The following is a 56,234-nucleotide window of genomic DNA, read 5'->3' as shown; positions in this document are numbered from 1 at the left end:
GACGCCAGGTGGGAGGAGCACGTCGAAGGAGTTCGGAGGCCGTGTGCCGCCGAAGTAGGCGGCAATGTCGATGTCCGATTCCGCCCGCTGGTGCCCGGCTGCACGGCTGCCGTGCAGATAGGCGAACCGGGCGCCGACCTGACGTAGCGCGATCACAGCGTCGCGCATCGCCGTGGCGGCGACCATCTCGTCCATCCTCCGATCTTCGCAGACAGAACGGCCCTGCGGCCGTCGACCCTCGCCCGCGTCGCCGATCCGCGCCGGTCGTGATGGTCTCGACGCCCCGTACCGCGCCTGTCGTGTCGGAGTTCCCGTGAACGTACCGGGCATACGGCCGGCCGATCGTCGCCTCCAGACACGGGTAGTAGATCTAATCGCAGAACTTGCGGAAAGTCGGCTACGTCGTGCGGCTACGTAACGTGTCGGCGCCCTTGATCCCCTGGTCCCGCTCCTGGCCTGACCTCCGCCGCCGCACACCTCATCGACGAAGGCGCACGCCGGATGATCAAGCAGACACCGGAAGGCCTCTAGTAGGACTTTGTTGTGCGCCCAGCGAGACTGGAGGTGACGCCGTGTAGCGGCCGATCCGCCTTTCGTAAGCTCGTCGTCGCTTGCCGGTGTGACCAGCAGGCTTCCCGGGCGGCCGGGTCCAAGGCTCCGATGGCGGTGACCGGATCACGCAGCCGCTTCCAGCGCAAGCCGGTCGCGATCGACTCCACAGCGTGCACGGCTCCCGTCGTATCGTTATTCCCGTAAACGTACAAGGCGTACGGACGACCAACCGTAGCGTCAAGACACGGATAGTAGATCTGGTCGCAAAAATAACATCAACAAGGGTAGTCACGCGATCATGAGGCTGGCCGCCGCCGTGGCTCCCAGCTCCCAGGAGCCCGACTGTGACGTCGACGACACGCGCCGAACCTTAGGCAGGCACGTCACAGCACTCATCCATATCACCGTGAGTCGCTGCCCCTGGCCAGCCACTGTCACCGCGTCCTGGTGCTGGCCAGGCCGACATCGTGGCCCGAGAGCTGCGGCGGACGCCGCCGCAAGAGCTCGAACAGGCTTGCGAAACTCCGTCGGCGTGGCCCTGCGCGACGCCACGTTCGAGCAAGGCTCGGAGCGGACCGAGCACGTCGGCGTCGATGCCGAGATGCTCGCTGACGCGGGCCAGGCTCTCGACCGCGACCTGGTTCATGCCGACCGGCGAAACGCCGGCCGAATAGTCTCCGGACTCGATTTCGCGCGCCAGCTCGGGCATGTACTCGGTCATCCCGTGCAGCCACTGGGCGACCAGGGGCACGAAGCGGGACGGCGGGACGCCATTGGTGTCGAGCAGAGCGAGGCTGTGGAGGAACCCGGTGAGGGCGGCGTACCCGCTGCCGAGCACGGCGAAGTCCCACAGCTCCGCCGCCGCAGGATCGTCGCCGAGATAGTGGCTGGTCACCAGGGCGTCCTGTGTGTGCCGGTGACGCGGAATCCGTCAAGCTGTTTGAGGCAGGTTCTTCGGGAAATTAGCTGGTCTGTTGGTCGGTGTCCTGGTCGTCGGGTCGGTTGATCCACGCGGGCTTCGGGAGCTCGGGTGGGGTCGGGGGCCGGCGGACGAACCGCTCGGGGTGCGCCGCGTAGGCGGCGTCGAGCACGCCCGCACGGGCTTGGCGGACGGTGTCGGCCTGGCCGTGGTGCACGACCGACGGGGTGAGCAGGCCGATCCCGCTGTGGCGGTGATGGTTGTTGTAGTGCTCGAAGAACTCCCGGCACCAGGCCCGGGCCGCCTGCAAGGTCTCGAACGACGCCGGGAAGTCGGGCCGGTACTTCAACGTCTTAAAGTGAGCCTCCGAATACGGATTATCGTTGGAGACCCGCGGGCGGGAATGTGAGCGGGTGACCCCGAGATCCGCGAGGAGGAGCGCCACGGTCTTCGAGGTCATCGACGTGCCCCGGTCCGCGTGAATCGTGAGCTGCTCCGGGTTGACAGCCTGTTTCTCGCAGCTGCTCCGGAGGAGATCGTCGGCGAGCGCCGCGGATTCGGCGTCGGCGACCATCCACCCGACAATATAGCGGCTGCACACGTCGATGACGACGTACAGATAGTAGTAGGTCCATTTCTTCGGTCCCCGGAGCTTCGTGATATCCCACGACCAGACTGCGTTCGGCCTGTCGGCGACGAGTTCGGGTTTGACGTGGGCGGGATGGGTGGCCTGGCGGCGGCGTTCCCCGGTCTCGCCGTGCTCGGCCAGGATCCGGTACATCGTCCGAGGCGACGCCAGGTAGATCCCCTCGTCCAGCAGCGCAGCCCAGACCTGGTCCGGGGAGGCGTCCACGAACCGCTCCGAGTGCAGGAACTCCAGCACCCGGGCCCGCTCGGCGGCCGACAGGGCCGCGGGCTGGCGGCGCTGCTTGTGCGGGATCGGCACCGGTCTGGACGGCGCCGGGCTTTTCCGGTGCCGCCGGTAATGCGTCGCCCGCGCCCGGCCTACCGCCCGGCACGCCGCGACGGCCCCGACCTCAGGTATCAGCTGTTCGAGTGCTTCCTCGGTCAGCTGTTCGGCGCGTTCGGCGACGGCGGTTTCTCGTCGGGAGCGCCCTCGGAGAGCTTCTCCAAGAGCGCGGCAAGTTTTCCCTGCACATCGATCACGAACTGGGCCTTCGCCAGTTCCTTCTCCAGTTTCGCCTTTTCCGCACGGAGCTTCTCCAACTCCTTGTCCCGGTCATCGACCGGCGGGCGGCCCTTCGGTTTCGACAGGCCCGCCAACGCCCCCGCCTCACGGGCCTTACGCCACTCCACGATATGCGCCGAATACAGACTCTCCCGGCGCAGGATCGCACCCTTCTGCCCGTCCGGGGCCGCCTCGTACTCGGTCAGGATCCGCAACTTGTACGCCGCGGAGAACGACCGCCGCCGGGCCTTCGGCTCGACCTCCGGATCCGGCCGCCGGCCACCACCCTCACGCCCGTCCACCCGGACATCATCGACCAGGCCCCGCCCAGCCGTCACCGCCATCGTCACGATCTTCCTCTCCCCACCCGCCCTGGTAGCAAGATGATAGGCATCACCTGACTCATCTCATCTTGACGGATAGGGTTGGGGCAGGCGTGCTTGGCCTTGAACAGCAGGACCAGTTCGGGCGCCAGGTACGGGATGCCGTCCGGGTTGCGCTGGATGATCTCGCTGTAGGCAAAACGGATGGTCTGGTCGTGCCGACAGATAGGGCGGCCGGGCCCGCCGGTTCAGACAGCCATCAGCGGAGACTCGAGGCGCAAGGGTCACACTGATCACGGAACGCGTCCACCAACTGGGGGACCAAAGACAGACGAGAGCGTATCGAGCCCAGCCTCGCCATGCACTCTTGCTAAGCTCCCCTCCGTGGAACGGAGGCTATCGTGAGCCGGTATTCTGTGGATCTTAAAAAGGGCACCTTGCTTATCTCATGGCCGACCGGTTTCGGTGAAACGACAAGAACCATTGCCTCTGCGCCAGGCGGCGCTCAGGGACGAGACCTTCTTCACCTCGCGGAGACCTTGACTTTCCTCTCCGCGACACTCTGGCGAAGATACACACAGCCCACAGAAGAAGATGTGGACTCTCGCTCCGGCGCTGAAGGCCGGCGCGACGAAGACGAGACAGCCACAATCGTCCTGGGAGCGATGGAGAGACCTAATCTTCCATCCGGTGGCATGATTGTTCAATCCTACGTTTTCCTCGAGGAGGCAGCGCATCGAGTAGGAAGAGCTTTGTACAAGATAGGGAGTGCGAAGTTCACGCAGTACATTGTCGCGGATGTACGTGCAGAGTTCGAATCAATTACCCAGGCAGAGCACGGTGACCTCAGCGGACGAGCAAAGCAGGCTGTCGCTCTGACCAGATCACATGCGTCGCCAGAGCAGATTGCGGCGGCCGAGGCAATACTTCGCGATAATCCATACGGCGACGACAGACTGTTCACTGAGGTAGATCCTACTGCCGCTGCCGTGGCCGCGGCGCGGTGGCTCCACGCAGCAGCCACCGTCACTGCCAAGGTCTGGGGTGGCGAACCCTACCTGGTCGTCATGGAGGCCGACAACATTGAGGCTATCGCCGACGTGACGCCAACGCTCGTCCTGAGGAGGATTGCACACGGAGAGAAACCAGAGGAAGTTGTCCTCGACTTGATCGCCGGCGCTCTCGAGCTTGCCAGCGGCATCGTTCCGGACCCGACGACGATTGCGAACGCAGCTCAGGACCATGCCAATGATTTCGCCCGTCTCTACGGTTTTGAACCCACTGAGAACGGTTCGAATGAGGACCATGGACCTGTCACTCGATACTTGACCCCGCTCGATCCAAAGCGTCCGGCCCTCGACCTTCTCGAAGACCTCATCTCCGGTATCTACGGATGTTGGTTGCTTTTTCGCGAGTATACTATTGATTACGACTCCATCCCCGAAGACGAACCAACCGAGGAATGGAACGAGGCGACAGACAAAGCGCTGCGGAAGAAGTTTATTCAACGGGTTCGCCGCTCGGCAGCTAAAGACCCCGTGGAGTCGCTGAGCGCGACCGAGCTTGGCCAGAAACTGGCCGGGCGAGACGACTTTAGCGCGGTAATGTCCGGAATATCTTCGACCCCGGCAGGCTTGTCTGCGGTTGAAGCGGCCGTCATCCAGAGGCGGCGCGAAATTGTTGCCAGATTACACACAATGGTCATGAGTTATAAAACCACCGAGTCGGCCCTGCAGAGAGAGATTGGGCGTCACCACTGGCTTTTCGGAGGTCAGTACATTGGTATTGCCGAGCTACGCAGTATGGTACCTCTCGATCAGTACGACATTCCACTTATCTGCGCGGACGGCAGTCTTCACATAGTCGAACTTAAACAACCTAGCGCGAAAATCATTAAAAAGTATCGCAATCACTATATCGCCACTAGCGAAGTACACGAGGCGGTCAGCCAGTGTGAAAACTATCTGCGGTCCCTGGACGAATGGGCGACTTCACTGAGAACACACTACCGCGACGAGAAAGAGCTCGACTATGATCTCAGACGCGTACGGGCTACTGTCGTCATCGGGCATCCACGGCTCGCCAGTGAAATTGCAAAGAAGGAGAAGGTTGACCAGACTCTTCGAACATATAACTCGCACCTCAGTCGAATCCAGGTCGTCACCTATTTGGATCTCCTGGACGCTGCAGAACGAGCACTGAAATTCGAAGCAGAGACGCCCAAATAGTCAGTGGCGCTCACAGATGCCGCCTAGTACTACAGTCACAGTGATCTTTATGCGGCCGCTGCCGGCCTTGCGGTCCACTGAGCGGCCCGGATCCGGGTCTGGAAGTGGTAGAAGCGGGCGCGTGCCTGGTGGCCGCGACGCCAGTCCGACCACCAGGTGATCACGGCCGGCGGGACGGCGACCTGCCCGAACAGGGTAATGACGTGACAGATCTCGTTGAGGGTGAGCGGGGCCATCATGGTTCTGCCCATTTCGGCCTGCTCGGCGATCGGGAGGCCGCCAGGAAAGCGCTGGTATCCCACCGCGGTCATCGTCGGTGGGACGGCAGGCGGGTTTTCCTCGCGGTTTCTCCGCGCAGTGACGGCCAGCCAGGCGTGGGCGAGCATCGCCAACGTGATATGCCGGTACCAGGCGTGGTAGAGCCGAACCTGATAGTGGTCGAGGCCGACCTCGTTCTTCCCTGCCTGGAAACATGCCTCGATTCCCCAGCGGCGTCCTGCGACGGTGACGAGAGTGACGAGCGGGACCGGCCGCGGGCTATGGGTGATGAAGAACGCGAGTTCTCTTTTACCGCTGTGTGCGCGCCGGATCAGGACCTGCTGGGGACGGTTGTCCGGCCCGGCGAGGTCGATCGTGTCCACCAGCGCCCAGTCATACAGCCGTGGTCCTTTCGAACCATCGGCGCAGGAATATGTCTCCCAGGCCCGGGCGGGAACCTTCGCGGCGAGGACGTCGACGCTGCAACGGCCGACGGCCGTGGACACAGGGGTGTCCTTCTTGACGGCCAGAACATAGCCGATCCGGTGTTCTTCCAGCCAGTCACGGAGCTCGGGGTCCACGCCTTACGCCTCGTCGCCGGCGACCCGGCCGAGCTCCCGGTGCGTCACCCAGAACCGGCGGATCATGTCCAGGGCCAGCAGCGGCTTGGTCGCGAACCCGACCCTGGCCGGCACGCCCGCTGCCGCGCACCGCGCCCGGTCCTCGGTCCAGCTCGCGGGAAGATACAGTTCCCGGTCGACGAACGCCCGTCCTTTCCCGGAGACGTAGGCGGCGAACACTCCGAGCTGACGGTTCTCGACACGGCCCGCGGTGCCGCTGTACTGCCGCTGCACCCCGGCCGACGAGGTTCCCTTCTTGACGAAGCCGGTCGCGTCCACCACGAGGACCCCGTCCGCCTCGGCCAGGTTCTCCACCACCTACCGGGCAACGACGTCACGCACCGCGTCGGCGTTCCAGGCGTACTCGTTCAACAAACGCTGCATCTTCTGCGGCCCGGACTCGCGGGTGAACTCCGCCAGTGTCCACCCGTTCTTCCGTTCCGTCCGAGACAACAACCCGGCCACCTAGGCCCGCACCTGCGCCCGCGGCTGCTCAGACCGGAAACAGCCCGCCACCCGGCCGAACAGCTCCTCCAAACCCGCCTCCCACACCGACACGTCCACCCCGGATATGCTGCGAGCCGCGGCCACCGCGGCATCTTCGTCTGTTCTCACAAACTACGCGGCATCTTCGTCTTTTCTCACAAACTACGTAGAAACCCACGGTGGCCGCCCCACACCTCACACCACGCCGCATCCGGGATAAGAGACCACACGGCGATCACTGGGGCTGTAGTACTAGATCACGCGGGCATCAGGCTGGCCGCGACCGCTGCCCCGAGCTCCCAGCAGGCCTCGCGCGCAGCAACGTCCACCTCGCCGACGATCGACAGCGGGTCGCGCAGGCGCTTCCACTTCAGCCCGGTGGCGATGGTCTCGACGCCGCGGATCGCGCCGGTCGTGTCGCTGTTGCCATGGACGTACAGCGCATACGGCCGGCCGACGGTCGCCTCAAGCACGGGATAGTAGATCTGGTCGAAGAAGTGTTTCAAAGCCCCTGACATGTAGCCGATGTTGGCGGGCGTCCCCAGCAGGTAGCCGTCGGCGGCGAGTACATCGACCGGCGTTGCGGCCAGCGCCGGCCGCACCCGAACATCCACTCCCTCGATCATCTCGTCCCTGGCGCCGGCCAGCACTGACTCCAGCATCGCTTGCAGGGAAGGCGAGGGCGTGTGGTGGACGATCAAGAGGGTCGGCATCGCGGCCATGCTACGACCCCTCGGCGGCGACCAGGCTCTGACGGACCGCCGCCACCACCGAATTCCCAACTTTTCGTCTAGACAAAGTCGACATGACGGGCTACGTTCGTCCAGGTCAGCCGGCTGACCGAAGATCACAACTGTCACGAGTGCCAACGTCCAGCCCCGGCTTGTTGGCCGGCAACCCTCCACCGCGAAGGGGTGCCCCGGGTGAGGACACGGCCGCATCCAGCGGATGCGGCAACGCGCGGGCCCGGACTCCTGGGCCTCGGCCGAGGGAGCAACGACATGCTGGGAGCGACTCGCCACGCAGGTGGCCGCTCCGCGACCGCGGGTCCTGGCCCGGGCACGACCACCGTGCCCGCGCCGCCGGCCCACCGGTCACCACAGGTACGGCTTACCCGCCGCCTGTCGATCGACCTGCGTCGTTCATCCAGCTGTCTCTGTTCGCCGGCCTGACACCACTGCCGGTCGACCCCCGGCGGTCGCGCTGCCCCACCCACCCGAGTTGACCCGACTGTCGCCGTCCGTCGGCTGAGTGCCCGGACGAGGCTGCCCGGGTTCGGGCGTGCGGCGGCTTCGCTCAGGTCCTGCCCGGACCGGCCGCTCCGGCCGCGTGCGGCGGGTCCGCCGCACGCGGCCGGTTGGCTCATCCGGCGGGCCGGCCGCAATCCCGATTCCGATCGCGGCAGCAAAGCGCCGTCGGGCCGTCGGGCCGGTTCCGATCGCGTCGACCACGCGGCTCCGTCCCCCCAACGCGGCTCCGTCCACCCAACGCGGCTCCGTCCACCCAACGCGGCTCCGTCCACCTCACGCGGCTGCGTCCACCCAACGCGGCTCCGTCCTGCGACGCGCCGCCACGACCAACCCCAACCCCGTCGACCACTCGATCAGGAGAACGGAAACCCGATGTCCAGCAACGTCTTCGGCGTCAGCAAGCGAGTCTCGCTGACGCTCGCCGCCGCGTCCGCAGCGCTCGCGCTCGCGGCCTGCGGCTCCAGTGGCGGCTCCACGGGCAGCTCTGCCGGCGCGGCCGGCACCCCGGTTCGTGGCGGGACGTTGACGTTCGCGATCAACTCCGACGGCACCTGCCTCGACCCGCACCAGAGCCCGGCCGACGTCGACGGGTTCTTCGCCCGGTCGATCGTCGACTCGCTCGTGGCCCTGAGCGACGACGGCACGATCTCCCCCTGGCTCGCCACGAGCTGGACCGTCTCGCCGGACCAGAAGACGTACTCGTTCGTCCTGCGCGACGACGTCACCTTCAGCAACGGCGAGAAGTTCGACGGCGCGGCCGTCAAGGCCAACCTCGACCACATCGTCGCCCCGGCGACCAAGTCGCAGCTGGCGGCCGGCACCATCGCGACCTACACCGGCACCACGGTGAAGGACCCGACCCACGTCGAGGTTCACTTCAGCGCGCCGAACTCGGCGTTCCTGCCCTCGCTGGCCACGGCGTACCTGGGCATCGAGGCGCCGAGCACGTTGACCAAGCCGCCGTCCGAACTCTGCTCCAAGATCGTCGGCAGCGGTCCCTTCATCAGCTCGGGCGGCTACGTCAAGGGCAAGGGCATCGACTACGTCCGGAACGCGAAGTACAACTGGGCGCCGAAGAACGCCAAGCACACCGGCCCGGCCTACCTCGACACGTTGTCGATCCGCAGCCTCCCCGAGGACTCCTCCCGGTACGGCGCGCTGACCAGCGGGCAGATCGACGCGATCGCGAGCGTCCCGCCGGTGAACGTGGCGCAGCTCAAGTCGACGCCGGGATTCCGGATCCAGACCGCGGCCGCGCCGGGCGGCAACTACAACTACTACCCGAACACCGCCAAGGGGCCCTTCGCGGACGTCAAGGTCCGGGAGGCGTTCCGGGCGGGCATCGACTGGGCGACGATCGTCGACAAGCTGTACTTCGGCGTCTTCCCGCCCGGCAAGGGCCCGCTGTCCCCGGCGACGGTCGGCTACGACACGTCGATCGAATCCGCCTACCGCTACGACGCCGCCAAGGCGAACCAGCTGCTCGACCAGGCCGGCTGGACGGGTCGGGACGCGCAGGGCTACCGCACCAAGGACGGCAAGCGGCTCACCGTCGTCCATCCCTTCCTCAAGCAGTTCGCCCGGGAACAGCGCGACGTCGTCGCCGACCAGGTCCAGGCCGCGGCGAAGCAGATCGGCATCGAGGTCAAGACCACGAACCCCGAGTACACCTCGTACATCAAGGACGTCGCGGCCGGTAACTACGACCTCATCGACTTCAGCTGGCAGCGTGCCTCGCCCGACGCGCTGCGCACCCTGTTCGGCAGCGCGAACATCCCGAAGGACGGCTTCGGCACCAACGGCTCGCGGCTGTCCGACCCGGCTCTCGACAAGGACTTCACCGACGCGCTGGGCACCACCGACCTGACGAAGCAGGCCGCGCTCTACGGCGACGCACAGCAGCGGATCACCTCGGCCGCCGCGGTGTTCCCGATCTACGTGTTCAACTACGTCCTCGGGTCGAGCACGAAGGTGCAGGGGCTGCGGTTCGAGCCGCAGGCGTTCCCGCTGTTCTACGACGCCTGGACGAGCAAGTGACCATCGCCCTCGCGGCGGACGAGCGGCGCGGAGGGGGCCGTGCGGCCTCCTCCGCCCGCTCGATCGGGCTCGCCGTCCTGCGGCGGGTCGGGTACGCGGTGGGTGTGCTCTGGGGTGCGGTCACCGTCACCTTCGCGGCCCTGCACCTGAAGTCCGGCGGCATCATCGACGCGATCATCGGGCAGGCGGCCGTCTCCCCCGAGATCAGGGCGCAGATCATCTCCGACTACGCCCTGGACAAGCCCTGGCTGGTCCAGTACTTCGACTACCTCGGGCACCTGCTGCGCGGCGATCTCGGCCATTCCTACAACCAGGGGATGGACGTCACGACCGCCATCGGCGACCAGCTTGCGCCGTCGTTCGAGCTGATGGCCGCCGGCGTCGTGCTCGCGCTGGTCGGGGCGATCGTGGTGGCGCTGCTGACCGCCAACCGGCCCCGCTGGATCCGCGGCCCGTTCGCCTTCCTGGAGATCGTCGGCGTCTCCGTGCCGGCGTTCTGGTTCGCCATCCTGCTGCTCACCGTCTTCTCCTTCCAGCTCCACTGGTTCCCGGCCATCGGCTCGAACAGCTTGCGGGGACTGGTGCTACCGGCGATCGCCCTGGCCGTGGCCCCGGGCGGGACCCTCGCTCAGGTGCTGCGAGACGGTCTGGAGCGCGCGCTCGACGAGCCGTTCGTGACGACCGCCCGCAGCCGCGGCATCCGGGAGACAGCCGTGCTGGTCCGCCACGCCCTGCGACACGCCCTGATGCCGGCCATCACCATCGCCGGGTGGCTCGCGGGCGCGTTCCTGGGCGGCGCGATCGTGATCGAGAACGTGTTCTCCCGGCAGGGGCTCGGGACGCTGACGGTCGGCGGACTCGGCCGCCGGGACTTTCCGCTCGTCTCCGGGGTCGCGCTCATCGCGGCGGCGTTCTACGTCGTCATCAACCTGATCATCGACGCCGTCTACCCGCTGCTGGACCCCCGGCTGCGTCCCGCCGCCCCGACCACCTCCGGGCCGGCGAACGCGGCCGCCGCCAGCATCACCTCGACAACGAGCCCGTCCGTCTCCGCGACCGGGGCTGACCAGAAGGGCGACCGATGACCGTCACGCCGGTCGATCCGACCGGGCTCCCGCCCGGCGGCGCATCACCGGGGCCGCCGGCCGGGTCCCCGGCCCCGGCCCCGACCCCGGCCCCGGCCCCGACCCGTGGACGCTGGTCCGGGCTGCGCGTGTCGCGGCCGGGGGTGGTCCTGAGCTTCGCCTTCCTCCTGGTGTTGCTCCTGGCCTCGTTCTGGCCGCAGCTGTTCACCGGCACCGATCCGAACGCCGCCGACATCTCGCAGACGTTGCGGGGCCCGGGCTCCGGTCACCTGCTGGGCACGGATCAGAACGGCCGGGACATCTTCGCCCGGATCGTCCACGGCACCCGGCTGTCCCTCTGGATCGGGCTGAGCGCATCGGCGCTCGCGCTCGTGGTGGGAGCGGCGGTCGGTGTCACAGCGGCGCAGGGCGGCCGCGTGCTCGGCGCGGTGACGGACTGGCTGCTGAGCGTGTTCCTGAGCATACCGGGGTTGCTGCTCGCGCTCCTGGTCATCGCCATGCTCGGCCCCGGCACCCGCAACTCGATCATCGGTCTGAGCCTCATCTTCACCCCGGGCTTCGCCCGGGTGGTCCGCGGCGAGGTGATGCGCATCCGCGCCTCGGTCTATCTGGAGGCGGCGCGGGCGCTCGGCTGGCCGAAGCGGCAGGTGATCATCCGACACCTGGTCCCGAACGCGTTGGGTCCGGTCCTGATCCTGGCCACGATCAACGTGGGCGGGGCGATCAGCCTCGGCTCCACCCTGAGCTTCCTCGGACTCGGCCCGCAGCCGCCCACCGCCGAGTGGGGCGCGATGCTGTCCAGCAGCCGCACCTACTTCTCGGTCGCCTGGTGGCCCGCGATCTTCCCCGGGATCGCGATCACGCTCGCCGTCCTGGCCATCACGGTCGCCGGACAGTTCCTGCAGGCACGACTCGAAGGCCGGAACACGCGATGACGTCCGACAGCGGCACGACGACCGACAGCCGCGCGACGACCGACAGCGGCACGGCGACCGACAGCGGCACGGCGACCGACAGCGGCACGGCGTCGCTGGACCCGGCGGTTCGGCCCGGCGAGCCCCGAACCCTCGTCGACGTGGCGAACCTGCACGTGCGGTTTCGGCTGGGCCGGCGCGCGGTGGACGCCGTGCGCGGCGTGTCGTTGCGGATCGACACCGGACAGAGCATCGCCGTCGTCGGGGAGTCGGGCTCGGGGAAGAGCGTCACCGCCCGCAGCCTCGTCGGACTGGCGGGACGCGGAGCCGAGGTGCGGGCCGACCGTCTGGTCATCGACGGCACGGACGCCCGGGCGCTGCCCGAACGCCGGTGGCGTTCCCTGCGCGGCCGGCGCATCGGCTTCGTCCTGCAGGACGCGCTCGTCTCACTCGACCCGGCCCGCCGGGTCGGCGCCGAGATCGCCGAGACGCTGCGGGCCCATCGGGTGGTCCCTCGTGCCGAGGTCGACGCGCGGGTGGTCGAGCTGTTGCGGGAGGTCGGCGTGCCGGAGCCGGAGGCCCGCGCGGGCCAGTACCCGCATCAGCTCTCGGGCGGGCTGCGGCAGCGGGCCCTGATCGCCTCGGCGATCGCGGCCGACCCGGCGCTGCTCATCGCCGACGAGCCGACGACCGCGCTGGACGTCACGGTGCAGGCCCAGATCCTCGAGATGCTCGCCGCGCGCCGGCGGGCCGGGACGGCGCTGCTGCTCATCAGCCACGACCTGGCCGTGGTGTCCCAGGTCGCCGACCACGTCTTCGTCATGAAGGACGGAGTCTTCGTCGAGCACGGCCCGACCCGGCAGGTGCTCGACGACCCGCAGCACCCCTACACCCGCCAGCTCCTCGCCGCCGTGCCGGTCGCGCACGCCCGCGGCACCCGACTGTCGCCGCAGCCCGGTGGCCCGGTCGCGCAGCCCCGGGCGGTGGTCGGCGACGAGGTCGTGCTGGCGGCGCGCAACCTGGTCAAGACGTTCGCCCTGGACGGGCGCCGCACCCTGACCGCCGTGGACGACGTGTCGTTGGAGCTGCGGGCCGGGGAGACGCTCGGCATCGTCGGCGAGTCCGGTTCCGGCAAGAGCACGACCGCCCGGCTGCTGCTGGACCTGGAACGGGCGGACTCCGGCTCGGTCGAGGTCGACGGCACCGCCTGGGGTGAGATCGATGCGCGGACCGGTGCGCGGCTGCGCCAGCACATCCAGGTGATCTACCAGGATCCGCTCAGCTCGTTCGATCCGCGCTACCCGGTCCGGAAGATCATCGCTGAGCCGCTGGCCGTGGCCCGGGTCTCCCGCGCCGAGCGTCGCAGCCGGGTGCTGGAGCTGCTCGACCAGGTCGGGCTGGGGCGCGACGTGCTGGACCGGCGACCGCGCCAGCTCTCCGGCGGGCAGCGCCAGCGGGTGGCGATCGCCCGGGCACTGGCCCCCCGGCCTCGCGTCATCGTCTGCGACGAGCCGGTCTCGGCCCTCGACGTCTCCATCCAGGCCCAGATCCTCGACCTGCTCGCCGATCTCCAGGCCCGGCTCGGCATCGCCTACGTGTTCATCTCCCACCACCTCGGCGTGATCTACCACGTCAGCGACCGGGTGCTGGTCATGAAGGACGGCCGGATCGTCGAGGCCGGCGACGTCGAGCGGATCTTCTCCGAACCGCGGCACGACTACACCCGCGGCCTGCTCGCCGCGGTGCCGACCCTGGACGGCGCCGCGCTGCGCCCCCGCGTCGAGCCACGGCCGGCAACAGTGACAGAAAGTGAAGGAGCGGTGGCATGACCGCCCTCAAGGTCGACGTCGTCGTGCTCGGCGGCGGGGCGATGGGGTCGGCGGCGGCCTGGCAGCTGGCCCGCCGCGGCGTCGACGTCGTGCTGCTGGAACGGTTCGCGGCCGGGCACGTCCGGGGGGCCTCCCACGGCGCTTCCCGGATCTTCCGGCTCGCCTACCCGGACCTCGGCTACATCCGCCTCGCCCAGCAGGCCAGGGTGCTGTGGCGGGAGCTGGAGGATCTCACCGGCACCGAGCTGCTCACCGTCACCGGCGGGGTGGAGCACGGCGGCGACCCCGCGTTGGACCTGGTGGCCGATGCCACCGCCGCGGCCGGCGTGGCGTCGCAGTGGTTGACGCCGCGCCAGGCCGCGCGGCGCTGGCCCGGCCTGCGCTTCGACACCCGGGTGCTGGTCCACCCGGACTCCGGGCGGCTGCACGCCGACAACGCCGTCACCGCGTTGCAGGACAGCGCCGTCAAGCACGGCGCCGTGGTCCGGCACGAGGTGCCGGTGCGATCGCTTGCGGTGCGGGGGGACGACGCCGTCGAGGTCCACACCGACGACGACCGCTACCTCGCCCGCCGCGTCGTGGTCGCCGCGGGGGCCTGGACGGAGAAGCTGCTCGGCGGCCTCGTGCCGCTGCCGGCCCTGCGGGTCACCCAGGAGCAGCCGGCGCACTTCGCCCCGGTCGTCCTGCCCACGGCGGCCGATCAGGACCGCTGGCCCAGCTTCGGGCACCTGCTGACGGCCGGGACCGAGGAGGCCATCGCCTTCCACGGCGGTGTCTACGGGCTGGAGACCCCCGGCGAGGGCGTCAAGGTCGGCTTCCACGGGGTCGGGCCGGTGGTCGACCCGGACCGGCGGGACTTCGCGGCGGTGCCGGCCCAGCTCGCGGCGCTGCGGGAGTACGTACGGCGCTGGATCCCCGGTGTGGACCCGGACCACTTCGCCCCGATCAGCTGCACCTACACGACAACCCCGGACTCACACTTCGTCCTGGACCGACACGGCCCGGTGGTCGTGGCGGCGGGATTCTCCGGCCACGGTTTCAAGTTCGTGCCCGCCATCGGCCGCATCCTCGCGGACCTGGCCGTCGCCGGCACCCGTCCCGATCCCCGCTTCGCCTCCACCCGCTGACCCGCCAGAAAGCGAGATCATCATGCCCGAGCCCGATCCGCTGCATCTCGCCGTCGCCCTGGACGGTGCGGGGTGGCATCCGGCGGCCTGGCGGGAGCCATCCGCTCGGCCGCGCGAGCTGTTCTCCCCGGGCTACTGGGTGGATCTGGTCACCGAGGCCGAACGCGGACTGCTCGACTTCGTGACCTTCGAGGACTCCCTGGCGTTGCAGTCCTCCCTGCTGGGGGGCCCGGACGGCCGCACCGACCAGGTACGGGGCCGGCTGGACGCGGTGCTGGTCGCCGCCCGGGTCGCCCCACTGACCTCGCGCATCGGCCTGGTGCCGGCCACCTCGGTCCTCCACACCGAGCCGTTCCACCTCTCCAAGGCCATCGCGACCCTGGACTACACCAGCGGCGGCCGGGCCGGCTGGCGGGTCCAGGCCGGCCGGCCCGCCGAGAGCCCGCACTTCGGCCGGCGCGACTCCCCCGAGATCACCTTCGACAACCTCGACACACCCGAGATCCAGGCTTTCGTCGCCGCATCGTTCGACGAGGCCGCCGACCACGTCGAGGTCGTCCGCCGGCTGTGGGACAGCTGGGAGGACGACGCCGAGATCCGCGACGCCGCCACCGGCCGTTTCGTCGACCGCGACAAGCTGCACTACATCGACTTCGAGGGCCGCTGGTTCAGCGTCCGCGGACCCTCCATCACCCCTCGCCCCCCGCAGGGCCAGCCGCCGGTCACCGCGCTGGCGCACGCCACCATCCCGTACCGGCTCGCGGCCCGCGCCGCCGACGTCGTCTACGTCACCCCCCACGACCTCGACCAGGTGCGCGCCATCGTCGCCGAGGTCCGCGACGAGCAGGACCGCGCGGGGCGCGCCGGCGAGACCCTGCACGTCTTCGCCGACCTGGTGGTCGTCCTCGACGACACCGCCGAGGCGGCCGCGGACCGGCTCGGTCGCCTCGACGGGCATCTCGACGCGCCGGCCGGCTCCGACGCGAAGACCTTCGCCGGCACCCCCGCCGGTCTCGCCGACCTTCTCCTCGACTGGCAGGCCGCGGGTCTCACCGGCTACCGGCTGCGGCCCGCCGTCCTGCCCGACGACCTGACCGCCATCACCCGCCGGCTCGCCCCCGAACTGGCCCGCCGCGGTCGGTTCCGCACCGAATACCGGACCACCACCCTGCGCGGACACCTCGGCCTGCCGCGACCGGCCAGCCGTTACGCCGCCGCCGCCGAGCAGCGAATCGAGGTCGCCTCCTCATGAGCAGCCCACGCAAGCAGATCATCCTGGGTCACTACCTCGGTGGGGTCAATCACCACACGGTGTGGTCGGACCCGGCCGCCGGCAGCCAGATCGCGTTCTCGTCGTTCCGGCACGCGGCCCAGGCGGCGGAGCGCGGGAAGTTCGACTTCTTCTTCCTCGCCGAGGGGCTGATCCTGCGCGAGCGGCTCGGGCAGATCTTCGACCAGGACATCGTCGGGCGCCCGGACACCCTGCCGGTGCTCGCCTCGCTGGCCGCCGTCACCGAGCATCTCGGGCTCGTCGGCACCCTCAACGCCACCTTCAACGAGCCGTACGAGCTGGCCCGCCAGCTCGCCTCGCTGGACCATCTCTCCGGCGGCCGGGCCGGCTGGAACGTGGTGACCTCGTTCGACGCCTTCACCGGGCAGAACTTCCGCCGGGGCGGTTTCCTGCACCGTGACGACCGGTACGTGCGGGCCGAGGAGTTCGTCGCCCTCGCCCGCCAGCTGTGGGACTCCTGGGCCGCCGACGCGATCGTCGCCGACGCCGAGAACGGCCGGTTCCTGCGCGACGCGGCGGCCGGGACGTTCCGCCACTCCGGTCGCCAGTTCGACGTGGCCGGCCAGTTCAACGTGCCGCGCAGCCCGCAGGGACGGCCGGTGGTCCTGCAGGCCGGGGTCTCCCCGCAGGGCCGCGACTTCGCCGCCGCCACCGCCGACGCGATCTTCTCGCCCTACCACGAGCTCGGGCCGGCCCAGGAGTACTACCGCGACATCCAGGCCCGCCTCGTGCGGGCGGGCCGGCCACCGGGCTCGGTGAAGCTGCTGCCCGGCGGGACGTTCATCCTCGGCGACACCGAGGCCGACGCCGTCGAGCGGCAGCGGGAGGTCGCCCGCGCCCAGGTCAGCGGGCGGACCGCGCAGATCCTGCTGGAGACCGTCTGGAACCGGGACCTGTCCGGCTACGATCCGGACGGCCCGCTGCCCGACATCGACCCGGACCCGACCGGCCCGCCGGTGATCCAGGGCCGCGCCCGGCTCGCCGAGGACCCGTTCGAGACCGTGCGGACGTGGCGGGCGCTGGCCGAGGCCAACCGGTACTCGCTGCGCGACCTCGCCATCCGCGTGTTCAGCCACACCGAGTTCGTGGGCACGCCGACCCAGATCGCCGACCGGCTCGACCACTTCGTCCAGAACGACGGCTCGGACGGCTTCATCCTGGGCTCGCACGTGACCCCCGGGGGGATCGACGAGTTCGTCGACAAGGTCGTCCCACTGCTGCAGGAGCGCGGCTCGCTGCGCGCCGAGTACAGCGGGACGACGCTGCGGGACAACCTCGGCCTCCCGCCGGTTCCGGTCGCCGCGGACCGCACACCCCAGGGCACCCCGGCGTGACCGAGCGCCATCCGCTGGACAACCCGGCGCTCGCCTCGCTGCTGGGACCGCACGCGCACCTCGCCGTGCGGCAGGGAAGCGTGCTGCGCTATCCCGAGGACGTCGCGCCGTTCATCGCCCTGCCGGACGATCCCGGTGCCGACACCTGGCGGGACGCCGCGGCGCTGCTCGGCCCCGGGGCGGTCCTGCCGCTCGCCGGCTTCGACGGCGTGCTGCCGGCCGGCTGGGAGGTGGTCGGACACGGTGCCGGCGTGCAGCTCGTGGACGAGGGCGTCGCCGCGGCCCCCGATGACGAGGCCGTCCGGCTCGGGCCGGACGACGTCGGGGACATCCTCGCGCTGATCGACCGCACCCGGCCCGGGCCGTTCCGGTCCCGGACCATCGAGCTCGGCACCTACCTCGGCATCCGGCGCGGCGGCGTGCTCGTCGCGATGGCCGGGGAGCGGCTGCACCCGCCGGGCTGGACGGAGATCAGCGCGGTGTGCACCGACGTGGCCCACCGCGGGCAGGGACTGGCCACCCGGCTCGTGCACGCCGTCGCCGCGATCATCCGGGCCCGGGGGGAGACACCGTTCCTGCACGCCTCGGCGGACAACACCGGCGCGATCAGACTCTACGAGCAGCTCGGTTTTCGCCTTCGCCGACGGGTGGAGTTCTCCGCCGTACGGGTGCCGGGCGAGCCGGCGGACGGCGTGCCGGGCCAGAACCCGTTCGCCGCCGTGCGCGACGCGGGCGTCCCGAACACCGGCGTCCCAGACACCAGCGTCGCAACCAGCCCCGAAGGGCTAACGTCCAGGCCATGACGACAGATCACATCGCGGGGCATCTGCGGCCCGGCGGCCACCCGCCCGGCGGCGTGCGCGACAGCGCCGACGTGAAGGTGGAGCAGCACCGCCTGCCGCAGACGTACGCCGCGTTCGCCGCGCTGCGTGACGCGACCGGCGAGCAGACCGCGGCGGTGGTGCAGGTTCTCGCGCTCTACGGCCATGCGGTCGACAACGGTGACACGGAGCTGCTGGCGCAGGTGTTCGTCGACCCGCCGGCCCCCGACGGTGCGACGTCGCCCTCGCACCACACCGTCAACACGGAGGTGAAGCAGGTCCCCGGCGGCCTGGCCGCGTGGAGCCGGCTGGTGACGATCGCCGGCGACGGCAGCGTCGCGAGCGCCGACGCCGTCGACGTGCTCACCGAGACGCCCGCCGGCTGGCGGGTGACCAGCCGGACCGTCCACCCGCGCCACGGCGGCCCGGCCGTCGTCGCCGACGGGCAGGCACCGTGGGCGTGAGGATCGTGCCGGTCGACGCGGCCACCTACGCCGACGTGTGCAGCCTGCTCGCCAGGCATCCGCACCTGTTCGACAACATCGCGCTGGGCGCCGCGCCGGCGGCGTACACCGACGACGCGGTGATGGGCGGGGTGCCGCTGGCCCAGGCCGTGAGCGGCCTGCCGTACGGGCGGGTGATGTTCCCGCACCACACCACCGACGTCGCCGTCCACCGCGTCGACGACGACACCCTGCGGGTCTGGGCGAAGTACTTCGTCATCCGCGGCGACGGCACCGCCGGATCCGGCGACTACCAGGACACCGTGGTCCGCACGCCGCAGGGCTGGCGGATCGCCGAACGGTCGGTCACCCGCGGCAACCGGCCCGACGACGACCCCGACGGCCCCTCGACCCGGACCCTCACCGCCACCACCTGGCTGCCGCCAGCGCCCGCGTCCTGACCGGCGCCGGCGCCGGCCACGCCGGCTCGGCGACCGTCAGGGTGAGATCGAGGTGCAGGGGTCGCGCAGCGGCTGGGCGGTGTGGGCTGCGCGGATCATCCGGTCGGCCGCGGCGGCAGGGCCCGCGGCGATGTAACGCTGGGTACGGCCGTGTCCGATCTCCTCGATCAGTCCGGCGGCCCTGAGGCTCTGCAGGTCGCGGATCGCCTGGTCACGGGTCAGGCCCTCGGCGCGGGCGTAGGTCGCCCGGCGGGCGCCTTCCGGGCGGGTCGTGGCCTGGAGCGCGGCGACCGACCGCTCTCCCAGCCCTGCCGCGGCGACCTGGTCGGCCAGGACTCCCCAGACCTCGGCCGCCAGGTCGAGCCGCCGCTGGACGAGCTGTACCCGCAGGTGGTGCGCCCGCAGGCAGAACCGGACCCAGCCATGGGTGTCCCGCTCCGGCTGGAAGCTGCCGCCCTGCGTCTCGGTCAACGCCGCGTAGTACATCGCCGTGTTGTGCGGCGACGAGCCGAGCCATTCCTCAATGCTGGCGAACTCGGGCGCCAGAATCAGCTCCCGCGCGAGCACCAGCGTCTGCAGACAGCGCACCATCCGGCCGTTGCCGGCGCGCCACGGATGAATGCTGACCAGGTTCAGGTGCGCCATCGCCGCGCGGACGACGGCCGGGGTGTCGCGGTCGCCTTCCTCGAGCCAGGCGCAGAACTCGTCCACCGACGCCGGGACCTGTGCCGCGTCCGGCCCGGTGCAGACGGGCGGGTTGTCGGGCGCGGCGGCCGCCCAGACCGGGCCGAGCCGGTACCGGTCAGACGATCGGTCGAGATCGCCGCGCAGCATCATGACATGCAGAGCCGACAGCAACATCGGCTGGTAGCCGAACACCTCGAACTTCGCCAGCCTCGTCCTGGCCACCCGCAACGAGTCCGACTTCGATCCCATGGGTGTTCCGCTCGTGAATCCCTGGCGCGACCAGACCTGATCCAGGCCAGGGAAGCAGCCGACGCCGTACTGGTCGCAGAGCCGGACGACCTCGCGCACCGGTCCACGCGGCCGTCAGCTTCGGCGAGCTGGTTACCCGGGCGTCGTGAGCAGCGGCAACAGCTGGTTGCCCTGACGCTCGATCTCCTGCAGGTAGGGCGTGTCCGACAGGACGAAGTGGGTGATCCCCAGGTCGGCGTACCGGTGCAGGGATTTCGCGACATCCGCCGCCGAGCCGACCAGCCAGGTGGTGCCGGCGCCCCCTCCGCCGACCCTGCCCGGCGTGGTGTAGAGGTTGTCGTCCAGGACCTCACCACGCGCCTGAAGGTCGAGCAGCCGCCGCTGGCCCACAGCGTGGAAGCGGTCCCAGCGCTCGGGGAGCTTTTCCTGGCGAGCCGCCAGGTCGGCGACCTTGGCCTCGGCGTCGGCCCAGGCCTGCGCGGTGGTGTCGCGGACGAAGGTGGTGACGCGCAGCCCGAACTCCAGCGGCGGGTGTTCGCGGCCCAGCTTCTCGCTCAGCTCCCGCAGGCGCGCGATGCGTTCGGCGATGCCGTCGAGCGGCTCGCCCCAGAAGAGCTGGACGTCGGCCTCCGCGGCCGCGACCCGCTCCGCCGCGGCGGAGGCCCCGCCGAAGTAGAGCGTCGGGTGGGGCCGGCCCGGGCGCGCCTGGACCCGGGGAGCGAGGGTCGAGCCGGTCACCTGGAAGTACTCGCCGCGGTGGGTGACGTCCTGTTCGGTCCACAGCCGGCGGACCAGTCGCAGGAACTCGCCGGTGCGGGCGTAGCGCTGCGCCTGGCCCGCCTCGCTGTCGCCGTACGCCGCGAGCTCGTCCCGGCCCGAGACGATGTTGACCCGCACCCGCCCGCCCGACAGGTGGTCGAGGGTGGCCGCGGCGGCGGCGAAGTGCGCCGGGCCCCAGTAGCCGGGACGCACCGCGATCAGCGGCTCGAAGTCGGTCGTACGCGCCACCAGGGCCGTGGCGAGGGTGAAGGTGTCCGGCCGGCTCCACCCGGCGCCGAGCAGCGCTCCCCGCCAGCCGTGCCGCTCGATCGCGACGGCCTGCCGGGTCAGCGTGTCGAGACTGTTGTGGCCCGCCACCGTGTCGTCGCCGCGGTGACCGGGCCGGACCTCGTTGGGGATGTACCAGAGGAACTCCGCCGCGGTCATCCGCGGTCTGCGGCCTTCACCTCGACCGGCGGCTCGGGCGCCGGTCCGCCGCTCGGGGTGTGCACCAGCGAACCAGTGATCGTCTGGGGGTTCGTGAACAGGGCGAGCAGCGGGCACTCCGCCTCGACGGTCTGGTACAGAGTCTCGATCTCCTCGGCCGTGGCCGGGGAGGTGACGGAGGCCTGGTAGGTGATGTTGTGCGGTTCCCGGGGCACACCCTCGAAGCCGGGCTGGCCGGCCCGGGGTTCCATCTGCCCCTCGACCTCCACCCTGATCTCGTCGAGCGGTAGGTCCAGGCGGGCGGCGACGATCTCGAAGACGTGGGTCAGGCAGCTGGCGAACACGCCGAGGACGAGCTCGGGTGAGCTGGGTCCGAGGTCGTCACCGGCGAAGTCGGGGGGCGAGTCGCTGAGGATCTGATGGTCACGGATCCGGATCCGCCGGACACCGCTGCGTCCGTCGGCGACGGACTGCGCCCGCAGCACCACCGGACCCGAGAAGGCGCCCGCGGCGATCGCGCCCTCGCGGGCCAGCACGGCCGCGCGCTTGTGGACGAGAAACTCCCGCAGGCCAGGGCGCGTAGCGGAATCGGTCGTCGGCATGACGCTTCCCTCCAGGAACAGTGGTGCCCTCATGCCACACCACGCGGCCAGCCGTACGCAACATCCCGCCATGCATCCGTAACACATGAACAACAATCGGGGCGCGTTCTCGCCAGCAGGTTCAGAAAATCGGGTGCGCCAAGCGCCGATACGACGTGTACGCGGGGATCGCGCCAGGTCAGCGCATCCCACTCGTCGCGTCACCCGACAACAATGACCTTGACCCCGAGCGCGTCATATGTTCCGCGCGCGCGTGCGTCCCTGGTCGCGAGGGCCAGGCCATGTTCCCTGGCGGCCAGAGCCACCAGCCCGTCGTACACGGCGCCCCCGGCGATGCCGAGGTGGCTCAACGTTGCGTGAACCTTCTGCGCCTGCGGGCCGCCCAGCGTAAGCGGTGCCGTGAACCGTGCGTCGAGCAGGCGAGCGGCGTCCCGCCCGGACAGTCTCGCGCTACCCGGCATTCTGGTGAGTACCGAGTAGGTCTCCGCCAGAGCGTGACCGCTCAGCGTGAGCTCCTGCCCGGCCCACCATCGCACTACATCCACATGACGCGTATGCGAGCGCACCAGCAGTGGCACCGCGACGCTCGTGTCGACCGCGATGGTCACCGGCGGCCTGCGTCGATGAGGCCGAACAGGACGTCGTCATCGACGGGCGTGTCGCCGGCCGACACGAGCACGCCGTTCTCCTCGACCAGACGTGCAGTCCTGCCGGCCGGCACCACCTGCACACCGGCACCGTAGGGCGAGATGTCCACCTTCGTACCCGGGAGCAGACCCAGCGTGTCGCGGATGGACTTGGGCAGCACGATCCGGCCAGCCTGATCGATGACAGCCTCCATGGGAGGAGGATACCATTTCGATCCCATCACCGCGGAGCAGCCTCCGGGCCGCGTCCAGGGCGTTCTTCACCGCGCAGGTGAGGCCTCCGACCGGGCAGGATTTTCGAAGGCTGTGAAGAGAGCGGCGTAGCGTCCACCCCGCGCCAGCAGCTCGTCATGAGTGCCGATTTCGGTCACGCCGGTGTCGACGACGACGACCCGGTCCGCGCCGCGTGCCGTGGACATCCGGTGGGCGACGACGAGCACGGCCCGGTCGGCCGTCGCCGCGATCACCGCGGCCTCCACGAGCTTCTCCGTTCCGGGGTCGAGCCCGGACGTGGCCTCGTCGAGCACGACGACGTCCGCACCGAGCAGGCACACGCGGGCGAGCGCGACGAGCTGCCGCTCGCCCGCCGACAGCAGCGACCCGCCTTCGCCCACCTGGGTGGCGAGGCCGTCGGGCAGGCTGTCGAGCCAGCTCCCGGCGCCGACCGACGCCAGCGCCCCAGCCAGCTCGTCCTGGGTGGCGTCCCGCAGGTCCACCGGCTCGTCGAGCAGGCCGTAGATCTTGCGCAGCGCCGCGGCCGCCGATTCGAGCAACGTGACCAGGAAGCTCAGCGACTGCACCGGCTCGAAGGCGAGAAGCAGGTAGAGCACGAAGGCGCTGAGGGTGCCCACGCTCACCGCGTCCCGCGCGGCGAGGGCGCCGCCGGCGGCCAGCACCGCCGCGATGCTGCCGACGGTCGCGAGCTCCATGGCGGTGAGGTAGACGGACTGGATCCGCACCGCGGTGACGTTGGCGCCAAGTTGTCGACGGCTGCGCCCCCGCAACGACGCGGTCGTCCTGGCCTCCTGGCGGAACGCCCGGACCACCCGCAGCCCGGCGAGCCGCTCGGTCAGCTCGGTCACCGTGTCCGCGACGCGGTCACGCACCTGGGCGAACGCCGAGCGGGAGGCGCGGCGAAACCACACCGTCGCCGCGACCAGTGCCGCCGCCGGTAGCACGCAGACCAGCGCGAGCTGCCACGACAGCGCGACGAGCACCGCGACCAGGAACACGAGGGTGAGCACCGCCTGCGTGAACGGCACGACTCCGAGTTGGACGGCGTCCTGCAGCGCGTCGACGTCGGCGGTCATCCTGGACACCAGTACCCCCGCCGGGGTGCGGTCGAAGTAGCGAACCGACATCGACATCACGTGGTCGACGGTGCGGCTTCGCAGCTCGCGCACGAACCACTCACCGATCCGTCCCACCAGCTCGACCTGCAGCCGGGAGAGCACCAGACCAGCCAGTGCCAGGCCCAGGTAGAGCAGGCCGGCGCGGGTGACCACACCGGTGTCGGGCCGGCCTTCCACCAGTCCTTCGTCGACGGCGTAACGCAGGATCCACGGCCCGGCCAGCGCCGTCGCCGTGGTCATGACGAGCAGCAGCGCCGCCAGCGCGACCATCGGCCAGCGCGGCCGCACCAGCGTCAGCGTCCGGGCCAGCAGACCGCCGCGGCCCAGCCGGGACGTCACGACGTGGCCAGGGCGTCGCGGCGGGCCGGCGCTTCGGGGCCGGGCCCGTCCGGGCCGCCGGGCTGGGCGGCCAGCACCTGCCGGTAGCAGGACGAACTCGCCAGGAGGTTCCGATGGGTGCCGGTGGCCGCGACCCGGCCGCCTTCGAGCAGGACAACCCGGTCGGCGAGGGCGATGACGGCGGGCCGATGCGCGATGAGGATCGTCGTCCGTCCCCGGATCACGGTCGCCAGCGACGCGACGATCTCGGCCTCCTTGGCCGGGTCCACCGCGCTGGTCGGCGAGTCCAGCAGCAGCACCGGCGGGTCCGCGACCAGCGCGCGGGCCAGCGACAGTCGCTGTCGCTGGCCGCCGGACAGCTCCAGGCCCTGGGCGCCGACCGACGCGTCGTAGCCGCCCGGCCGGCGCCGACATCGTAGAAGCGGGGGACCAGCGCTGCGAGCGTGGTCTTGCCGCTGCCGGTCGCGCCGACCACGGCGACGCACTCGCCGGCCGGCACCACCAGGTCAAGCTCCCGAAGGACGTCACGACCCGTCGCGTAGCCGAACGTCACCCCCTCGAACCGCACCTCAAGCCCGCCGCCGAGCCTGGCGGGCGCCCTGCTGGCCGTGGGCTGGGCCGGCGTGGACTGCGCTGGCGTGGACTGCGCCGGCGTGGACTGCGCCGGCGTGGACTGCGCCGGCGTGGACTGCGCCGGCGTGGACTGCGCCGGCGTGGACTGCGCCGGCGTGGACTGCGCCGCCGTCGGTTCCGGCTGCTCGTCGAGGATCGCGGCGACCAGCCCGGCCGACACCGCCGCTCGCTTCAGCTGGGACGCGGTCATGCCGGCGATCCGCAGCGGACCGACGATGATCAGCCCGAAGTAGTTGAACTGGACCAGCTCGCCGATCGTCAAAGCTCCGTCGGCGACGCGTAGCCCGCCGATCCACAGCACGCCGACCAGGCCGAACGCCGGCAGCAGTTCGACGAGTGGCAGGTAGGTCGCGCGGACCGAATTCAGCCGCAGTGCCGCCCGCTGCACCTGACCAGCCTGGTCACGGACGCGGCGCCGCTCGTCGTCCTCGGTGCCGAGGCCCTTCGTGGTGCGCACCCCGGCAAGCGACTCCTCCACGGTGCCGGCCAGCCCGCCGAGCTCGGACTGCAGCTCCAGGGCCCGCGGCCCCAACTGTTGGGTGAACCGCACCGCGACCGCGAACACCGCCACGGCCGGCGCCAGGGCGACGACCGCCAGCACCGCGTCGATCCAGGCCAGCAGGATCGCCGCCCCGACCAGCATCGCCGCATTGGAGACCATGATCGGAATATTGATCACGGGCTGCTGGATCTGCTGCAGGTCGGTCGTAGCCCGGGTGATCAGGACACCACTGGGGTTGCGGTCGTGGAACGTTGCCGGCAGCCGCACCACCCGCGCCAGCAGCCGCTCCCGCAGGTCCGCCTCCACCACGAAGGCGAGGCACTGCCCGCAGTAGCGCCGCAGCCCGGCGAACCCGGCGCCGACCACCGCCAGCCCGGCGAAAAGCGTGACCCCGAGCCACAGCTGGCGGGAGTCGCCACCGAGCACCCCGGCGTCGACCGTCCGCGCGACGAGCAGCGGCGCGGCGAGTTTCGTCGCCGTCCAGAGCAGGCCGGCGCCGATGCCGGCGGCCAGCAACCGCGGGTGGCGGCCCACCGCCGCCGTTACCAGTGCGAGTCCCGGTCCGCCCCCCACTGCGGGACCCACTGCGGGGCGAGTGGCAGTCGGGTCACGCTCTGGTACCGACCACGCCGATGATCTCGGTGGTCATCGCGCGGGACCGCCGACCGCCGCGTCGGCGGCCCGCGGCGACCGGTCGCCGGGGCGGGACGCCGCGGCCAGCGCCGCCGGCACGGGTGCGATCTCGGTGCGCCGGGCCGCCTCGCCACGGTCGCGCCGGGCCACCTCCTCGCGCACCAACGGGATCAGGTGCCGGCCGTAGTCGATCGCGTCGTCATAGGGGTCGTAACCCCGGATCAGCAACGTCGTGACACCGATGTCGACGTAGTCGAGCAATGCCGCGGCGACCGTCTCCGGCGTGCCGACCAGCGCCGTGGAGTTCCCGCCGCCGCCGATCGCGGCGGCCAGCGGCGTCCACAGCGCACGGTCGTGCAGCTCACCCTTGGCCGCGGCGGCCAGCAGCCGCTGCGAGCCGACGTTCTGCGGCGTGTGGGCAGTCCTGGTCAAGCCGCGGAACTCCTTGAAGTACTCGGCGGCCTTACCCACGTTCTGCCTGGTCGACGCCAGGATCCGGTGCGCCCGCTCCCAGGCCAGTTCCTCGGTGGGGCCGAGGATCGGACGGAACGACACGCTGATGCGCGGCGGCGTGGTCCGGCCGGCGGCGGCTGCGGCGGCGTTGACGGCCGCGATCTGCTGGGCGGTCTCGGCGAGCGGCTCGCCCCAGAGCGCGAAGACGTCGGCGTGCTTGCCGCCGACCCGGTAGGCCGCCTCCGACGAACCGCCGAAGTAGATGGGCAGGTGCGGCTGCTGCACCGGCAGCACCCCGGACAGGTGATCGTCGAGCTGGTAGTACCGGCCGTGGTGGGAGAACGGCTCGGTGGTGGTCCACGTCCGGCGGACCACCTCCAGGTACTCGTCCGTCCGGTCGTAGCGCTCGTCCTTGTCGAGGTAGTCGCCGTCCCGCCGCTGCTCGGCGTCGCTTCCCCCGGTGATGATGTGGATCGCCACCCGGCCGGCGGAGAAATGGTCGAGGGAGGCGAAGTAGCGTGCCGCGACGGTGGGGAACACCACCCCGGGCCGGTGCGCGACCAGGTAGGCCAGGCGCTCGGTGTGTGCCGCCGCGTAGGCGGCTACCTGGATGTTGTCGACCGATCCGCTGCTGTACCCGATGAGCACGCGGTCGAAGCCGGCGTCCTCGTGGGCGACGGCGAACCGCCGGGTGAAGTCGCGGTCCACGACGGGACCGGCTGTGAACGTGCTCGCCTCCGAACCGGGGCGGGTGGCTATCAGACCGACGAACTCGACCGGCATGGTGGTACCTCTTTCCCGGGCAGGGACCTCTGTGGGAAGCGCTCGGATGAAGGGGCGGCGAGGCGCGCGGGCGGGGCGTTCGCCGCGCGACATCTCATACTTAACCAAGTCAATCGAAAAAGTGAACTTTATGCCGCGAGCCGACCCGGGTGGATCCGTTGTGGCACCGAGTTACGAGTACGGCCGTTGCTCTGCCGGCCCTGGTCGCCGGGCCGGTTGGCGGCCGCGAGGCAGATCGGCGTCAGCGGGCAGTGGCCTCGATGGTCCACTGCAGGGCGTCGGCGGTCGGCGGGCGTCCAGCCTCGTAGTCGGCATGCACGGCGGTCACGGTGAATCCGACTTCGCGTAGCAGACCGGTCAGCTCGTCGAGCTGGTAGATCTGAAGGTCGAACTTCTGCAGCTCAGCGTCGAGAAGGCGGCCGACCTGGAGCCGGGGCGACCGGCCTGCCGACGGTCGCCACACCCGGCCCCAGCGCCGTGCGAACCTGGCGAGCTGGACCGTGGCGCGGTGGCTGAGGCAAAGGGCGGTCTTCGCTACCAGGCGAAGTGCTCGGGGGCCGTCCGGTAGCCCGGGAAGATCTCGTCCAGCCGGGCGAGCGCCTTGTCGTCCAGGTGGACGTCGAGTGCCCGGACGGCGTCGTCAAGGTGCTGCTGGATGCGCGGGCCGACGATCGGAGCGGTGACGGCCGGCTGGTGCAGCAGCCAGGCGAGCGCGACGTCACCGGGCTCGTGGCCGAGCTCGGCGGCGAAGTCCTCGTAGGCCTCGATCTGGGGGCGCTTGGCCTCCAGGGTCTGCGCGGCGCGGCCTTCGAGGCGCCGCCTGCTCTCGCGCTCCTTGCGAAGCACGCCACCGAGCAGCCCGCTCTGCAGCGGCGACCACGGGAGAAGGCCCACGCCGTAGTGCTGCGCGGCGGGCAGCACCTCCAGCTCGATCTCGCGGGTGAGGAGGTTGTAGATCGGCTGCTCGCTGACCAGGCCGAACGTCCCGCGCTGGGCCGCGGCGGCCTGCGCCTGGGCGATGTGCCAGCCCGCGAAGTTGCTGCTGCCGACGTAGAGGATCTTGCCAGCCGTGACGGCGACGTCGACAGCCTGCCAGATCTCCTCCCACGGGGTAGCGCGGTCGACGTGGTGGAACTGGTAAAGATCGATGTAGTCGGTCTGCAGTCGGGTCAGGCTCGCGTCCAGCGCACGGCGGATGTTGAGCGCCGACAGCTTGCCCTCGTTGGGCCACTCCCCCATGGCGCCGTAGACCTTGGTGGCCAGCACGGTGCGCTCCCGGCGCCCGCCGCCCTGCGCGAACCAGCGGCCGATGATCGACTCGGTGTGACCCCTGCCCTCACCAAGGCCCGACACACCGGCCGAGCGCAGGCCGTAGACGTTGGCCGTGTCGAAGAAGTTGATGCCGTACTCGTGCGCCGAATCCATGATCTTATGGGAATCGGTCTCGTTGGTCAGCGGACCGAAGTTCATCGTGCCCAGGCACAGGCGCGAGACGGACAGACCGGAACGACCGAGCTGCGTGAACTGCATCCTGCGTGAGGTCCTCTCGATGAAGGATCAGCCGGCATCTCGCTCAGGCAAGCGGTAGACCGACATCGTCGAGTCTGCACCTTCGAGCGCGCTCCAGGTCAAGCCGGTCGAGCACCACCCGTGCCGCAGCCGGCCGAGCACCAGGCCAGACCGATCGCTGGCGGCTGGCCAGGTGAGCGCGGTCGGACAGGCGTCAGCGCAACCCCTGGGAGAACAGGGGGCCGCCCAGCACGTGGACGGTCAGGACGACGATGACGCCGGCCAACACAGGCACCACCACCAGGCGTTCGGCCCTCCCGTCGGTACGGGGAACCAGGACGACCCCCATCCGCCAGTGCACCGGCCAGAGCAGGAGGCAACCTCGGGGGGTCAGGCAGTCACCGATCAGGTGCGCAAGGCACCCCAGGAAAACCGGATAGGCGACAAAGCCCATGTCCAGGCCGTGCATCAGATAGACCGCGACCCCGGCCGTCACGCAGTCCTTCAGGCCCGACCAGAACTCGTGCCCCTCGAAGTCCAGGCCGAGGCCGCGCAGCCCGAAGCCGACGAGGACGAACAGTGCCGCCCACCAGCCGTACCGGAAATGGTCCGCCAACAGACTCATCGCGACACCCATGGCGAGCGCGAAAAGCAGGGAGTGGGTGGCGTGCCGATGGCCGCCGCTGGCCCGGCTCACCCATCGGCACATCGTTCGAGAGATTGGGCCGAGGGTGTTCGCGATCCGGCCGTTGGGATGGTCGATGTCGGGCAGCAGACCCGCACCAGCGGCCACCACCCCGCCGGCGATCACCTGATGGGAGGACAACGACAGCGCGTGGGTCCCCAGCCAGTCCTCCCGGCCCAGGAAGGGCGCGACGGCCAGCCAGAGCGCCGCACCGCTCAGCGCGTGCGTCCGCCCCATCATCGCTGACGAACCTCAGTGATCGGCATTCGGCGGACTCTAGCGTGACGATTCCGCCCGGCCACGCCGAGCATGCCCGTCTGCCACCCGTTCCTGCGCCGACCAGGAGCGACGAGACCTCGACCAGCAGGACCAGTCGTCGCCACGGGCAGACCACCGAGACCCTCTGCGTGCTCAACGACGTCCCGCAGGTGTAGCTCGCGCACCGTTCGGTGCGCATCGTCGTCCCCGGGCGAACCGGCACACATCTGATCATCGTTCCCGACCCCAGGCCACACTTTGCGAAACCATTCGGTAACGTCGAGTTCCAGGCGAGCGGCGCGGATCGCGGCGAGCGATCGGTTGAGAAACCCGCTCGTTTCTGCTACCGGGTGACGATGACCGTCGCGCGGTGTCCGGCAGCGTTCTTGAGCTTGGTGTCGCCTGTGAGCAGGTCGCAGCCGAGTGCTTCGGCGAGCGCGATGTAGGCGGCGTCGTAGGCACCGAGGTTGTGCCGCAACTCCCACATCCGGGGGTGGTAGGGCCAGACCGGATGACGAGTGATCCGCAGGCGCGCGTAGTCAGCCAGCATCTGCTCGCCGCGATGCTCTGTGATCTTCTTTCCGGCGGCAAGCCCGCGGACTGTTGACGCGACCTCGACGTCGAGATGGTGCGGGGCGTGCAGTGTCCGCGGGGCGGACAGGCGTTGCCGGAGCATTTCGTCGCCATCGCGGACGGACAGCACGTCAATGACGAGCGAGCAGTCAACCACGTACGTGAGGGTCAACGCCGCCCCTCGTCACGCGCCGCGAGGATGTCGTCCATGGTGAGCCCCACCGGTTCCCGGTCGCGAGCGAGGCGGGCGATGACCTCGGCGTTGGTCTCCGTGGCCGCATCGGCATCCATCAGGTCCCGCAAGTACCCGGACAGCGACTGACCGAGTGATCTGGCGCGCTCGCGCAGGACCGCGAGCGTCGCCGGATCGACATCACGCACCTGGACGATGCCCCCGTCGGCGGACTCGCTCATACATCCACGCTACCACGCTTCATGCATGGCGCATGAATGTATCCTCGGTGCCCAACCAGACCCGAGCGCCACGGCCTCAGGCCCGCCGCCGTGCTGGCGCCCAGCTCCCAGCGGTCCGACGGCGACCCCCAAGCTTCGTCCGGTCGCGCCGGTGCAGTCGCCAGCCGGCCATCAGCGATGTGGCAGCGGTGGCGCCCGGCTCCCAGCAGGCTTCGCGCGCAGCGGCGTCCACCTCGCCGACGATCGACAGAGGCTCGCGCAGACGCTTCCACTTCAGCCCGGTCGCGATGGTTTCAGCCCCACGGACGGCTCCAGTCGTGTCGCTGTCGCCGTGGACGTAGAGCGCGTACGGCCGGCCGACGGTCGCCTCAGGCACGGGATAATAGATCTGGTCGCAGAAATGCGCGAACCCTGGTCAGGAAGAAGTCACTTTCGGCGACGACTGGTTCGACTCGAACCGTTCAGTGTGGTGATGCGCTGTCGTAGCTCGTCGGCGAACACGACCTCGTAAGAAGGCCCCAGCTCCCGCGCTACGCGGATCGCCAGAGCGTAGCCTCGCTCGTTCCAGTCGGCCTGGACCTGTTCGCTCGGCCAGCTGTAGCCGTTGGCGATCAGTACGCGGGTGTAGTCGGCCGACCACAGGTCGAGCTCGTCACGCAGCACATCGGTCAGCGGCAGCTCCTCGGCCGACGGCATCCCGCCTTCCTCGCTGACCCACAACGGAAAAGCGTAGTAATCGGCCATCACCTTCACCCGCCGCGCAGCCATGTCTAATCATAATGCCAAGCTCAGTTATGAGCCCGTGAGACGCACACCGCCGAACGCTGCGGCGTCAGCGCTGGTCCGCCTGCCAGAAACATCTGCCCGCCGCCGCCCCGAGTCGCCGCTGCGGGCACCTACATCACAAGACTCGCCGCCGCTGTCGCACCGAGCTCCCAGCAGGCTTCCCGGGCGGCCGGGTCCAGGGCTCCGACGACGGTGACCGGATCACGCAGCCGCTTCCAGCGCAAGCCGGTCGCGATCGACTCCACAGCGTGCACGGCTCCTGTCGTATCGTTATTCCCGTGGACGTACAAGGCGCACGGACGACCAACCGTAGCGTCAAGACACGGATAGTAGACAGTGTCGCAGAAATGTGCCGAACCCTGGTCACGAAGACATCGCGCCCCGTAACTACCCCTCGGACCGGACGGGACGCGCGACCACGAGGCGGAGCTACCGGTCGGCTACGGCATCAGGCTTGCGGCGACGGTGGCCCCAAGCTCCCAGCATGCCTCTCGATCGTTGGCATCCGGCGCGCCGAGCACCGTCACCGGCTCGCGTAGCCGCTTCCCCTTCAGGCCCGCGGCGATCGTCTCGACGCTGCGGACCGCGTCCGTGCTGTCGGAGCCGCCGTGAACGTAGCGAGCCGGGATTCGCCCGAAGCCCCTCACCGACGGGTGAGCGACGGTCCGGAGGAAACGGCGTTACCGGGGCGCGCTTGCGCACCGCCGAACCGGATGGCCTCGGTCGCCGACGGTGTCAGCATCCGGAGGGCATGCTGGACCAGCAGCACGCCCCACAGTTCCTGCTCGACGCCCTCGGGCCAGCGCGAGCGAAGACTGTGTGCACCGCGGTGGGAGCCGGGCCATGGCGCACCCAGCGCATCCCTGATCGTCCAGCGGCCGAGGTACTGGGAGAGCAGGGCGTCGCGCGGCCCGACATGCGGGTCCAGCAACGTGGTGACCAGATATCCCGGTGGGTCGACGACGATGTCGGGTACCGCGTCCGGTGCGGGTCCGAGCACCCGCACCACCGTGTGCCCGGCGGATCCGGGCCCGACGGCGACAGTGGACAGGTAGGACCCGTCCGGAAGGTGATCCGGCCCGGCCGGTGCGGTGCCGTCGACCCGCCACAGCACATCGACGCCGGCACGGCGAAGGTGCGCGAGGACCGCCGGGCTCACCAGGGCGCCGTCGGCCATCAGCACATCCGCGGGCCGCAGCATCCCGGCCAGCACCTGTGCGGTCGCCGGGGCAAGGCCGGCTGTCGACCCGACGGTGGCATCCAGCACCCGGCGGCTGTCGGAGACAGTCAGACCGACCAGTCGGGCCTGCGGCCGGGATCCGGTGTCATGTGGAGGTCGCGACCCGTCGAACTGCCGCAGGTTCTGCGGGCTGTCCGGCAGGGTCAGCGCGGTGACGTCGAGAGTGACGGTTCGGCGCCGGTGTTCTCGGGGTTCATCCAGGCGGCCGGCCGATTCGAACTGCCCGGCTCCGGCCAGCAACGAGCCCGGACCGCCGGCAGGCATTCGGGCGGCGTCGTGGTAAAGCACCTTGAGCGGGTCGGGGCCGAGTCGGGCGCGGGCCCGGCTGACGGCGGCGGTCGTCGGCAGTTCCGACGGCGTCACCGGCAGTCCGCCGCGGACCCCGGCCTCGGCCTCGGCCTCGGCCAGCAGTTTCACGATCTCCGGGTAACTCCAGCCCGGGAACAGGCACATCGCCAGCACGAAGTGGACGACGACCCGGGGCGGCAGCAGACGGTTGCGCTGCCCACCACGACCGCACTGTTCGACTGCCCGGTCGACCACCCTGGCTGGAAACATGCGCAGCAGCAGCCAGACGGCCATGACATCGGATATCCGCCGACCCAACATGTCGCCACCCGGTCCAGGTCGGGTCATGGCAGTACCTCCAACGCGCCACACAAAAAGGGATGAGAGAATTCAGCATTCTGCGAAGCCGCCGAGGACAATAGGTTCGCGGTGCCCGGGGCGACGTCAGGGGAACCCCTTGTTTGCCCCCGATGGCGGCAGCCGGCCGACTGGAATCAGGCGGGCCGGGGAATTTCCAGCATCCCGTCGACCGGACGTGCGACGAAAAGGACACAACGGTGGCAACCGTCGTCGAAGATGGCCCGCACCATCATCGGTATGCCTGTCAGGATGGGGACATCGCGTCATTGAGGCCAGCCGACAAATCCTGTGGTAGGAGTTGCGGGACGGCATCCGAGGGCGGGCCGATATCGACGAGGAGCGGGCAGGGTGACACGATGAATGGCCTACTGGAACGGGACGGTGAAATCGCGATTCTTGATGGCCTGCTGCGCGATCTGGAGTGCGGGATGGGTCGTTTCGCAATGATCGAGGCGGCCTCCGGAATGGGTAAGTCGGCGCTGCTGCGGCATGCCGGAGATCGCGCCCGTGAGCGCGGCTTTCAGGTGTGTTCGGCGCGCGGCTCAGAACTGGAGCGCGAGTTCACCTTCGGGGTCGTCCGGCAGTTGTTCGAACGGGTGTCAGCCGACCCGTGGGAAACCGAGAACGAGCTGTATCTCGGTGCCGCGGCACCCGCCCGGACCATCCTCACCGGCGCCGCCGACGGCGCCGGGGCCGCACCGTCCGGTTTTCTGCTGCTCAACAGCCTGTACTGGTTCCTGGTGAATCTCAGTGCACGACAGCCGGTGGTGCTGCTGATCGACGACGTGCAGTGGATCGACAGGTCCTCCAAGGGGTTTCTCGAGTTCCTCGCGCATCGCATCGAGGCGACTCCGGTCGCCTCGATCCTGGCCAGCAGGACACGGCCGGTGGCGGTCGGTAGCCCGGTAGAGTCCCTGCTCTTCAGCGCGGACACGACCCTGCTCGAGCCGCGCAGCCTCAGCGCTGCCGGGGTCACCGAGCTGGTCCGGCGCAGCCTCGGGGCGCCGGCCGACCCGGTGTTCTGCACTTCCTGCCATGAGGTCACCGCCGGAAATCCTTTCTTCCTCCGGGAGCTGCTGCGGATCCTGGCCGTGGCCGGGACGACGCCGTCCGCGGCGTCGGTCCCGGCGGTGCGCACCGCCGGCCCGGTGGCGATGCGCCGCGAGGTGGTCGGGCGGCTGGCCAGGCTGCCACCCGCCGCCACCGCGGTCGCCGGCGCCGTGGCGATCCTCGGCGACGACTCCCCGCTGACGATGATCGCCGGCCAGGCCGGTCTGCGCGTCGACCTGGCCTCCCGGATGGCACACCAGCTCACGTCGGCGGGGATCCTCGCCTGCGCCGATCCGCCGGCGTTCGTCCATGATGTGATCGCCGAGGTGGTGGGTTCGCTGCTGCCGCGGGCGGCGCAGAGCGCCGCGCACGATCGTGCCGCCCGGATGCTGGCGGACCACGGCGCCGAGCCGGCCCGGATCGCGTCACATCTGATGCGCACCGATCCGGCTGCGCGGACCGACCGGGTGGATCTGCTGCTGGCCGCGGCCCACGACGCGCACCGGCAGGGATCGCCGGCCACCGCCGCGATCTACCTGCGCCGTGCCCGGCTGGAACCACCGCCGCCGGGCATCCGCGCGGAGGTCAGCCGGCTGCTCGGCGTCAGCGAGACCTACGACTTGGCGCTGACCGCCGCCGACGAGCATCTGCGCGAGGCGATGGCCCTCGCCGCCGATGCGGCGCAGCGCGCGGTGTGTGCCGGCGATCTGGCCCGCGTCCGACTGGCCATGGGCCTGCCCGGCGAAGCCACCGATCTGTTCGTCGAGGCACTGGACCTGCTCGGGTCCGAGCCAGACGGGAGAGGTCTGGCCACCGCCGTGGAGGCCGAGTTGATCGGCATCGCCCCGCTGGACGCCCGCCGGCGCGGGCAGGTGGCCACCTGGCTGGCCTCCTACCAGCGGCGGCGGGACGCCAGCACCGCGGTCGTCGCGGCGAACCTCGCGCTCGACGCGGCCTTCGACGGGTCGGTGGAGCATGCCGGGGACCTCGCCGAGCGCGCCCTGGCCGGCGATCTGCCGCCGGAACGGTCGGCCCTGTGGTCGGCGGTCATGGCGCTGATCGCCACCGACCGGCTGACCGCGGCCGAACGTCACCTCGACCGGACCACGCAGGTCTGCCTGCGCCGCGGCCTGCTGATCTCCCATGCCCTGGCCCACGGCTTCCGGGCCCGGGTGGCACTGCTGCGCGGTGACCTGCGCGCCGCCGACGAACATGTCCGCATCGGCCTAACGGACCTGCATCCGCCGAACTTCGCCCTGCCCATCCTGCACGCCGCCCAGGTGAACCTGCTCGTCGAGCAGGGCGACCTCGCCGGCGCGCAGGCGGCCCTCGACGCCGAGGACCTCGGCGCGTCACCCGGTACCCGCAGCCTGCTGCAGATGTGGCTGCTGGGCGCGCGGATCGGGCTGCGGGCCGCGCAGGGACGCCATGATGTCGTCTTGGCTGAGGCGTTGCGCTGGGGCGAGTTGCATCAGCCCTGGGGCGGTGATCGGACCTGCGACGAGGTTCCCTGGCGGCTGCTCGCGGCCACCGCCTGCGCCCGGCTGGGCCGCCGGGACCAGGGCCGGTCGCTGGTGGCCGAGCATCTCCGGCTGGCCCATGATCTTGGCATGGCCCGGCATATCGGGGTCGGCCTGCGGGTGTCCGCGCTGTTCGAAGCTCCGGACACGGCAGCAAAGCTGCTGCACGAGTCGGTGGAGTTGCTGGAGCTCAGTCCGGCCCGGCTGGAACTGGCCCGCTCGCTGGAGGCACTCGGCCGGATCCTGCTGGACATCGGGCCGGCCCGCACGGGCCTCGAAGCACTCACCCGCGGCGCCGAACTGGCCGCCCGCTGCCACGCCGATCGGATGACCGGACGGTTGCACGCACTGCTGGCCGACAACGGCCGGAAGGTCCCGCGCGGGCTTACCCAGGGCCTGCATACGCTCACCCCGGCCGAACGTTCGGTGTCGTGTCTCGCCGCGGACGGGCACACCAACCGCGAGATCGCCGAGCAGCTCTTTCTCAGCGAGAAGACGGTGGAAGCCCATCTCAGCCGCACCTACCGCAAGGTCGGGGTGCGTTCCCGCACCCAGCTTGCGGCCCAGCTGGCCGCCGGTGAGTTCGCCTGCGGGCCGGCGCTGTCCGGACCGCCGAAACCGTCAGTACTCGGACAGCGAGGACTGCGTTAGCCGCCGACCGGCCTCGGCCCAGCCGATGGGACGGCGCGGGCGGATACACCCACCGCGCCGCGCCGCCCTCGTCGGCGCCGTGCACCTTGCCGGCCTTCGCGTTCAGGCGGCGGTCTCCAGACCGGTGAGAACATGACCGAGCTTCTGCCAGGTCGCCGGTCCGCAGACACCGTCGTCGTCGATGCGACCGAACCAGGGCGAGACGTAGCGCTGCAGCGCGGCCACCTGGGCGGTGGTACGCGGGCCGTATCTGCCATCCGGGTCAAGGTGGCCGACACCGGCACCGGCACCGGCGAAGACGATGTTCAGCGCCTGCTGGAGATCGGTGACATTCGAGCCGACCGCGTTCGATCGCAGGGTGGGCCGCCCCACGAACCGCTCGCACCGGTCGGTGGGCGGCGGCGCGCTCACCGCCCGGGCCAGGATGTCGCGGCGACGGTTCGCCCGGATGTCACCCGGGCAGGAATGGCCACCCCAGAGTGCGCCGCCCATCCGATGGGTACCGAGGCCACCCCGAGCCGGCGAATCGGTGATCCGCGGCTCCCAGCCGAACTCGTGCATTCCCCACCGAAAAAGCTCCGCCAACCGGACGATCTGGATCGGCGTGTAATCCTCGGTGTCGTACCCCTCGCATTCGCACGAGATCCAGTAGGGGTTGCCCGCCGCCTCGGCCCACGCCCGCCGGTCGAACGGAACGTACTGCTCGATCGCACCGGTTCGGGACAGCCACAGATGGGCACTGACCTTACTGGCCGGGTTGTTGAACCAGGAGAACAGCGAGCCGGTCCCGACCTGGACGTGCGGGATGAGTCCGAGGATCGGTGTCGCCATCGCGCCGCCGACGTTACCCACCGGTCGGAGCCAGGCCGGCGGGTAGTGAACCGCGGTCATCGGGTTGCCGCCGCACACGCCAGGACGCCGTGCGCCATGGTGAGGACGCTGGCCAGCCCTACCACGACGGCGAAGGTGACCGGTTCGTCGTCGAAGGTCAGCGCCGGTGCCAGCATCGCGCTGCTGTGCACGCAGGTCCGATCCCAGAACCGCAGGTGGTCCGCCGGTGTCGGCTGCGGCGGGTCGAGGATCGCCGCCGTGGTCGGTACCTGGCCGAGCACACCGAGGGCGAACTCCAGCCAGGGCGAGACCGACGCCCAGATGCTGCGTGCCTTCATGATGTCCGGCGCCTTGGCGATGCGCAGATCAGCCAGTGACTTCACCAGGGTCAGGTTCAGGATTGTCCGGTGCGCCGTCGACCACCAGGCGTCGTCGGGGGCGGCGGTGAGCTGGCCGACGATCTCGGGCAACAGGGCGAGCGGACGGGCCAGGGCGTCGATCAGCGGTGGCAGCGTGCTCGTCGGGTTCTTCGCCGCCAGCGGCGTGGACACGCTCAGCATCGCCGCACCCACGGTGGCGGCGATGCCGCCGGTCAGGGCCAGTGCGGTCACGGCGGTCGCGGCGCCGTTCGACGCGCAGATCTGCCGGATCGTCGCGAAGTCCGGCGCGTCGATCAGCGCCGTAGTGGTCGCATCGGCCGGGAAGGGCGCGGTGCCCGCGGCGGCCCCGGATCCGACGATGATCGGGATCGCCGCCGCCAGACACACCGCGTCCAGCCGGCTCAGCCGCTCGCCGGTCACCTGCCGGTAGACCCCGGACAGGACCGGGATGTCGAGTCGAGCGTCGAGGTCGACCTGCACCCCTCGCAGCAGCGACGCCAGCACCTTCAGCGCAGCCGCCAGCACCGTGTCGACGCTGGCCAGCAGGGCATCGGTGATCACCGCGACGGCTGACTCGATCAGCTGATCGAGCGGGATCGTGTCGATCCGGTCGATGACCTGGGTTCGGAATCGGTCACCGGTGTGCCGCAGGATGTCCTGTTCCATCATCAGCGCGTCGACCAACGGCTGGATCATCGCCGGGACGTCGCCGCCGATCGGCGGGTCGGACAGGCCGGTACTGCCGCCGCCGGCCAGCCCGGCACGCAGCTGACGCAGGCCCCAACTGGCCTGCGGCCCGCCCAGCCCGCCCAGCCCGCCCGGTCCGGTCGCCGGCGCCACGCTGGCAAGCGCGGCGCCCATCGTTGCACCGGCCAGGTTCGGCGGCAGCGCCGAACCGGACCCGGCCCAGCCGGCAACGAAGCGCCGCACGTCGGCGAGCGCGGTGTGCAGCGGGACGCCGGCGTCGTCGAGGGTGTCGACGCAGACGGTGAGGTACCGGCGAACGATGTTCTTCACCACCCGGTGGGTGCGCACGATGTCCGGCCAGACGAACACCGTGCCCAGCCACAGGGTCAGGTCCTCGAACTGGATCCCGATCCGAGCGAACACGAACTCGACCGCGTGCAGGACGGCGTCGACCGAGTCGAGCAGCGCGCTGTACACCTGACCCGCGATGGTGGCGAGGAACCGGTGCACGCCGCCCGCCTCGGTCACGACGAAGCTTTCGACCTGGTCGTAGGCGTTCCCCAGCCAGGCGAACAGGTCCCCGGCCGCTGTGACGAGCGACGAACCGACGTCCGGCCGGGCGAGGGGAGTCGCGCGGGCGGCGTGTCCACCCAGCGCGTGGATCGCGTGGTCGGCTCCATGTAGCGCGAAGTGCCCCCCGTCGAAGGACATGCCCCAGGTGGTGGGCGGTCCCAGCCGACCGACCGGCCCGCCGGCCAGTCCCGCCGCGGCGGCCTGGATCTGCCGGGCCGCCGGGTGCGCGGTCGCGGACAGGCTGCGGGCAGCGGGGCTGACCGGGTCGGGCAGGAGCCCGACGAACTGGGTGAGGCAGGCCGCCACCGCATCGGAGTTCGCCGTGGCCACCTCGGGTGACACCAGCGGCCGGGTTGTTCCGTCGGCGTCGGTGATCATGACTGCGCGTAGGTCCGACCCGTCGCGGACCGTATCCAGCCCGGTCCGGATCCGATCGGTCGGGTTGATCTCGGCGACGACGGCCGGGGCATCGGCGATCGCCACCCGCAGGTTCGCCGCCGCCAGCGAACGGACCTCCTGGACGATGGTGAGCGTGCCGGTCTCGTCGGTGCTCACGGTGATCGGCGTCGTCGGGGACAGCAGGCGATACCCGTCGTCGAGGTACACGCCCACCGGACTCGACGCGGTGACGGTGACCGTCCGGTTCGGGGCGACCCGCCCGTCGTCCTCGGTGACCGTGACCTGGGTGGTGTAGCTGGACTCGACGATCACGGCGTTCGGGTCGGCCGCAGGCAGCGCGATGTTGCGCTCCCACCATTCGCTGGTGACCGGATCCTGGCTGAGGCACACCAGCCGCTGGCCGCCGACGTGGGCGAACAGCCGGTGGTTTCCGGCGCCGTCCAGATAGCAGGCGAAGGCGCTGACAGCGGGCAGCAGCGGCGTCGGTGTCGTCCACGCAGCGGGATCGCTCTCCCGTCCGGCCGGACAGCTCAGGTAGGCCAGGACGCCCTGCGGCCCAAGGAACCACACCGAGGTCCGGGTGGAGTCGCCGGCGGCGACGAGGGTGGCCGCCCCGGTGAGCAGCGGACTGCCCGCGACGCGGACAGGGGTGGACCCGTCGCTCTGCCCGCCGGCCGGGTACAGGTACAGTCCGTCGCCGCCCGCGACGAACAGCATGCTGATGCCGTCGCCGGTCACCACCGAGGCGATCGCCGTCGCGTCGGCGGGCAGGCCAAGCTGGATCCCGTGCGGGGCGGCAGACGGCTGGAAGGCGTTGTACTGCGGGGTGAACAGCAGTTCCGGAGTACCGGCGATCATCCCAAGGGTGTACCGGCCGGGCACCGTGTTACGTCCGAGTCGTCCCGGCGCGCTGGTGATGGTGCCCGCCGCGAGGTCCGCGGGCAGGCGCTGGCGGTTCCACCCCGGGGTGGAACCGGGGCGGATGTAGTAGCGATCCAGCAGCCGCAGCGAATCGCCCGGACTGCGGACCACGTCGACGATGATGTTCTGGTCGGTACCGCCGCCGGTCCGCGCCGGCAGGCTCTGCAGTGTGACGCCGGCGATGGTCAGCGGCTGTGCCACGGTCGGGGCATCGCAGTGTGCCGGCTTCCAGGTGACGGCCTGCGCCCAGGCGTCGGCGGTGTTGGCGTTATCCAGGGAGAGGTACAGCTGGTCCGCACCGTCGACGGTGACGACGAGCGCGAGGTCGACGGCCCGGGTCCGCGGGTTCTGGGCGACGGCGAACGTCCGCACCCGGATCGGCGCGCCGCCGTGGTTCGCTGACAGTCCGCTGCTGAGGTCGAGACGATCCCAGCCGGTGGCTGTCCCGATCACCTCGCGGGTGAGGTAGAGGACGTTGTCGGTGCCGATGGAGAAGAACAACGCGTCGCCGTCGACGGTGGGCACGGCCTGGAAGGAACGGTCCGGTGCCAGGACCATGGCCTGGCGGTGGTTCGGCATCAGCTCGGACTCGGCGGAGATTCTCATGGCAGCATCGATGCTTTCGGAGGGGAACGGGCGGCGACGGTCCGCCGCCGCCCGTTCCGACAGATACGGCAGGTGCGTCAGGTTCAGACCGGGGTGATGACGGTCAGGACGGATCCCGGTAGGTGATATGGGCGACGAGGTCCCGCGTGTCCGAGTAGCCGACATCGGAGAACATGAACGTCTTTCCGCCGGGGAAGACGAAGGTCTGCAACGCGGCGAGCCGCACGTCATGGAAGCTGGTGGCGACGCAGGCACTGACGCAGGCGGCAGCCATATCGGACACGCTCTGCACGTCCGACCAGAAGTTGAGGAACCCGTTCGCCTTCGGGTTCTTCGAGTTGTCGACGATCTGCGAGACGGGACCACTCAGTTCGATGTGGCCGGCAGCATTGACACCGATGGTGTAGGTGTCGGTGATGGTCTTGTCCACGACGTTGGCGCGGGCCTCGGTCCGCAGCTTCCTCGTGTAGAGCGCGGCCAGCAGATGCTGGGTGACGACGATCCGGGTGGCCGGCGACGCCGCGCTCAGCCCCGGATCACGCTGGACGGTTACCTGCAGGTCGTAGGTAGTCGACAGTTTCATCTCGCCCAGCGCGCCGTTGCTGCCGGCCCGGTCGGAGTCCTGCGCCGCGAACGAGTAGGCGAGCAGGGTGTCGCCCGACGCCGGAATGGTGCGGGTCGGCTGCTGCCCGGGGGTCATCTTCGGCTTCGCGAAGGTCGCCTCGGCCAGGTGTGTACCGAGCTTCACATGCGGCTGGTAGCAGTTCGCGGCCACATAGTCAGCCAGCGAGGAGCCTCCGTTGGCAGACCGGTCCAGATACTCGGCGAACGTCCGCCGGTTCAGCGCCAGAACGCCGTCGCGATCCTGCGCCTCGCCGGCCTCGAGCCAGTTCCAGCCGAAGTTGGCGTAGCTGATACCCGGCAGCTGATGCCCGTTGGTGGCGCACAGGTAGTTCAGCATCCTGGGCGCAGCACCCGTACTGTTCGGCGCGAAATGATTGACGTCGGTGACCGCGATCGAGGGCCGCTCCGCATCCGGTTCATGTTTGACGGCGTAGCCGAGGAGCACGTTGCTCTGCGCTCCGCCCGCCAGGTAGGAGGCGACGAAGTTGCTGTTCATGAAGGTGCTGATGGGAGCACCCTTCGGGACCCTTGAGTCATCGAAGGCAAACACGCCCTCCAGTGCGAAACTGTTCAGGTTGAGGTACAGCTCCTGGATGCTGAAAGGGTCGTCGGACAGTGCTTTCAGCGTGTTCAGCACATCCTGCGGGACCTCGCGCGCCGCCGCGGCCTGGAGATCGAGGTTGACATCGCCGACAAGGGTCCACGGCTGGCTGTCCGGCTGGGACAGGCTCACCCACTGGGCGCCCCATGGGCCGTAGGCCAGCGTGGTCATGGTGAATTCGGCGAAGGTCATGCGATAGGTCACCGACGAGCTGCCGGGCTTCAGCACCACGAGCGGTGGCAGCGGCGGCGCCGCGGCTCCCTGGTATACCGACGGGATGCCGAGGCGGGCGCGGACCGCGAACGCGAAACCCGCCTGCTGAAGACTCTGCACCCCCGGGTCGTCACTGTCGGTGCCGTCGGGGACCGTGAACGGGTCGGTGCCGTTCGCCTTCGCCAGCAGGGAGTCCCGGTCGATGGCGACGGGATTCCGGTCGACCTGGACGTTCTGCCCGCCTTTCGTGACCTTCGGATACACGAAGTAGAGATCCACCAGCGGGTTTTCGTGCTGAAAGCCGTCGCTGGACAGGTATTCGGCGAGTGCGGCGTTGACACTCGCCTCGGTGACGGCGACGACGTAGTCGAAGTCGTTGGTCGGCACGTTCGAGGAGAGGGCGGACTGGCGGTAACTCATGACCTTCCCTTTCAGGTGGGTGGACGTGCGGTATGGGCCGGAAAGAATGCGGGGGGGGGTGGGGAATCAGTGCGGTGCGGACCACCAGCAGGCCTCAGGCCGGGCGGCCGCCGCCGATCACGGAGCTGACGAAGAGCGGATGTCCCCGGGCGGGCGCCGAGGTCCGCCACGGCCGCCCCGCGTCGCCGGACTTCGCCCAGGTCACCCAGTCCGACCGGCTGGCGGTGGCCGCGTTGTGGTGGTTCAAGGTCGGGCACTCGAAGGACAGGTCCACGGATGTCATCGCCAGGTCGGCAGTGGCGTACGCGTAGGTGACGCTTCCAGCGGAGCCGTGGATGCTGGGTTTCGGGTCCCGCAGCACCAGCCGGGCGGTCGTCCCCTTCCCGATCCACGCCGGCGGGCCGACGACGAACGAGCCGTGGGTCGCGCGGTGGCCGGTGAGCAGCAGATCGGAGGCGCCGTGGGTGTTGTCGATCTCGACGTAGCAGGTGAAATTCAGCGGTAGCCCGAGATAGTCCTGGGTCGCCGCCACCCAGGTCGCGAAGTCGGATGTCGCGCCGCTGAGCCAGTCCACCACGGTGCTCGCCGCGACGCCGAACCGCCGGGTGAACACGTCCACCACGGTGCCCATCGACTGGCCTGCCTCGACGGCGAGCTGGCCTACCGTCCGCCCCAGCTGGTCGCGGCGATGCAGCCGGCTCAGACCCACGACGCGCAGGATGTCGGCCTGGATGTCATTGGGGTCGTTGCCGGTGTGCGGCAGGTCGGCGTAGGCGCGGACGATCGCCTCGTTGGCCCGGTTGACCCGCTCGACGACGGCCTGCGGTCGGGGTGGCTGGCCGGCGAACGGCGTCGCGAAGGTGAAGGACACCGTAGTGCCGTCGACCCGCAGGTCCGGATACGGCCGGTCAGCGATCGCGGCGGTGAACGCGGCGAGCATCGCCTCGTTCAGCAGGGTGATCGAGATCCGGACGGACAGGTCCGCGGGGTCGGACAGCAGGCCCCACCGGAAACCGGTCAGCCACCAGTGTCGTTCCGGGCCGCGGGTGAACACCGGCTCGCCGTGGCGCACCAGCGTCGCGGACATCGTCAGCATGTCGGCGTCGGCCGCACCGTCGTAGAACAGGTTGTGCGTGGCGACGTCGTCGCCGACCCGCCGGCCGACCGTCGCGTCGAGCAGCGCGTAGACCGGACCGCCGGAGCCGATCGGCCGAGTGTAGACCCCAATCTCGCAGCCGGTCTCCAGGCCGTACTGGCCCTTCCACAGTTCGATCATCCAGTGTTTACCGGCGTGGTCGAAGAAGATCGGCTCGCAGTGCAGGTTGGCGCTGATCCCCAGCGCGGCGGCGTCGTAACCGGCGGCGTAGCCGAGGTCGCGCTGCGCGGCGTCCATCCGCGAGTAGATGATGTCCTGGTCGGGGTCGTAGCGGAAGCCGGCCGCGTCAACGGCGTGCGCCAGCGCCGACGTCGGCTGCCAGGTCCCCGCCGGGCTCACGGCTGACCGCCGACGGTGAAGATGACCTCGAGGGGATGACCGCTGGCCGGCACCTTCCCGGCCGCACCGAGCTTGCCCGCGCCGGTCCGGGCGACGAACGCGCCGCCCGCACCGGCGGCGTGGTTGGCGCCGAACGTCGGGCAGCCCACCGTGAACGGCAGCTCCGCTCCGGCGCCGCGATAGCTGAACGCGCCGGCGCTGCCGGCTGGCCCGCCGTGGTCCTGCAGCCAGGCGTCACCGCGACCGCCGACGGGAATCTCCGCCGGTGGCGGCACGACCCAGTGGCCGTCGGTGGCGCTGGATCGCTGCAGCCGCAGCGGCGCGGGGCTGTCGTTGTGGATCCGGACGTAGCAGGAGAAGTCCATCGCGGGGGCGAGGACCACCGAGGGCAGCGTCCGGGGCGCGGCAACCGACACCGCACCGGTCGCGTGATCAACCTTCATCACCTGGGCCGACGGCCGGTCCTCGGCCGCGCGGGTGTCCGCCGTGGGCCCGTCGGTGGATGATCCCGCCAGGTCGACGACGGTGAAGGTGAACTCCTTCGTCGCGTTGTCGGGCACCGAGCCGCATGCGAAGCCGTTGTTGACATAGCGGATCGGCGAGACCCTCAGCCCCCCGATGGGGACGTGCGTGTGGCCGAAGACGACAAGGTCCGCGCTGTGCTCCAGAGCCAGTCGCTGCGCGAACCAGGCCATGTGGTCGCCCTTGTCGTCGGCCAGCGCGGCGCGGGCTGCCGTGGCCCTGCTGCCCTCCCGCGCCGCCCAGCGGGTGAACAGGTCGGCGTAGACCACCCTGGCCTCACCGATTGTCGTTTCGCTGCCGTCCGGCAGAATGATCGGTTCGACCTCCGACAGGCCGCTGGCCTTCACCACGTAGGTCAGCAGCAGATCAGCGAGATTGCGCCGCCGCGTTGTGCCCAGCGAAGCCAGGAAACGTCCGATGTCGAAACCGACCGGGTATCCCTGGTTCTTGAAGTCGGCGACGGTCTGACCGGGCGCCAGGTAACCGGCCATCAGATGGGAGAAGGCCCGGGTCACGAAATGCCCGACGGGCAGGGTGTCCCAGCGCGAGGCCGGGTCGGGTGCGTTGAACATGCCCCAGTGGTGTCCGTGACTGAAGACCGTCCGCTTTCCGGTACGGCCGGTGCGCACGTGCACGGGTTCACCGAGCTGGAGGGGGCCGACCGCGGCGCGCAGCACGTCGAGGTCAGCGGCGGTCACCGTGCCGTCGTGGTTGCCGAGCACGTAGGTCACCGTGCCGACCGCGTCGACGACCCGGGAAAGCGCCCCCGCCGGCCCGAGTACCTCCGGGTTCGCCTCGATGATCGCCGCCATCGACGGCGGTCGCACGGACGGCGGGTAGGTCCAGGTGTCGATGATGTCGCCCAACAGGACGACCTCCTGGAACTGTTCGGCGTGGGCGACGATCCAGTCGAGTGCGGCAACGAGATACGGCTCGTGGACGCTGCGCTGATACCAGACCGTCGGCGTGTTGTCGCCGATATGAATGTCACTGAGAACCGCCACGCGACCAGAGTTCGGCGTTCTTGATGACGTGTTTGCGGGCATGATGGAATCTTCTTTCCGACAGATTTCTGGCGTGCCCGAAGGCGCCATCGACGAGTATTTGGAAACATTCTTCGGCGACCTTCGTGTCGGCCCGGCCGACGCTTCACATGGTTCACGGCAATGCGGCGCTGCGCAATGCCGGCCGACACCCGACCGCTGACATAGGCGGCCGAGGTAACCGCGGAGATGTCCCAGAAGGGACCGGAAACGAGCCCGCCGGAATCACCGGCACCGGCACCGCGTCACGGCCGCCGGTCCGTTAGGTCAGCGCTGCTACCGGCCTGTCGCGCCCGCCGAAACGACCACGAACCCACATCCCACCCCAACGTCGACGAAGGCGGCGCGGCAGCACACCCCTCCCCCACCCGACGACACTCGGTAGGAATCGACGATCAGGTCTTGAGTGGTCCGGTGACGACATATGACCGTGCGGGCAGTCAGTTTTGACATCGATGACACGCTCATCGACTACTCCGTGTCGACGCCGCAGAGCCTGCGCGGGCTGTTCGACGTCGGTCTGACAATCGACGAACCCGCCCCGTAACAGCCTGTTCAAGGTCACGCGGGCATCAGGCTGGCCGCGACCGTCGCGCCGAGCTCCCAGCGGGCTTCCCGGGCGGCCGGGTCGGGGGCGCCGATGACGATGACCGGATCACGCAGCCGCTTCCAGCGCAGGCCGGTCGCGATCGACTCCACAGCGTGCACGGCTCCTGTCGTGTCGTTATTCCCGTGGACGTACAAGGCGTACGGACGACCGACGGTTACATCAAGGCGCGGATAGTAGATCTGGTCGCAGAAATGTGCCGAGCCCTGGTCACGGAGATGTCACTTTCCGCGACCGACCGGATCGGTGCGGACGGCCACCACTCCGCCCCCGTCCGCTACGGCATCAGGCTCGCGGCGGTAGCGGCACCCAGCTCCCAACAGGCCTCGCGGTCCCTCGCGTCCGGCGTGCCGATCACTGTCACGGGCTCATGCAGGCGCTTCCACTTCAGGCCGGTGGCGATCGTCTCTACGCTCCGGACCGCACCAGTGGTGTCAGAGCCACCGTGGACGTAGAGGGCGTACGGCCGACCGATGGTTGCTTCCAAGCAGGGGTAATAGGATTGATCAAAAAAGTGTTTCAAAGCCCCTGACATGTAGCCGATGTTGGCCGGCGTCCCGAGCAGGTAGCCGTCGGCGGCCAGCACATCAACCGCCGTGGCGGCCAGGGCTGGCCGGACCACCACTTCTACGCCCTCGATCGCCTCGTCCCTGGCGCCAGCGAGCACCGCCTCCAGCATCGCCTGCATGGACGGCGACGGAGTGTGGCGGACGATCAAGAGCGTCGGCATCGACGCCATGCTATTGGCCCGACTACCCGGTGCACGGCCTTACGCCGCCAGATCGGCGCCACCCAAGGGAAAGGGTGTGCTCCGCGAGGGAACACGCCCCAGGGCGCGAAGCCGATGGCCTCGTACCCTATGTGGATCATCAGCTCGCCGCAGCGAGTGTCACTTCCAGACCACTTCGAGCCGGTCCGGGTTGAAGATGCTCTTTTTGCCGCCCGGTATCGGCCGCCTGAGCACCACGGCCTCGATCACGGTCTCGACGATGGCCCGCCGCTGCTCTACCTCCAGGGTCGGCCAGGACTCGGCGACGTTGGTCGTACTCGGGCCGGTCCGCGACCGCAGCCAGGCCATCTGGTCCTCACGCAACGTCGCGATTTCAGCTTCCTTCTCCCGCACGCGGGGGAAGACGCAGGCCCCGCCGAGTTCATCCCGGTCGTAGGCGGTCATCAGCTCGGCGATCTTGCGTTCGGCGGCGTCGAGCGCCGCCTGGCCCTCCCAGACTTCCTCCCGGACCTCAGTGGTTCGATCGGCGAGCCGGGCCAGTACCAGTTCGTGATGAGCGCGTCGATCGGGCGGCCGGAGCCGGTCACGCCCCGGCAGCGTCCGGGCTGGTTGGTCATGCAGTAGTAGCAGCCGTGACTCGGCGGCGGTGACGGCAGTAGCGGTGGCGGCGGCAGTGGCGGTGGCGGTCCGCCGCGGGCCGGGCCGTCGGCGGTCGGCCGACCTAGACTGATCAGCGTGGTCGTGAGCCTCACCCTCCTGGACGGGGTGCGCTGGGAGGGCGCCCCGGTGGCGGGCGACCGGCCGCAGGCGCTGCTGGCAGCGCTGGCGTCCGAGCACGGGCGGCCGGTGCGGTCGCGGCAGCTGGTCGAGCTGATCTGGTGCGGGGAGCCGTTGGCCAACCCGGCCAAGGGGCTGCAGGTGGTCGTCTCCCGGACCAGGGCGGCCTGCGGCGCCGGCGCGGTGGTGCGCGACGGCGACGGCTACCGGCTCGGCCTCCCGCCCACGCAGGTCGACAGCTGCCTGCTGGGCCAGCTGGTGGCCGAGGCCGCCGGGCTCGTCGCGGCTGATCCGTGGGCCGCCGCCGAGCGGGCCCGCGAGGCGCTCGAGCTCGGCGCGCCGCTGCCGCCGGTGCCGGCGGACGATCGGGGGACGCTCGCCGACGTCCGCCGGGCGGCCGGCCGCGACCTGGCGGCGGCCCGGCTGCTGCTGGCCCGGGCCACGAGCCGGACGGGCCGGCACCCCGAGGCGCTCCCGCTGCTGGCGGCGGCCCACGCGCAGCGGCCCGACGACGAGGGCCTGCTGGCCGAACTGCTGCGCAGCGAGGCCGCGGTGCGCGGGCCCGGGGCGGCCCTGCACCGCTTCGAGGGCTACCGCCGGGACCTGCGGGAGCGGCTGGGCACCGGCCCCGGGGAGACACTGACCCGGATCCAGCGCGAGCTGCTCGCCCTCGACCAGCCGCCCGTCCGCGCCGGGATCCGGTACGACGCCACCCCCCTGCTGGGCCGCCAGCGCGACGTCGACGAGCTGCGGGCACTGCTGGACCGGTCCCGGGTGGTGTCGATCGTCGGGCCGGGCGGTCTCGGCAAGACCCGCCTGGCCTACCTGCTCGCCCGGGACAGCGCGCTGCCGGTGGTGCATGTCGTCCAGCTCGTCGGGGTGACCGCGCCCGAGGATCTGCTCGGCGAGATCGGTGCCGCGCTCGGCGTGCGCGACTCGATCGGCGACCGCCGGGCGCTGACCCCGGCGCAGCGCGCCGACCTGCGCGCCCGCATCGCCGCGCGGCTCGCCCGGGGGCCGGGCCTGTTGCTGCTGGACAACTGCGAGCACCTCGTCGCCGAGGTCGCCAAGCTGGTCGCCTTCCTCGTCGCGACCACCGCCGACCTGCGGGTGCTCACGACCAGCCGGGCCCCGCTGGCGATCGGCGCCGAGCGGGTCTACCAGCTCGGGGAACTGGCCCGCGCCGACGCGATCGAGCTGTTCTGCCAGCGCGCCGCCGCCGCCCGCCCCACCGTCCGGCTCGACCGCGAGGTGATCGGCCGGATCGTCGACCGGCTCGACGGGCTTCCGCTGGCGATCGAGCTGGCGGCGGCGCGGGTCCGGGCGATGTCGGTGGAGGACGTCGACCGGCGGCTGGCGGACCGGTTCACCCTGCTGCGCGGCGGGGACCGGGCCGCCCCGGACCGCCACCGCACGCTGCTCGCGGTGATCGACTGGTCATGGAACCTGCTGGCGGAGCCGGAGCGGCGGTCGCTGCGCCGGCTGGCGCTCTTCCCGGACGGTTTCACCCTCGAGGCGGCGGAGGAGGTCCTCGCCGTCCCCGCTCCCGCTGACGGCTGCGATCCCGTCGACACGGTGCAGAACCTCGTCGACCAGTCGTTGCTGAGCGTGCGCGAGTCGGCCGGCGGGGTGCGCTACCGGATGTTGGAGACGGTTCGGGAGTTCGGCCGGCTACGGCTGGCCGAGGCCGGCGAGCAGGCGTCGGCGCGCCGCGCCCAGCGGGACTGGGCGGTCGGCCACGCGGCCCGACACGGCGGGGAGCTGTCCACCGAGCGGCAGTTCGCGGCGATCGACGCGATCGCCGCCGAGGAGACGAACATCGCCGACGAGCTGCGGACCGCGCTGGCCGGCGACGACGCCGAGACGGTCGCGCGGCTGGTGACGGTGCTCGAACTGTTCTGGACGATCCGCGGCGAGCACGTCCGGATGATGACGCTGATCGACGCGGTCACCGCGGTGCTGTCCGACTGGACACCGCCGCCCAGGTTGGTCCCGGCGGCGCTGGCCGCCGGGACCGCCGTGGCGAGAACCGCGATCCTCATGGGTGACGGGGTTCTCCCGTCGCAGGTCCGCGACCTGTTGGCACGGCTGACCCCCGAGACGGCGGACGATCCGTCGCTGGTCGGTGCGACGCGGGTGCTGCTCGCCCTCGCCCCGGTGGCGCCGGTCGCGAACGTCGAGACGCGGCTCGCGCGGCTGGCGGACGATCCCGACCGGCACACCCGCCTCTACGCTCTGGTGTGGCTGACCCATCAGCGGGAGAACGCCGGCGACGCGCAGGCCGCGGCCACGGCCGCAAGCCGGGCGCTGGCACTGGCCGCGCCGCGGGACGGGCCGTGGCTGGCGGCCTTGATGCACACGCGTCTCACCGAACTGACGATGCAGCTCGGGGATCTGCCGGCCGCCCGTTCCCATGCCCGGGCGGCCCTGCCGGTCCTGGAGCGGCTCGGCGCCCGCGACGATGTCGCGCAGCTGCGGGTACTGCTGGCGCTCGACGCCATCAACGACGGCCGGCTCGACGCGGCCGAGCAGCACCTCGCCCGGATCGGCCCGCCCAGCGACACGCCGCACAGCGGTCCGATGATGGCGGCGATCGGCCGGGCGGAGCTCGCCCTCGCCCGCGGCGACGCGGCCGGCGGCCTGCGCCGCTACCTGGAGGCGGCGCAGGGGCTGCGGGCGATGCGGTGGCCCGGCGTCGAACCGACCGGCGTCGAGCCCTGGGCGCTCGTCGGGGACGCGGTGGCGCTGGCCGCGTTCACCTGGCACGCCACCACCGCCGACGAGCTCGCCGCCGGCCACGACCTGTTCCGCTCCAGTCTCCGCCGGTGCGTCGACGTGATGCGGCGCGGCGATAGCGCGATCGACTATCCGGCGTGCGGAACGGTGCTGTTCGCCCTCGGTGCCTGGGGCCTTCGCGACGGCCGCCCGGCAGGGACGACGGTGCGGGAGGCGGTGGAGCTGCTCGCGCTGGCGCAGCGTTTCTCCTACCTCGCGACGATCCCGTCGTTGGGCTGGACGCGGGTGGAGGCGCTCGCCGAGCGCCGGGCGCCCGGGGCTCTCCCGGCGGCCCGGACGGCCGACGACGCTCGGCGCCCGGCGCAGCTGCTCGACGAGGCGCGTGTCCTCGTCGAACGGCTGGCCGGGCGGCTCGACGACGTAGCGCCGGGCCACGGGTCACAGGTGCCGCTTGTAGCTGGCGACCGACAACGGCATGAAGATCACGACCACGGCGAGCCCGGTGAGCAGCGTCCAGCCCACCTGCCCGGTGAGCACGCCGTTGTTGGCCAGGTCCCGGCTGGCGGAGACGAGATGTGACACCGGGTTGACCTTGGTGAAGGTCTCCAGCCAGCCCGGCATCGTCCTCGACGGCACGAACGCGTTGGACAGGAAGGTCAGCGGGAAGAGGATCATCATCGAGATCCCCTGCACGCCGCGGGCGCTGCGGGCGACCGTGCCGATCCAGGTGAACGCCCAGGCGATCGCCCAGCCGGTGAGGACCGCCAGCAGGATCGCGCCGAGCACGCCGAGCACCCCGCCACCGGGTCGGTAGCCGAGGATGAGGCCCATCAGGTAGGTCAGGCTCGCCCCGATCAGGTACCGGACCAGGTCGGCGATCATCGGGCCGGCCAGGGGTGCGATCCGGGACATCGGCAGCGACCGGAACCGGTCGAAGACCCCCTTGTCCATGTCCTCCCGCAGCTGCGTCCCGGTGGCCATGCAGGTGGTGAGCACCGTCTGGGCGACGATGCCGGGGATCAGCAGCGGCAGGTAGCTGTGGACGTCGCCGGAGATCGCGCCGCCGAACACGTAGGCGAACATCGCGGTGAACAGCAGCGGCTGCAGCGCGACGTCGAAGAACTGTTCCGGGTTGCGGCGCATCTTCTTCAACGCCCGCCACGCCATCGCGAAGGTCTGGGTGAGGGTGCCCCCCACCCCGGGGCGGGCCCGTGTGCGGGCGACGGCGGCGGCCGGGTCGGTGGCCGGGGCCGAGCGCGGACGGCGCGCGGCGGTCGGCTCGGCGAGAACGGTGTTCATCGGGCCCTCTCCGTGGTGGTGTCGTCGAGGCTGGGCGTGTCCTGGCCGGGGACGGTTCCGGCCGGACCGCCGGCATCGGGACCGGCCGCGGTGCCGTGGCCGGTGAGGGCGAAGAAGACCTCGTCGAGGGTCGGCTTGGCGACGCTGACCGAGGCGATCGCGACGGCGGCCTCGCGCAGCGCGATCAGCACGTCGGCGGCCCGGTCGGCGACGTCGAGCGGAACGTTCAGCCGGCCGGACTCGGGGGTGGTGACCGGCTCCTCGCCGAGCACGCGGCGCACCACCGCGCGGGCGAGCGCCTGATCGGCCCCGGGGGCGAGCTGAAGTTGCAGGGTCGAGTCGCCGACCTGGGTCTTGAGCTCGTCCGGCGTGCCCTCGGCGACCTTGCGGCCGTGGTCGATCACGCAGACCCGGTCGGCGAGCTGGTCGGCCTCGTCCAGGTACTGCGTGGTGAGCAGGACGGTGCAGCCGTCGTCGACGAGCTCGCGGATGGTGTCCCACATCTGCCCGCGGGTGCGCGGGTCGAGGCCGGTCGTCGGCTCGTCCAGGAAGATCAGCGGCGGCCGGGTGATGAGGGAGGCGGCAAGGTCGAGGCGGCGGCGCATCCCGCCGGAGAACGCCGAGATCCGCCGCTCGGCAGCCTCCCCCAGACCGAACTGCTCCAGCAGCCGGCGCGCGGTGGCCCGCGCGTCCGCCGAGCGCAGGCCCTGAAGCCGGCCGAACAGCCACAGGTTCTCAGCGGCGGTGAGGTCCTCGTCCACGGAGGCGTACTGGCCGGTCACGCCGATGAGCTGGCGGACCCGGTGGGGCTCGGCGGCGACGTCGACGCCGAAGATCTCGGCCCGGCCGCCGTCGATCGACAACAGCGTGGCCAGCATCTTCAGCATCGTCGTCTTGCCGGCGCCGTTGGGCCCGAGCACACCGAAGATCTCGCCGTGACGCACCTCGAGATCGATCTGGTCGACGGCGCGAACGTCGCCGAATCTCTTGACCAGGCCGCCGGCCTGGACCGCGGGCATCGTTGTCACACGTCTTCCTTCCACAAGATGCGGGCAAGGCGGTGGGGATGAAAAAGCGTCGCAGCCCGAAGGGGGCGGGCGCGCTGACAGGACGCTAGACAACGGCGGTATCACCGCCCCTACACACCGGTTTCACCCGCCTTCGGCCGGCGGCGCGGGCCGCGGCGCCAGGCAGGCGTCAGGACAGGAGGCTGAGCGTCCGGTTGCCTTGGTCGTCTTCTAGATCGAACGCGGCTGACGTCCACCGTCGTGTCGTCGAGAAGTACAGCGAGGTTCTCGCCGGCCGGCTCGACGACGCACTGACACTGATCGACCCGGGCGTGATCGACCATCGAGGGGGCCAGGAGGGCGACCATCATGGCATCGACGCCTGGCGAAGGAAGTGGGAGCACCTGAATGAGGAGTTCCAGGACGTCTCCGCGACGATCGAGCAGAACGTCTCGACGGAGGACACGTCGGTCAACCGTTACACGCTCCGTAGCACCCACACGGGCTCCGGCCGTCGCTACGAGGTGACCGGCCTGGACATGGTCAAGGTGCGAGACGGGAAGGTCGTCGAGTACTGGGCCCTCGCCGACGAGGCGGCGCTACGACACCAACTCGGCCTCGCCGGCGCCTGACGCAGACGCGACTGCCGGCCGAAGCGCCACACGCGACTACATCAGGCTGTCGGCGCGGGCCGGGGTAGGTCTCCAGCCCTGTTCCCGCCGGCTGATGCGGTCGACGGTCGCCAGCATGTCCCGGCGGATTATGGCGCTGCCAGCGTGGATGGCCGTCCAGTAAAGAGCGAACTTGCGGCGGGTAAGGCGGTCGGTCGAGTATCCGCGGGTCTCGGTGCTGAGGACGGCGCCCGTCGCGCGGCCGCGTAGATGAAAGTCGGTGAGGTATTTCACCCAGCCCGGCTCGTCGAAGGCTGCGAACTCCTCGAGGGAGGATACTTCGACCCGGCTCGGTGTACGCTGCCACGGCCGCGCGATCGACGCGCCGAGAGCGTAGCGCGGCGCCTGGACTTCGATGATGGTGATCGGTCCATCGGTGAACAACGGCCTGGATGTGACGGTATCCCGCCGCCCGAGGTGTCGAAGGATGACCAGGGGCTTCGCGATGGTCAGTTGATCCAGGGTCAGCCCGGTGAGGGCGTCCCACACGAGGGACGGCTCGGCGGAGAGGACGCGCGAGTGCCGTTCGCTGAAGTGGTACACCGGCATCGTGGTCTCAAGAAGTGTGGGCATCGTCTGCTCCGACAGTAGTCAGCGTGGACAGGACCGACCGCGAAATTCGGTCGACAATGGCTCGCGCGTCCGGTTCCCCGCCGACGAGGAAGACCTCGGCCCAGGCCATTCCAAGCAGATGCGCATGAACACTGTGGGCACTGATCGGATGGTCGAGCCGGAGCTCGGCGCGAGATCGAGCGCGGGCGAGCATGCCCGCCACCAGCTCGACCTCGGCGGCGACGAACCGGGCGCGGAAGCCGTGTCGAGCCTCCGGATCGGCCTGCAGATCGGCGACGAGGCCCGGCAGTGCGTGCCGCGCGACCGGCGTGCTCAGCAGAGCGACGACATGCTCGACGAGGGCGGACAGATCGGCGGAGAGGCCGCCGCGATCGAAGCGCTCGGCGTCGAGTTCCGTCCCGTGCACGACAGCGGCGAACACGAGTTCCGGCTTGGAGGACCAGCGTCGGTAGATCGCGGCGCGGCCGGCGGCGGCCGCGGCGCTGATCTGCGCGATCGACACCTGGCTGTAGTCACTGTGAGTGAGCAGCGCCCGTACCGCTTCGAGTAGCCGCGCGTCGACCGCGCTCTCCCTCGGTCGACCCCGCACTCGCGGCACGCCCTCTTTATATACGGGACCAGCGTTCTCGTAAACCGGTGCGACGCCACGGACGGCGCAGTCGTCATCCCGGACCGGCGGCGCGGCGACGAACGTTCGCGGTCAGCCGACGACGGCGACGGCGCGCACGGGGAAGGTGCCCATGCCGCGCACGGGCGCGGGCAGCACGGTGAGGCGGATTGGCTCGCCGGCGGGCAGCTCGTCCAGGGCGGTGAGGTGCTCGACGATCGGGATGCCGGCGCCGAGCAGCCCCTGATGGGCGGGACGGGCCAGGTCGTCGACGTCGTCGATGTTGAGCGAGTCGATGCCGACCAGCAGCGCCCCGGCGGCGACGAGGGCCTCGACGGCCGCCCGGGTCAGGTGCGGCGCCGGGCCGAAGTACGCCTCGCTCCCCCAGTGCCGGGCATGGCCGGTGTGGACGAGCACGGCCCGCCCGGCGAGGTCGGCGGCGGCCGGCAGCAGCTCGGCGCCCACGGCCCTGACGCCGGACGCCCACACCACCACGGCCGGCACGTCGACCAGGCGGGCCAGCTCCAGCGCCGCGACGTCCGGGCCGTCGGCGTGGAAGTGGAACGGGGCGTCGAGGTAGGTCCCGGTGTTCGCGACGAGGTCGACGGCGGCGATGTGGAACGACACCCCGGGTGCGAGCCGCTCCCCGGACGCGGCCCGGCTGGTCCACGTGGTGATCCGCGGACCGGGCAGGCCCGGGTAGGTCACCATGCCGTCGACGATGGGATGGGACAGGTCGACGATGCGGCGGTCCCCGACGGGCATGGCGCGCTCCTTGCGTGCACGGCACGGTTGCGGTGCCGCCACGCTACCGCCGTCCCTCCGCCGCGGCCGGCGAACCACGTCCCTGCCCGGCGCGGGCGGCGGCGGGGTCGCAGGAGCGACCCGATCCGCCGGCCCGCGCCGGGGCGCGCACCGGTCAGCCGTCGTTGCCGGTCACCGGCGCGGGCGGCGGGCCGGCGGGCGACGAGCGCCCGCGCGGGACGAGCGTCGGGCGGGGGCAAGGCGGCCGACGCGCGAGGGGTGACCGCTGGGCGGGCACCCGCCTTGGGGCGGCGCCCGGCGGCGTGGACTCCGCCGGAAGCCGCGGCGGCGGCGCGGACGGCGACGGATGCCGCGGCCATCTCGCCGGTGCCGACGGATGGCGCGGCGCCGGCGCGGCCGGCGGGGTGCGCGGCAGCGGGAGCTGCGGCGGCGCCACCGGCCGAGAGGACGGGGGCACGGTCCTCGGCGCGGGGGTCCGTTCGGGTTGGGCGGTCGGGTTCTCCCGCCCGGCGTCCCCGGGGACGTCGTCGCCCGCCGGGGCGGGCGCGCCCTCGTCCGGG

At 70.6% G+C, this 56,234-nt stretch carries 49 protein-coding genes, 5 pseudogenes and 1 riboswitch (1 of these 55 cut by a window edge); of the genes and pseudogenes, 18 read left to right on the top strand and 36 right to left on the bottom strand.

Annotated features, from left to right (window positions below):
• The 4 genes and pseudogenes from FRAQA3DRAFT_RS02345 to FRAQA3DRAFT_RS02335 form a co-directional block, all read right to left on the bottom strand.
• On the bottom strand, positions 1 to 195 hold the start of the coding sequence (locus tag FRAQA3DRAFT_RS02345; RefSeq protein ID WP_051054105.1) for a nucleotidyltransferase domain-containing protein. It extends 198 nt beyond the left edge of the window; only the first 195 of its 393 coding nucleotides appear in the window; the start codon lies at positions 193 to 195; its stop codon lies beyond the left edge, outside the window.
• Between the two features lie 332 nt (positions 196 to 527).
• A pseudogene (locus FRAQA3DRAFT_RS36560) lies at positions 528 to 824 on the bottom strand (hypothetical protein); the annotation flags it as partial.
• A gap of 98 nt (positions 825 to 922) precedes the next feature.
• Positions 923 to 1,447: a hypothetical protein gene (locus tag FRAQA3DRAFT_RS02340; RefSeq protein ID WP_009737458.1), complete on the bottom strand. Its 525-nt coding sequence runs from the start codon at positions 1,445 to 1,447 to the stop codon at positions 923 to 925.
• 67 nt (positions 1,448 to 1,514) lie between these two features.
• Positions 1,515 to 2,962, bottom strand: a protein-coding gene (locus FRAQA3DRAFT_RS02335; protein WP_369809438.1) for an IS3 family transposase whose coding sequence is annotated in 2 segments (ribosomal slippage) — positions 1,515 to 2,573 and positions 2,576 to 2,962 — 1,446 coding nt in all. Because the reading frame shifts where the segments join, the coding sequence is not laid out codon by codon here.
• 422 nt (positions 2,963 to 3,384) lie between these two features.
• Here FRAQA3DRAFT_RS02335 and FRAQA3DRAFT_RS32295 point away from each other — a divergent pair.
• Positions 3,385 to 5,211, top strand: coding sequence for a Shedu anti-phage system protein SduA domain-containing protein (locus FRAQA3DRAFT_RS32295; RefSeq protein ID WP_009737455.1), 1,827 nt, complete (start codon positions 3,385 to 3,387; stop codon positions 5,209 to 5,211).
• Between the two features lie 47 nt (positions 5,212 to 5,258).
• Here the strand turns inward: FRAQA3DRAFT_RS32295 and FRAQA3DRAFT_RS32005 are convergent.
• Both FRAQA3DRAFT_RS32005 and FRAQA3DRAFT_RS02320 read right to left on the bottom strand, forming a co-directional pair.
• Positions 5,259 to 6,647: pseudogene (locus FRAQA3DRAFT_RS32005) on the bottom strand (IS701 family transposase).
• 185 nt (positions 6,648 to 6,832) lie between these two features.
• Positions 6,833 to 7,297, bottom strand: coding sequence for a flavodoxin family protein (locus tag FRAQA3DRAFT_RS02320; protein ID WP_009737454.1), 465 nt, complete (start codon positions 7,295 to 7,297; stop codon positions 6,833 to 6,835).
• Positions 7,298 to 7,429: 132 nt separating this feature from the next.
• Positions 7,430 to 7,542, top strand: a riboswitch (SAM riboswitch).
• Positions 7,543 to 8,197: 655 nt separating this feature from the next.
• On the opposite strand from FRAQA3DRAFT_RS02320, the gene FRAQA3DRAFT_RS02315 reads away from it, so the two are divergent.
• The 10 genes from FRAQA3DRAFT_RS02315 to FRAQA3DRAFT_RS02270 are packed head-to-tail and all read left to right on the top strand — an operon-like array spanning position 8,198 to position 19,167.
• Positions 8,198 to 9,862, top strand: a complete 1,665-nt coding sequence (locus tag FRAQA3DRAFT_RS02315) for an ABC transporter substrate-binding protein (protein WP_009737453.1) — start codon at positions 8,198 to 8,200, stop codon at positions 9,860 to 9,862.
• Entirely contained in the window at positions 9,859 to 10,947 is a 1,089-nt protein-coding gene (locus FRAQA3DRAFT_RS02310; protein ID WP_009737452.1) for an ABC transporter permease, read from the top strand. The genes FRAQA3DRAFT_RS02315 and FRAQA3DRAFT_RS02310 overlap by 4 nt, the downstream gene beginning before the upstream one ends.
• Positions 10,944 to 11,882, top strand: a complete 939-nt coding sequence (locus tag FRAQA3DRAFT_RS02305; RefSeq protein WP_009737451.1) for an ABC transporter permease — start codon at positions 10,944 to 10,946, stop codon at positions 11,880 to 11,882. Before FRAQA3DRAFT_RS02310 ends, FRAQA3DRAFT_RS02305 begins: the two co-directional genes overlap by 4 nt.
• Positions 11,879 to 13,690, top strand: a complete 1,812-nt coding sequence (locus FRAQA3DRAFT_RS02300) for an ABC transporter ATP-binding protein (protein ID WP_009737450.1) — start codon at positions 11,879 to 11,881, stop codon at positions 13,688 to 13,690. Before FRAQA3DRAFT_RS02305 ends, FRAQA3DRAFT_RS02300 begins: the two co-directional genes overlap by 4 nt.
• Positions 13,687 to 14,817, top strand: coding sequence for an N-methyl-L-tryptophan oxidase (gene solA / locus FRAQA3DRAFT_RS02295; RefSeq protein ID WP_009737449.1), 1,131 nt, complete (start codon positions 13,687 to 13,689; stop codon positions 14,815 to 14,817). The genes FRAQA3DRAFT_RS02300 and solA overlap by 4 nt, the downstream gene beginning before the upstream one ends.
• A 22-nt stretch (positions 14,818 to 14,839) precedes the next feature.
• A complete protein-coding gene (locus FRAQA3DRAFT_RS02290) occupies positions 14,840 to 16,069 on the top strand; it encodes an LLM class flavin-dependent oxidoreductase (RefSeq protein WP_009737448.1) in 1,230 nt (409 codons plus the stop codon).
• Complete coding sequence (locus FRAQA3DRAFT_RS02285) at positions 16,066 to 17,442, top strand: NtaA/DmoA family FMN-dependent monooxygenase (protein WP_009737447.1); 1,377 nt, start codon at positions 16,066 to 16,068, stop codon at positions 17,440 to 17,442. Before FRAQA3DRAFT_RS02290 ends, FRAQA3DRAFT_RS02285 begins: the two co-directional genes overlap by 4 nt.
• Positions 17,439 to 18,245: a GNAT family N-acetyltransferase gene (locus FRAQA3DRAFT_RS02280; protein ID WP_009737446.1), complete on the top strand. Its 807-nt coding sequence runs from the start codon at positions 17,439 to 17,441 to the stop codon at positions 18,243 to 18,245. Before FRAQA3DRAFT_RS02285 ends, FRAQA3DRAFT_RS02280 begins: the two co-directional genes overlap by 4 nt.
• Entirely contained in the window at positions 18,242 to 18,727 is a 486-nt protein-coding gene (locus FRAQA3DRAFT_RS02275) for a hypothetical protein (RefSeq protein WP_009737445.1), read from the top strand. Before FRAQA3DRAFT_RS02280 ends, FRAQA3DRAFT_RS02275 begins: the two co-directional genes overlap by 4 nt.
• Positions 18,724 to 19,167, top strand: coding sequence for a nuclear transport factor 2 family protein (locus tag FRAQA3DRAFT_RS02270; RefSeq protein ID WP_009737444.1), 444 nt, complete (start codon positions 18,724 to 18,726; stop codon positions 19,165 to 19,167). The genes FRAQA3DRAFT_RS02275 and FRAQA3DRAFT_RS02270 overlap by 4 nt, the downstream gene beginning before the upstream one ends.
• A gap of 36 nt (positions 19,168 to 19,203) precedes the next feature.
• On the opposite strand, the gene FRAQA3DRAFT_RS02265 is transcribed toward FRAQA3DRAFT_RS02270, so the two are convergent.
• From FRAQA3DRAFT_RS02265 to FRAQA3DRAFT_RS02215, 12 genes are all read right to left on the bottom strand, one after another.
• Entirely contained in the window at positions 19,204 to 20,103 is a 900-nt protein-coding gene (locus FRAQA3DRAFT_RS02265; protein WP_157467009.1) for a Fic family protein, read from the bottom strand.
• Positions 20,104 to 20,235: 132 nt separating this feature from the next.
• On the bottom strand, positions 20,236 to 21,309 hold the full coding sequence (locus tag FRAQA3DRAFT_RS02260) for an LLM class flavin-dependent oxidoreductase (protein WP_009737442.1): 1,074 nt from the start codon (positions 21,307 to 21,309) through the stop codon (positions 20,236 to 20,238).
• Positions 21,306 to 21,911, bottom strand: coding sequence for an OsmC family protein (locus FRAQA3DRAFT_RS02255; RefSeq protein WP_009737441.1), 606 nt, complete (start codon positions 21,909 to 21,911; stop codon positions 21,306 to 21,308). The genes FRAQA3DRAFT_RS02260 and FRAQA3DRAFT_RS02255 overlap by 4 nt, the downstream gene beginning before the upstream one ends.
• A gap of 200 nt (positions 21,912 to 22,111) precedes the next feature.
• A complete protein-coding gene (locus tag FRAQA3DRAFT_RS02250; protein WP_009737440.1) occupies positions 22,112 to 22,519 on the bottom strand; it encodes a type II toxin-antitoxin system VapC family toxin in 408 nt (135 codons plus the stop codon).
• On the bottom strand, positions 22,516 to 22,752 hold the full coding sequence (locus tag FRAQA3DRAFT_RS02245; protein WP_035920497.1) for an AbrB/MazE/SpoVT family DNA-binding domain-containing protein: 237 nt from the start codon (positions 22,750 to 22,752) through the stop codon (positions 22,516 to 22,518). Before FRAQA3DRAFT_RS02245 ends, FRAQA3DRAFT_RS02250 begins: the two co-directional genes overlap by 4 nt.
• A gap of 66 nt (positions 22,753 to 22,818) precedes the next feature.
• A complete protein-coding gene (locus tag FRAQA3DRAFT_RS02240; protein ID WP_009737438.1) occupies positions 22,819 to 24,249 on the bottom strand; it encodes an ABC transporter ATP-binding protein in 1,431 nt (476 codons plus the stop codon).
• A complete protein-coding gene (locus tag FRAQA3DRAFT_RS36555) occupies positions 24,246 to 24,584 on the bottom strand; it encodes a hypothetical protein (protein ID WP_232292079.1) in 339 nt (112 codons plus the stop codon). The genes FRAQA3DRAFT_RS02240 and FRAQA3DRAFT_RS36555 overlap by 4 nt, the downstream gene beginning before the upstream one ends.
• A complete protein-coding gene (locus FRAQA3DRAFT_RS02235) occupies positions 24,470 to 25,957 on the bottom strand; it encodes an ABC transporter transmembrane domain-containing protein (protein ID WP_232291878.1) in 1,488 nt (495 codons plus the stop codon). Before FRAQA3DRAFT_RS02235 ends, FRAQA3DRAFT_RS36555 begins: the two co-directional genes overlap by 115 nt.
• 72 nt (positions 25,958 to 26,029) lie before the next feature.
• Positions 26,030 to 27,253 (bottom strand): LLM class flavin-dependent oxidoreductase, encoded by a 1,224-nt coding sequence (locus FRAQA3DRAFT_RS02230; RefSeq protein ID WP_009737437.1) that lies wholly within the window; start codon positions 27,251 to 27,253, stop codon positions 26,030 to 26,032.
• A gap of 241 nt (positions 27,254 to 27,494) precedes the next feature.
• The gene (locus tag FRAQA3DRAFT_RS02225; protein ID WP_035920492.1) at positions 27,495 to 27,716 is read right to left on the bottom strand and encodes a hypothetical protein; all 222 of its coding nucleotides are present in this window, start codon (positions 27,714 to 27,716) and stop codon (positions 27,495 to 27,497) included.
• 71 nt (positions 27,717 to 27,787) lie between these two features.
• Positions 27,788 to 28,783 carry an aldo/keto reductase gene (locus FRAQA3DRAFT_RS02220; RefSeq protein WP_009737436.1) on the bottom strand — a complete coding sequence of 332 codons (996 nt, stop codon included), beginning with the start codon at positions 28,781 to 28,783 and terminating at the stop codon, positions 27,788 to 27,790.
• Between the two features lie 193 nt (positions 28,784 to 28,976).
• Positions 28,977 to 29,687 carry a metal-dependent hydrolase gene (locus FRAQA3DRAFT_RS02215; RefSeq protein WP_009737435.1) on the bottom strand — a complete coding sequence of 237 codons (711 nt, stop codon included), beginning with the start codon at positions 29,685 to 29,687 and terminating at the stop codon, positions 28,977 to 28,979.
• A gap of 41 nt (positions 29,688 to 29,728) precedes the next feature.
• On the opposite strand from FRAQA3DRAFT_RS02215, the gene FRAQA3DRAFT_RS34430 reads away from it, so the two are divergent.
• The gene (locus FRAQA3DRAFT_RS34430; protein ID WP_157467006.1) at positions 29,729 to 29,881 is read left to right on the top strand and encodes a hypothetical protein; all 153 of its coding nucleotides are present in this window, start codon (positions 29,729 to 29,731) and stop codon (positions 29,879 to 29,881) included.
• Between the two features lie 167 nt (positions 29,882 to 30,048).
• Here FRAQA3DRAFT_RS34430 and FRAQA3DRAFT_RS02210 read toward each other — a convergent pair whose 3' ends face one another.
• The 5 genes and pseudogenes from FRAQA3DRAFT_RS02210 to FRAQA3DRAFT_RS02180 form a co-directional block, all read right to left on the bottom strand.
• On the bottom strand, positions 30,049 to 30,450 hold the full coding sequence (locus FRAQA3DRAFT_RS02210; protein ID WP_009737434.1) for a type II toxin-antitoxin system VapC family toxin: 402 nt from the start codon (positions 30,448 to 30,450) through the stop codon (positions 30,049 to 30,051).
• Entirely contained in the window at positions 30,447 to 30,692 is a 246-nt protein-coding gene (locus FRAQA3DRAFT_RS02205) for a hypothetical protein (protein ID WP_009737433.1), read from the bottom strand. The genes FRAQA3DRAFT_RS02210 and FRAQA3DRAFT_RS02205 overlap by 4 nt, the downstream gene beginning before the upstream one ends.
• 426 nt (positions 30,693 to 31,118) lie before the next feature.
• Complete coding sequence (locus tag FRAQA3DRAFT_RS02195; protein ID WP_035920488.1) at positions 31,119 to 31,460, bottom strand: hypothetical protein; 342 nt, start codon at positions 31,458 to 31,460, stop codon at positions 31,119 to 31,121.
• Positions 31,461 to 31,588: 128 nt separating this feature from the next.
• Positions 31,589 to 31,828: pseudogene (locus FRAQA3DRAFT_RS02190) on the bottom strand (flavodoxin); the annotation flags it as partial.
• Positions 31,829 to 32,121: 293 nt separating this feature from the next.
• Positions 32,122 to 33,300 carry a transposase domain-containing protein gene (locus tag FRAQA3DRAFT_RS02180; protein ID WP_035920483.1) on the bottom strand — a complete coding sequence of 393 codons (1,179 nt, stop codon included), beginning with the start codon at positions 33,298 to 33,300 and terminating at the stop codon, positions 32,122 to 32,124.
• 422 nt (positions 33,301 to 33,722) lie between these two features.
• On the opposite strand from FRAQA3DRAFT_RS02180, the gene FRAQA3DRAFT_RS02175 reads away from it, so the two are divergent.
• Positions 33,723 to 36,587 carry a LuxR family transcriptional regulator gene (locus FRAQA3DRAFT_RS02175; protein WP_009737429.1) on the top strand — a complete coding sequence of 955 codons (2,865 nt, stop codon included), beginning with the start codon at positions 33,723 to 33,725 and terminating at the stop codon, positions 36,585 to 36,587.
• A gap of 102 nt (positions 36,588 to 36,689) precedes the next feature.
• Here FRAQA3DRAFT_RS02175 and FRAQA3DRAFT_RS02170 read toward each other — a convergent pair whose 3' ends face one another.
• From FRAQA3DRAFT_RS02170 to FRAQA3DRAFT_RS02150, 5 genes are all read right to left on the bottom strand, one after another.
• Positions 36,690 to 37,478, bottom strand: coding sequence for an N-acetylmuramoyl-L-alanine amidase (locus tag FRAQA3DRAFT_RS02170; RefSeq protein WP_009737428.1), 789 nt, complete (start codon positions 37,476 to 37,478; stop codon positions 36,690 to 36,692).
• Positions 37,475 to 40,984 carry a hypothetical protein gene (locus FRAQA3DRAFT_RS02165; RefSeq protein WP_009737427.1) on the bottom strand — a complete coding sequence of 1,170 codons (3,510 nt, stop codon included), beginning with the start codon at positions 40,982 to 40,984 and terminating at the stop codon, positions 37,475 to 37,477. Before FRAQA3DRAFT_RS02165 ends, FRAQA3DRAFT_RS02170 begins: the two co-directional genes overlap by 4 nt.
• A gap of 103 nt (positions 40,985 to 41,087) precedes the next feature.
• Positions 41,088 to 42,842 (bottom strand): hypothetical protein, encoded by a 1,755-nt coding sequence (locus tag FRAQA3DRAFT_RS02160; RefSeq protein WP_009737426.1) that lies wholly within the window; start codon positions 42,840 to 42,842, stop codon positions 41,088 to 41,090.
• Positions 42,843 to 42,936: 94 nt separating this feature from the next.
• Entirely contained in the window at positions 42,937 to 44,337 is a 1,401-nt protein-coding gene (locus FRAQA3DRAFT_RS31145; RefSeq protein ID WP_009737425.1) for a DUF4474 domain-containing protein, read from the bottom strand.
• Complete coding sequence (locus tag FRAQA3DRAFT_RS02150) at positions 44,334 to 45,863, bottom strand: metallophosphoesterase (RefSeq protein WP_035920480.1); 1,530 nt, start codon at positions 45,861 to 45,863, stop codon at positions 44,334 to 44,336. Before FRAQA3DRAFT_RS02150 ends, FRAQA3DRAFT_RS31145 begins: the two co-directional genes overlap by 4 nt.
• On the opposite strand from FRAQA3DRAFT_RS02150, the gene FRAQA3DRAFT_RS35675 reads away from it, so the two are divergent.
• Together FRAQA3DRAFT_RS35675 and FRAQA3DRAFT_RS37965 are read left to right on the top strand one after the other, a co-directional pair.
• Complete coding sequence (locus FRAQA3DRAFT_RS35675; RefSeq protein WP_198287012.1) at positions 45,844 to 46,065, top strand: hypothetical protein; 222 nt, start codon at positions 45,844 to 45,846, stop codon at positions 46,063 to 46,065. The two genes, FRAQA3DRAFT_RS02150 and FRAQA3DRAFT_RS35675, sit on opposite strands and share 20 nt — an antisense overlap.
• 261 nt (positions 46,066 to 46,326) lie before the next feature.
• Positions 46,327 to 46,449 (top strand): hypothetical protein, encoded by a 123-nt coding sequence (locus tag FRAQA3DRAFT_RS37965; RefSeq protein WP_255346990.1) that lies wholly within the window; start codon positions 46,327 to 46,329, stop codon positions 46,447 to 46,449.
• A gap of 14 nt (positions 46,450 to 46,463) precedes the next feature.
• On the opposite strand, the gene FRAQA3DRAFT_RS38340 is transcribed toward FRAQA3DRAFT_RS37965, so the two are convergent.
• The 3 genes from FRAQA3DRAFT_RS38340 to FRAQA3DRAFT_RS02135 form a co-directional block, all read right to left on the bottom strand.
• Entirely contained in the window at positions 46,464 to 46,610 is a 147-nt protein-coding gene (locus FRAQA3DRAFT_RS38340) for a hypothetical protein (RefSeq protein ID WP_369809388.1), read from the bottom strand.
• A 176-nt stretch (positions 46,611 to 46,786) separates the two neighbouring features.
• Positions 46,787 to 47,248 (bottom strand): flavodoxin family protein, encoded by a 462-nt coding sequence (locus tag FRAQA3DRAFT_RS02140; RefSeq protein WP_009737423.1) that lies wholly within the window; start codon positions 47,246 to 47,248, stop codon positions 46,787 to 46,789.
• A 150-nt stretch (positions 47,249 to 47,398) separates the two neighbouring features.
• A complete protein-coding gene (locus FRAQA3DRAFT_RS02135; RefSeq protein WP_035920477.1) occupies positions 47,399 to 47,683 on the bottom strand; it encodes a hypothetical protein in 285 nt (94 codons plus the stop codon).
• Between the two features lie 291 nt (positions 47,684 to 47,974).
• Between FRAQA3DRAFT_RS02135 and FRAQA3DRAFT_RS36545 the strand changes: the two are divergent.
• Positions 47,975 to 49,399 (top strand): annotated as a pseudogene (locus FRAQA3DRAFT_RS36545) (BTAD domain-containing putative transcriptional regulator); the annotation flags it as partial.
• Between the two features lie 1,791 nt (positions 49,400 to 51,190).
• Here FRAQA3DRAFT_RS36545 and FRAQA3DRAFT_RS32290 read toward each other — a convergent pair.
• Both FRAQA3DRAFT_RS32290 and FRAQA3DRAFT_RS02125 read right to left on the bottom strand, forming a co-directional pair.
• The gene (locus FRAQA3DRAFT_RS32290; RefSeq protein WP_009737421.1) at positions 51,191 to 52,051 is read right to left on the bottom strand and encodes an ABC transporter permease; all 861 of its coding nucleotides are present in this window, start codon (positions 52,049 to 52,051) and stop codon (positions 51,191 to 51,193) included.
• Positions 52,048 to 53,079, bottom strand: coding sequence for a daunorubicin resistance protein DrrA family ABC transporter ATP-binding protein (locus FRAQA3DRAFT_RS02125; RefSeq protein ID WP_009737420.1), 1,032 nt, complete (start codon positions 53,077 to 53,079; stop codon positions 52,048 to 52,050). Before FRAQA3DRAFT_RS02125 ends, FRAQA3DRAFT_RS32290 begins: the two co-directional genes overlap by 4 nt.
• A 194-nt stretch (positions 53,080 to 53,273) precedes the next feature.
• On the opposite strand from FRAQA3DRAFT_RS02125, the gene FRAQA3DRAFT_RS02120 reads away from it, so the two are divergent.
• Positions 53,274 to 53,690, top strand: a complete 417-nt coding sequence (locus FRAQA3DRAFT_RS02120) for an ester cyclase (RefSeq protein ID WP_009737419.1) — start codon at positions 53,274 to 53,276, stop codon at positions 53,688 to 53,690.
• 36 nt (positions 53,691 to 53,726) lie between these two features.
• On the opposite strand, the gene FRAQA3DRAFT_RS02115 is transcribed toward FRAQA3DRAFT_RS02120, so the two are convergent.
• The 3 genes from FRAQA3DRAFT_RS02115 to FRAQA3DRAFT_RS02105 form a co-directional block, all read right to left on the bottom strand.
• Positions 53,727 to 54,278 (bottom strand): hypothetical protein, encoded by a 552-nt coding sequence (locus FRAQA3DRAFT_RS02115; protein ID WP_232291876.1) that lies wholly within the window; start codon positions 54,276 to 54,278, stop codon positions 53,727 to 53,729.
• A 7-nt stretch (positions 54,279 to 54,285) separates the two neighbouring features.
• Positions 54,286 to 54,891, bottom strand: coding sequence for a TetR-like C-terminal domain-containing protein (locus tag FRAQA3DRAFT_RS02110; RefSeq protein WP_232291875.1), 606 nt, complete (start codon positions 54,889 to 54,891; stop codon positions 54,286 to 54,288).
• A 111-nt stretch (positions 54,892 to 55,002) separates the two neighbouring features.
• Positions 55,003 to 55,674: a cyclase family protein gene (locus tag FRAQA3DRAFT_RS02105; protein ID WP_009737416.1), complete on the bottom strand. Its 672-nt coding sequence runs from the start codon at positions 55,672 to 55,674 to the stop codon at positions 55,003 to 55,005.
• Positions 55,675 to 55,976: 302 nt separating this feature from the next.
• Here FRAQA3DRAFT_RS02105 and FRAQA3DRAFT_RS36540 point away from each other — a divergent pair.
• Positions 55,977 to 56,234 (top strand): annotated as a pseudogene (locus FRAQA3DRAFT_RS36540) (PE family protein); the annotation flags it as partial.

The organism is Frankia sp. QA3 (assembly GCF_000262465.1).
GTDB lineage: Bacteria > Actinomycetota > Actinomycetes > Frankiales > Frankiaceae > Frankia.
This window is presented reverse-complemented; position numbering and strand designations above follow the sequence as displayed.

Excerpts from the sequence above, each read along its gene's own strand:
- FRAQA3DRAFT_RS02320 (WP_009737454.1), bottom strand. The coding sequence starts at position 7,297 with ATGGCCGCGATGCCGACCCTCTTGATCGTCCACCACACGCCCTCGCCT.
- FRAQA3DRAFT_RS02315 (WP_009737453.1), top strand. The coding sequence starts at position 8,198 with ATGTCCAGCAACGTCTTCGGCGTCAGCAAGCGAGTCTCGCTGACGCTC.
- FRAQA3DRAFT_RS02305 (WP_009737451.1), top strand. The coding sequence starts at position 10,944 with ATGACCGTCACGCCGGTCGATCCGACCGGGCTCCCGCCCGGCGGCGCA.
- FRAQA3DRAFT_RS02300 (WP_009737450.1), top strand. The coding sequence starts at position 11,879 with ATGACGTCCGACAGCGGCACGACGACCGACAGCCGCGCGACGACCGAC.
- solA (WP_009737449.1), top strand. The coding sequence starts at position 13,687 with ATGACCGCCCTCAAGGTCGACGTCGTCGTGCTCGGCGGCGGGGCGATG.
- FRAQA3DRAFT_RS02290 (WP_009737448.1), top strand. The coding sequence starts at position 14,840 with ATGCCCGAGCCCGATCCGCTGCATCTCGCCGTCGCCCTGGACGGTGCG.
- FRAQA3DRAFT_RS02285 (WP_009737447.1), top strand. The coding sequence starts at position 16,066 with ATGAGCAGCCCACGCAAGCAGATCATCCTGGGTCACTACCTCGGTGGG.
- FRAQA3DRAFT_RS02275 (WP_009737445.1), top strand. The coding sequence starts at position 18,242 with ATGACGACAGATCACATCGCGGGGCATCTGCGGCCCGGCGGCCACCCG.
- FRAQA3DRAFT_RS02265 (WP_157467009.1), bottom strand. The coding sequence starts at position 20,103 with ATGGGATCGAAGTCGGACTCGTTGCGGGTGGCCAGGACGAGGCTGGCG.
- FRAQA3DRAFT_RS02260 (WP_009737442.1), bottom strand. The coding sequence starts at position 21,309 with ATGACCGCGGCGGAGTTCCTCTGGTACATCCCCAACGAGGTCCGGCCC.
- FRAQA3DRAFT_RS02255 (WP_009737441.1), bottom strand. The coding sequence starts at position 21,911 with ATGCCGACGACCGATTCCGCTACGCGCCCTGGCCTGCGGGAGTTTCTC.
- FRAQA3DRAFT_RS02245 (WP_035920497.1), bottom strand. The coding sequence starts at position 22,752 with ATGGAGGCTGTCATCGATCAGGCTGGCCGGATCGTGCTGCCCAAGTCC.
- FRAQA3DRAFT_RS02230 (WP_009737437.1), bottom strand. The coding sequence starts at position 27,253 with ATGCCGGTCGAGTTCGTCGGTCTGATAGCCACCCGCCCCGGTTCGGAG.
- FRAQA3DRAFT_RS02220 (WP_009737436.1), bottom strand. The coding sequence starts at position 28,783 with ATGCAGTTCACGCAGCTCGGTCGTTCCGGTCTGTCCGTCTCGCGCCTG.
- FRAQA3DRAFT_RS02215 (WP_009737435.1), bottom strand. The coding sequence starts at position 29,687 with ATGATGGGGCGGACGCACGCGCTGAGCGGTGCGGCGCTCTGGCTGGCC.
- FRAQA3DRAFT_RS02205 (WP_009737433.1), bottom strand. The coding sequence starts at position 30,692 with ATGAGCGAGTCCGCCGACGGGGGCATCGTCCAGGTGCGTGATGTCGAT.
- FRAQA3DRAFT_RS02195 (WP_035920488.1), bottom strand. The coding sequence starts at position 31,460 with ATGGCTGCGCGGCGGGTGAAGGTGATGGCCGATTACTACGCTTTTCCG.
- FRAQA3DRAFT_RS02180 (WP_035920483.1), bottom strand. The coding sequence starts at position 33,300 with ATGGCCGTCTGGCTGCTGCTGCGCATGTTTCCAGCCAGGGTGGTCGAC.
- FRAQA3DRAFT_RS02175 (WP_009737429.1), top strand. The coding sequence starts at position 33,723 with ATGAATGGCCTACTGGAACGGGACGGTGAAATCGCGATTCTTGATGGC.
- FRAQA3DRAFT_RS02170 (WP_009737428.1), bottom strand. The coding sequence starts at position 37,478 with ATGACCGCGGTTCACTACCCGCCGGCCTGGCTCCGACCGGTGGGTAAC.
- FRAQA3DRAFT_RS02165 (WP_009737427.1), bottom strand. The coding sequence starts at position 40,984 with ATGAGAATCTCCGCCGAGTCCGAGCTGATGCCGAACCACCGCCAGGCC.
- FRAQA3DRAFT_RS02160 (WP_009737426.1), bottom strand. The coding sequence starts at position 42,842 with ATGAGTTACCGCCAGTCCGCCCTCTCCTCGAACGTGCCGACCAACGAC.
- FRAQA3DRAFT_RS35675 (WP_198287012.1), top strand. The coding sequence starts at position 45,844 with ATGTCACTGAGAACCGCCACGCGACCAGAGTTCGGCGTTCTTGATGAC.
- FRAQA3DRAFT_RS37965 (WP_255346990.1), top strand. The coding sequence starts at position 46,327 with ATGACCGTGCGGGCAGTCAGTTTTGACATCGATGACACGCTCATCGAC.
- FRAQA3DRAFT_RS02140 (WP_009737423.1), bottom strand. The coding sequence starts at position 47,248 with ATGGCGTCGATGCCGACGCTCTTGATCGTCCGCCACACTCCGTCGCCG.
- FRAQA3DRAFT_RS02135 (WP_035920477.1), bottom strand. The coding sequence starts at position 47,683 with ATGACCGCCTACGACCGGGATGAACTCGGCGGGGCCTGCGTCTTCCCC.
- FRAQA3DRAFT_RS32290 (WP_009737421.1), bottom strand. The coding sequence starts at position 52,051 with ATGAACACCGTTCTCGCCGAGCCGACCGCCGCGCGCCGTCCGCGCTCG.
- FRAQA3DRAFT_RS02115 (WP_232291876.1), bottom strand. The coding sequence starts at position 54,278 with ATGCCGGTGTACCACTTCAGCGAACGGCACTCGCGCGTCCTCTCCGCC.
- FRAQA3DRAFT_RS02105 (WP_009737416.1), bottom strand. The coding sequence starts at position 55,674 with ATGCCCGTCGGGGACCGCCGCATCGTCGACCTGTCCCATCCCATCGTC.